Origin of the sequence: Microbacterium sp. SL62 (assembly GCF_026672635.1) — a bacterium.
Lineage (GTDB): Bacteria > Actinomycetota > Actinomycetes > Actinomycetales > Microbacteriaceae > Microbacterium > Microbacterium testaceum_A.
This window is the reverse complement of sequence record NZ_JAPPRM010000001.1, coordinates 3180256-3235644: the sequence shown is the minus strand read 5'-3', so window position 1 is coordinate 3235644 and position 55389 is coordinate 3180256. Positions and strand designations below refer to the sequence as shown.

60 protein-coding genes, 1 tRNA gene and 2 pseudogenes (2 of these 63 cut by a window edge) are annotated in these 55389 nt (G+C 70.3%); 35 read left to right on the top strand and 28 right to left on the bottom strand.

Annotated features, from left to right (window positions below):
* A protein-coding gene (locus OVA26_RS15565) for an ATP-binding protein (RefSeq protein ID WP_268104762.1) crosses the window boundary here: on the bottom strand, positions 1-407 show its beginning. It extends 1198 nt beyond the left edge of the window; 407 of the gene's 1605 nt are visible here — the first part of the coding sequence; the start codon lies at positions 405-407; its stop codon lies beyond the left edge, outside the window.
* 136 nt (positions 408-543) lie between these two features.
* On the opposite strand from OVA26_RS15565, the gene OVA26_RS15560 reads away from it, so the two are divergent.
* Both OVA26_RS15560 and OVA26_RS15555 read left to right on the top strand, forming a co-directional pair.
* On the top strand, positions 544-1998 hold the full coding sequence (locus OVA26_RS15560; protein ID WP_268104761.1) for a cation:dicarboxylate symporter family transporter: 1455 nt from the start codon (positions 544-546) through the stop codon (positions 1996-1998).
* A complete protein-coding gene (locus OVA26_RS15555) occupies positions 1995-2828 on the top strand; it encodes an HpcH/HpaI aldolase/citrate lyase family protein (RefSeq protein WP_268104760.1) in 834 nt (277 codons plus the stop codon). Before OVA26_RS15560 ends, OVA26_RS15555 begins: the two co-directional genes overlap by 4 nt.
* Before the next feature lie 24 nt (positions 2829-2852).
* Here OVA26_RS15555 and OVA26_RS15550 read toward each other — a convergent pair whose 3' ends face one another.
* From OVA26_RS15550 to OVA26_RS15535, 4 genes are all read right to left on the bottom strand, one after another.
* The gene (locus OVA26_RS15550; protein ID WP_268104759.1) at positions 2853-3410 is read right to left on the bottom strand and encodes a J-domain-containing protein; all 558 of its coding nucleotides are present in this window, start codon (positions 3408-3410) and stop codon (positions 2853-2855) included.
* Entirely contained in the window at positions 3407-4249 is an 843-nt protein-coding gene (locus OVA26_RS15545) for an oxygenase MpaB family protein (RefSeq protein WP_442786077.1), read from the bottom strand. Before OVA26_RS15545 ends, OVA26_RS15550 begins: the two co-directional genes overlap by 4 nt.
* Before the next feature lie 136 nt (positions 4250-4385).
* Positions 4386-4916, bottom strand: a complete 531-nt coding sequence (locus OVA26_RS15540) for a hypothetical protein (RefSeq protein ID WP_268104756.1) — start codon at positions 4914-4916, stop codon at positions 4386-4388.
* A 2-nt stretch (positions 4917-4918) separates the two neighbouring features.
* Positions 4919-5329 (bottom strand): DUF4383 domain-containing protein, encoded by a 411-nt coding sequence (locus tag OVA26_RS15535; RefSeq protein WP_056224073.1) that lies wholly within the window; start codon positions 5327-5329, stop codon positions 4919-4921.
* A 252-nt stretch (positions 5330-5581) separates the two neighbouring features.
* Between OVA26_RS15535 and OVA26_RS15530 the strand changes: the two genes are divergently transcribed.
* Together OVA26_RS15530 and OVA26_RS15525 are read left to right on the top strand one after the other, a co-directional pair.
* A complete protein-coding gene (locus tag OVA26_RS15530) occupies positions 5582-6010 on the top strand; it encodes a YdeI/OmpD-associated family protein (protein WP_268104755.1) in 429 nt (142 codons plus the stop codon).
* Positions 6011-6053: 43 nt separating this feature from the next.
* Positions 6054-6686, top strand: a complete 633-nt coding sequence (locus tag OVA26_RS15525; protein WP_268104754.1) for an asparagine synthase — start codon at positions 6054-6056, stop codon at positions 6684-6686.
* A gap of 108 nt (positions 6687-6794) precedes the next feature.
* Here the strand turns inward: OVA26_RS15525 and OVA26_RS15520 are convergent.
* Positions 6795-6867: transfer RNA gene (locus OVA26_RS15520), tRNA-Arg, on the bottom strand.
* 151 nt (positions 6868-7018) lie between these two features.
* Between OVA26_RS15520 and OVA26_RS15510 the strand changes: the two are divergent.
* A pseudogene (locus tag OVA26_RS15510) lies at positions 7019-8515 on the top strand (L-serine ammonia-lyase, iron-sulfur-dependent, subunit alpha).
* A gap of 13 nt (positions 8516-8528) precedes the next feature.
* Here the strand turns inward: OVA26_RS15510 and OVA26_RS15505 are convergent.
* Positions 8529-8960: a MarR family winged helix-turn-helix transcriptional regulator gene (locus OVA26_RS15505; protein ID WP_268104753.1), complete on the bottom strand. Its 432-nt coding sequence runs from the start codon at positions 8958-8960 to the stop codon at positions 8529-8531.
* Positions 8961-9195: 235 nt separating this feature from the next.
* The gene (locus OVA26_RS15500) at positions 9196-9666 is read right to left on the bottom strand and encodes a hypothetical protein (protein ID WP_268104752.1); all 471 of its coding nucleotides are present in this window, start codon (positions 9664-9666) and stop codon (positions 9196-9198) included.
* A 193-nt stretch (positions 9667-9859) separates the two neighbouring features.
* Here OVA26_RS15500 and OVA26_RS15495 point away from each other — a divergent pair, with 193 nt between their 5' ends.
* Positions 9860-10516: a hypothetical protein gene (locus tag OVA26_RS15495; protein WP_268104751.1), complete on the top strand. Its 657-nt coding sequence runs from the start codon at positions 9860-9862 to the stop codon at positions 10514-10516.
* A gap of 167 nt (positions 10517-10683) precedes the next feature.
* Positions 10684-11313, top strand: coding sequence for a helix-turn-helix domain-containing protein (locus tag OVA26_RS15490; RefSeq protein WP_268104750.1), 630 nt, complete (start codon positions 10684-10686; stop codon positions 11311-11313).
* Between the two features lie 41 nt (positions 11314-11354).
* Here OVA26_RS15490 and OVA26_RS15485 read toward each other — a convergent pair whose 3' ends face one another.
* Positions 11355-11975, bottom strand: a complete 621-nt coding sequence (locus OVA26_RS15485) for a histidine phosphatase family protein (RefSeq protein WP_268104749.1) — start codon at positions 11973-11975, stop codon at positions 11355-11357.
* 317 nt (positions 11976-12292) lie between these two features.
* Between OVA26_RS15485 and OVA26_RS15480 the strand changes: the two genes are divergently transcribed.
* Positions 12293-13678, top strand: coding sequence for an HNH endonuclease signature motif containing protein (locus OVA26_RS15480; protein WP_268104748.1), 1386 nt, complete (start codon positions 12293-12295; stop codon positions 13676-13678).
* A gap of 173 nt (positions 13679-13851) precedes the next feature.
* Positions 13852-14661, top strand: coding sequence for a Cof-type HAD-IIB family hydrolase (locus OVA26_RS15475; protein WP_268104747.1), 810 nt, complete (start codon positions 13852-13854; stop codon positions 14659-14661).
* Between the two features lie 7 nt (positions 14662-14668).
* On the opposite strand, the gene OVA26_RS15470 is transcribed toward OVA26_RS15475, so the two are convergent.
* Positions 14669-15871 (bottom strand): trans-sulfuration enzyme family protein, encoded by a 1203-nt coding sequence (locus tag OVA26_RS15470; protein WP_268104746.1) that lies wholly within the window; start codon positions 15869-15871, stop codon positions 14669-14671.
* Positions 15872-15998: 127 nt separating this feature from the next.
* On the opposite strand from OVA26_RS15470, the gene OVA26_RS15465 reads away from it, so the two are divergent.
* Positions 15999-17453, top strand: a complete 1455-nt coding sequence (locus OVA26_RS15465; protein WP_268104745.1) for an amino acid permease — start codon at positions 15999-16001, stop codon at positions 17451-17453.
* A 117-nt stretch (positions 17454-17570) separates the two neighbouring features.
* Positions 17571-18893: a flavin monoamine oxidase family protein gene (locus tag OVA26_RS15460; RefSeq protein WP_268104744.1), complete on the top strand. Its 1323-nt coding sequence runs from the start codon at positions 17571-17573 to the stop codon at positions 18891-18893.
* A gap of 40 nt (positions 18894-18933) precedes the next feature.
* Here the strand turns inward: OVA26_RS15460 and OVA26_RS15455 are convergent, their stop codons facing one another.
* Positions 18934-19794 carry a sulfurtransferase gene (locus OVA26_RS15455; protein ID WP_268104743.1) on the bottom strand — a complete coding sequence of 287 codons (861 nt, stop codon included), beginning with the start codon at positions 19792-19794 and terminating at the stop codon, positions 18934-18936.
* A 4-nt stretch (positions 19795-19798) separates the two neighbouring features.
* Positions 19799-20311, bottom strand: coding sequence for a DUF4188 domain-containing protein (locus tag OVA26_RS15450; RefSeq protein ID WP_268104742.1), 513 nt, complete (start codon positions 20309-20311; stop codon positions 19799-19801).
* 70 nt (positions 20312-20381) lie between these two features.
* Here OVA26_RS15450 and OVA26_RS15445 point away from each other — a divergent pair, with 70 nt between their 5' ends.
* The gene (locus tag OVA26_RS15445) at positions 20382-20993 is read left to right on the top strand and encodes a MerR family transcriptional regulator (RefSeq protein WP_268104740.1); all 612 of its coding nucleotides are present in this window, start codon (positions 20382-20384) and stop codon (positions 20991-20993) included.
* On the opposite strand, the gene OVA26_RS15440 is transcribed toward OVA26_RS15445, so the two are convergent.
* Positions 20990-21280, bottom strand: a complete 291-nt coding sequence (locus tag OVA26_RS15440; RefSeq protein ID WP_074695368.1) for a DUF4287 domain-containing protein — start codon at positions 21278-21280, stop codon at positions 20990-20992. The genes OVA26_RS15445 and OVA26_RS15440 overlap by 4 nt on opposite strands.
* An 81-nt stretch (positions 21281-21361) precedes the next feature.
* On the opposite strand from OVA26_RS15440, the gene OVA26_RS15435 reads away from it, so the two are divergent.
* Positions 21362-21823, top strand: coding sequence for a GNAT family N-acetyltransferase (locus tag OVA26_RS15435; RefSeq protein ID WP_268104739.1), 462 nt, complete (start codon positions 21362-21364; stop codon positions 21821-21823).
* A gap of 1 nt (position 21824) precedes the next feature.
* On the opposite strand, the gene OVA26_RS15430 is transcribed toward OVA26_RS15435, so the two are convergent.
* From OVA26_RS15430 to OVA26_RS15420, 3 genes are all read right to left on the bottom strand, one after another.
* Positions 21825-22046, bottom strand: coding sequence for a hypothetical protein (locus OVA26_RS15430; RefSeq protein ID WP_268104738.1), 222 nt, complete (start codon positions 22044-22046; stop codon positions 21825-21827).
* A 16-nt stretch (positions 22047-22062) separates the two neighbouring features.
* Positions 22063-23052, bottom strand: a complete 990-nt coding sequence (locus OVA26_RS15425) for a DNA-3-methyladenine glycosylase family protein (protein ID WP_268104737.1) — start codon at positions 23050-23052, stop codon at positions 22063-22065.
* A gap of 78 nt (positions 23053-23130) precedes the next feature.
* Positions 23131-23847, bottom strand: a complete 717-nt coding sequence (locus OVA26_RS15420) for a winged helix-turn-helix domain-containing protein (RefSeq protein WP_268104736.1) — start codon at positions 23845-23847, stop codon at positions 23131-23133.
* Positions 23848-24282: 435 nt separating this feature from the next.
* Between OVA26_RS15420 and OVA26_RS15415 the strand changes: the two genes are divergently transcribed.
* The 7 genes from OVA26_RS15415 (at position 24283) to OVA26_RS15385 (ending at position 31329) form a co-directional block, all read left to right on the top strand.
* Positions 24283-24582 carry a GNAT family N-acetyltransferase gene (locus OVA26_RS15415; RefSeq protein ID WP_056224039.1) on the top strand — a complete coding sequence of 100 codons (300 nt, stop codon included), beginning with the start codon at positions 24283-24285 and terminating at the stop codon, positions 24580-24582.
* A 91-nt stretch (positions 24583-24673) separates the two neighbouring features.
* Entirely contained in the window at positions 24674-24883 is a 210-nt protein-coding gene (locus tag OVA26_RS15410; RefSeq protein ID WP_056224037.1) for a hypothetical protein, read from the top strand.
* Position 24884: 1 nt separating this feature from the next.
* Entirely contained in the window at positions 24885-25202 is a 318-nt protein-coding gene (locus OVA26_RS15405; protein WP_268104734.1) for a hypothetical protein, read from the top strand.
* Positions 25203-25320: 118 nt separating this feature from the next.
* The gene (locus tag OVA26_RS15400; protein WP_268104733.1) at positions 25321-26475 is read left to right on the top strand and encodes an exonuclease SbcCD subunit D; all 1155 of its coding nucleotides are present in this window, start codon (positions 25321-25323) and stop codon (positions 26473-26475) included.
* Positions 26472-29522: an AAA family ATPase gene (locus OVA26_RS15395; RefSeq protein ID WP_268104732.1), complete on the top strand. Its 3051-nt coding sequence runs from the start codon at positions 26472-26474 to the stop codon at positions 29520-29522. The genes OVA26_RS15400 and OVA26_RS15395 overlap by 4 nt, the downstream gene beginning before the upstream one ends.
* 43 nt (positions 29523-29565) lie before the next feature.
* The gene (locus OVA26_RS15390) at positions 29566-29748 is read left to right on the top strand and encodes a hypothetical protein (RefSeq protein ID WP_056224029.1); all 183 of its coding nucleotides are present in this window, start codon (positions 29566-29568) and stop codon (positions 29746-29748) included.
* Between the two features lie 81 nt (positions 29749-29829).
* On the top strand, positions 29830-31329 hold the full coding sequence (locus OVA26_RS15385; RefSeq protein ID WP_268104731.1) for an MFS transporter: 1500 nt from the start codon (positions 29830-29832) through the stop codon (positions 31327-31329).
* A 24-nt stretch (positions 31330-31353) separates the two neighbouring features.
* Here OVA26_RS15385 and OVA26_RS15380 read toward each other — a convergent pair whose 3' ends face one another.
* The 4 genes from OVA26_RS15380 to OVA26_RS15365 all read right to left on the bottom strand — a co-directional run bounded on the left by OVA26_RS15380 (position 31354) and on the right by OVA26_RS15365 (position 33404).
* Positions 31354-31911 carry a phosphorylase family protein gene (locus tag OVA26_RS15380; RefSeq protein ID WP_144785973.1) on the bottom strand — a complete coding sequence of 186 codons (558 nt, stop codon included), beginning with the start codon at positions 31909-31911 and terminating at the stop codon, positions 31354-31356.
* A gap of 135 nt (positions 31912-32046) precedes the next feature.
* A complete protein-coding gene (locus tag OVA26_RS15375; protein ID WP_268104729.1) occupies positions 32047-32991 on the bottom strand; it encodes an aldo/keto reductase in 945 nt (314 codons plus the stop codon).
* 75 nt (positions 32992-33066) lie between these two features.
* Positions 33067-33210: a hypothetical protein gene (locus OVA26_RS15370; protein ID WP_156371548.1), complete on the bottom strand. Its 144-nt coding sequence runs from the start codon at positions 33208-33210 to the stop codon at positions 33067-33069.
* Positions 33207-33404 (bottom strand): hypothetical protein, encoded by a 198-nt coding sequence (locus OVA26_RS15365; protein WP_056224026.1) that lies wholly within the window; start codon positions 33402-33404, stop codon positions 33207-33209. Before OVA26_RS15365 ends, OVA26_RS15370 begins: the two co-directional genes overlap by 4 nt.
* Before the next feature lie 100 nt (positions 33405-33504).
* Here OVA26_RS15365 and OVA26_RS15360 point away from each other — a divergent pair, with 100 nt between their 5' ends.
* A complete protein-coding gene (locus OVA26_RS15360) occupies positions 33505-34002 on the top strand; it encodes a DUF427 domain-containing protein (protein WP_268104727.1) in 498 nt (165 codons plus the stop codon).
* Positions 34003-34041: 39 nt separating this feature from the next.
* Here OVA26_RS15360 and OVA26_RS15355 read toward each other — a convergent pair whose 3' ends face one another.
* Positions 34042-36102 (bottom strand): NAD(+) synthase, encoded by a 2061-nt coding sequence (locus OVA26_RS15355; RefSeq protein WP_268104726.1) that lies wholly within the window; start codon positions 36100-36102, stop codon positions 34042-34044.
* 109 nt (positions 36103-36211) lie between these two features.
* Here OVA26_RS15355 and OVA26_RS15350 point away from each other — a divergent pair.
* A pseudogene (locus OVA26_RS15350) lies at positions 36212-39773 on the top strand (TM0106 family RecB-like putative nuclease).
* Here OVA26_RS15350 and upp read toward each other — a convergent pair.
* Positions 39758-40390, bottom strand: coding sequence for a uracil phosphoribosyltransferase (upp, locus tag OVA26_RS15345; RefSeq protein WP_056224019.1), 633 nt, complete (start codon positions 40388-40390; stop codon positions 39758-39760). The pseudogene OVA26_RS15350 and the gene upp sit on opposite strands and share 16 nt — an antisense overlap.
* Positions 40391-40478: 88 nt before the next feature.
* Between upp and tadA the strand changes: the two genes are divergently transcribed.
* Complete coding sequence (gene tadA, locus OVA26_RS15340; protein WP_268104942.1) at positions 40479-40910, top strand: tRNA adenosine(34) deaminase TadA; 432 nt, start codon at positions 40479-40481, stop codon at positions 40908-40910.
* 4 nt (positions 40911-40914) lie between these two features.
* Here tadA and OVA26_RS15335 read toward each other — a convergent pair whose 3' ends face one another.
* Both OVA26_RS15335 and OVA26_RS15330 read right to left on the bottom strand, forming a co-directional pair.
* Positions 40915-41844 carry an LLM class F420-dependent oxidoreductase gene (locus OVA26_RS15335; RefSeq protein WP_268104725.1) on the bottom strand — a complete coding sequence of 310 codons (930 nt, stop codon included), beginning with the start codon at positions 41842-41844 and terminating at the stop codon, positions 40915-40917.
* A gap of 29 nt (positions 41845-41873) precedes the next feature.
* A complete protein-coding gene (locus OVA26_RS15330; protein WP_268104724.1) occupies positions 41874-42986 on the bottom strand; it encodes an alpha/beta hydrolase in 1113 nt (370 codons plus the stop codon).
* 123 nt (positions 42987-43109) lie between these two features.
* Between OVA26_RS15330 and proC the strand changes: the two genes are divergently transcribed.
* Together proC and OVA26_RS15320 are read left to right on the top strand one after the other, a co-directional pair.
* Complete coding sequence (gene proC, locus OVA26_RS15325; RefSeq protein ID WP_268104723.1) at positions 43110-43955, top strand: pyrroline-5-carboxylate reductase; 846 nt, start codon at positions 43110-43112, stop codon at positions 43953-43955.
* Positions 43956-43957: 2 nt separating this feature from the next.
* Positions 43958-44245 carry a DUF1905 domain-containing protein gene (locus tag OVA26_RS15320; RefSeq protein ID WP_268104722.1) on the top strand — a complete coding sequence of 96 codons (288 nt, stop codon included), beginning with the start codon at positions 43958-43960 and terminating at the stop codon, positions 44243-44245.
* A 10-nt stretch (positions 44246-44255) separates the two neighbouring features.
* Here the strand turns inward: OVA26_RS15320 and OVA26_RS15315 are convergent, their stop codons facing one another.
* Together OVA26_RS15315 and OVA26_RS15310 are read right to left on the bottom strand one after the other, a co-directional pair.
* Complete coding sequence (locus OVA26_RS15315; protein ID WP_056224009.1) at positions 44256-44927, bottom strand: potassium channel family protein; 672 nt, start codon at positions 44925-44927, stop codon at positions 44256-44258.
* Positions 44920-46362 carry a TrkH family potassium uptake protein gene (locus OVA26_RS15310; RefSeq protein ID WP_056224007.1) on the bottom strand — a complete coding sequence of 481 codons (1443 nt, stop codon included), beginning with the start codon at positions 46360-46362 and terminating at the stop codon, positions 44920-44922. Before OVA26_RS15310 ends, OVA26_RS15315 begins: the two co-directional genes overlap by 8 nt.
* Before the next feature lie 68 nt (positions 46363-46430).
* Here OVA26_RS15310 and OVA26_RS15305 point away from each other — a divergent pair, with 68 nt between their 5' ends.
* From OVA26_RS15305 to OVA26_RS15270, 8 genes are all read left to right on the top strand, one after another.
* Positions 46431-46826: an ArsR/SmtB family transcription factor gene (locus OVA26_RS15305; RefSeq protein ID WP_268104721.1), complete on the top strand. Its 396-nt coding sequence runs from the start codon at positions 46431-46433 to the stop codon at positions 46824-46826.
* 138 nt (positions 46827-46964) lie between these two features.
* Positions 46965-47156 carry a helix-turn-helix domain-containing protein gene (locus OVA26_RS15300; protein ID WP_056224003.1) on the top strand — a complete coding sequence of 64 codons (192 nt, stop codon included), beginning with the start codon at positions 46965-46967 and terminating at the stop codon, positions 47154-47156.
* An 82-nt stretch (positions 47157-47238) separates the two neighbouring features.
* A complete protein-coding gene (locus tag OVA26_RS15295; protein WP_003792170.1) occupies positions 47239-47337 on the top strand; it encodes a 30S ribosomal protein bS22 in 99 nt (32 codons plus the stop codon).
* A gap of 108 nt (positions 47338-47445) precedes the next feature.
* Positions 47446-47739: a rhodanese-like domain-containing protein gene (locus tag OVA26_RS15290; RefSeq protein WP_268104719.1), complete on the top strand. Its 294-nt coding sequence runs from the start codon at positions 47446-47448 to the stop codon at positions 47737-47739.
* Between the two features lie 66 nt (positions 47740-47805).
* Positions 47806-48084 carry a glutaredoxin family protein gene (locus OVA26_RS15285; protein WP_268104718.1) on the top strand — a complete coding sequence of 93 codons (279 nt, stop codon included), beginning with the start codon at positions 47806-47808 and terminating at the stop codon, positions 48082-48084.
* Positions 48081-48383, top strand: coding sequence for a Dabb family protein (locus tag OVA26_RS15280; protein WP_268104717.1), 303 nt, complete (start codon positions 48081-48083; stop codon positions 48381-48383). Before OVA26_RS15285 ends, OVA26_RS15280 begins: the two co-directional genes overlap by 4 nt.
* A 108-nt stretch (positions 48384-48491) precedes the next feature.
* The gene (locus tag OVA26_RS15275) at positions 48492-50264 is read left to right on the top strand and encodes a S53 family peptidase (protein WP_268104716.1); all 1773 of its coding nucleotides are present in this window, start codon (positions 48492-48494) and stop codon (positions 50262-50264) included.
* Complete coding sequence (locus OVA26_RS15270) at positions 50261-52255, top strand: hypothetical protein (RefSeq protein ID WP_268104715.1); 1995 nt, start codon at positions 50261-50263, stop codon at positions 52253-52255. The genes OVA26_RS15275 and OVA26_RS15270 overlap by 4 nt, the downstream gene beginning before the upstream one ends.
* A gap of 39 nt (positions 52256-52294) precedes the next feature.
* Here the strand turns inward: OVA26_RS15270 and OVA26_RS15265 are convergent, their stop codons facing one another.
* Positions 52295-53359: an ABC transporter ATP-binding protein gene (locus tag OVA26_RS15265; protein WP_268104714.1), complete on the bottom strand. Its 1065-nt coding sequence runs from the start codon at positions 53357-53359 to the stop codon at positions 52295-52297.
* A gap of 75 nt (positions 53360-53434) precedes the next feature.
* A complete protein-coding gene (gene aspS, locus OVA26_RS15260) occupies positions 53435-54772 on the bottom strand; it encodes an aspartate--tRNA(Asn) ligase (RefSeq protein WP_056224215.1) in 1338 nt (445 codons plus the stop codon).
* 59 nt (positions 54773-54831) lie between these two features.
* Between aspS and OVA26_RS15255 the strand changes: the two genes are divergently transcribed.
* Positions 54832-55221: a DUF6264 family protein gene (locus OVA26_RS15255; protein ID WP_268104712.1), complete on the top strand. Its 390-nt coding sequence runs from the start codon at positions 54832-54834 to the stop codon at positions 55219-55221.
* Positions 55222-55321: 100 nt separating this feature from the next.
* On the top strand, positions 55322-55389 hold the beginning of the coding sequence (locus OVA26_RS15250) for a DedA family protein (protein ID WP_186316696.1). The gene runs 658 nt beyond the window's last position; the window shows 68 of its 726 coding nt (coding positions 1-68); it begins with the start codon at positions 55322-55324; its stop codon lies off the right edge, out of view.

Genomic DNA, 55389 nt, shown 5'->3' with positions numbered 1-55389 from the left:
ACGATGGTGCGCACCGAGGGACCGAGAGTGCCCTCGTAGACCTCGGTGAAGGTCTGCCCGGCGAGGGCCTCGGCCCGCGAACCGATGTACTGCTCGCCGATCTCGGACCGGTTGCGGTGGGTGAGGCGGATGCCGTCGGGGGTCATGATCGTGACGAACGACAGGTCGGCGTCGGGGAGGATCTGCTCGACCATCGGCTGCAGCGCACCGGAGTCGCGCTGCACCACGAGAGCGGCCACGTCGGGCTCGTGCGCCAACGTCTCGGCCACCGAACGCGTGACCTTCTCGGCCTCGCGCTGGCCGGAGTCGCTCAGCTGCACCGATAACAACGCCGCCAGGACGCCGGCGACCAGGATCACGACACCGAGGGACACCAACGCCAGGCGTCCACCCACGCTCAGTCTCATCACCCCGCCCTTCGTCGCGCTTGCCGTGAACAATACGACCACAAATCGCCCGCTCGTCCCGCGTCGATCAAAGTCATGACATCAACCGGCGCCCCCGCCGGACTCAACGAAGGCGTTAGAAAAGGGGAAGTCGCTCATGGCACTCTCACTCCGCACCACACGCGACGGCCGGCCTCGCAAGAAGATCGACCGCAATCACTGGCTCTACATCTCCGTCATCGTCGCGGTCGTCGCCGGTGTCATCGTGGGCCTCGTCGCCCCGCAGTTCGCCACGGCCCTCGAGCCGGTCGGGAAGGGCTTCGTCAGCCTCATCAAGATGATGATCGCCCCGGTCATCTTCTGCACGATCGTCGTGGGCATCGGCTCGATCGCGAAGGCCTCCACGGTCGGCAAGATCGGTGGCCTGGCGATGGTCTACTTCCTGGTCATGTCGTCGTTCGCCCTGATCATCGGCCTCGTCGTCGGCAACATCATCCACCCGGGCGAGGGCCTGAACATCGCCGGCGCTCAGTACGACGCACCCGCCGCCGAGGCGACCTCGACCCAGGAGTTCATCCTGGGCATCATCCCCACCACGTTCTTCTCGGCGTTCACCGGTGGCAGCATCCTCCAGGTGCTGTTCATCGCCCTTCTCGTCGGCTTCGCGCTGCAGGGCATGGGCGAGCGCGGGGCGCGCATGGTCGAGGGCATCCGCAACTTCCAGGTGCTCGTCTTCCGCATCCTCGGCATGATCCTCTGGCTCGCGCCGATCGGTGCCTTCGGTGCCATCGCCGCGGTCGTCGGCAAGACCGGTTTCCAGGCCGTTATCAGCCTCGGCATCCTGATGGGCGCCTTCTACCTCACGTGCTTCCTCTTCATCGCGGTGGTGCTCGGCACGCTCCTGTACGTCGTGACACGCGTCAACATCTTCACGCTGATGAAATACCTGGGCCGCGAGTACCTGCTGATCGTCGGCACCTCGTCGTCCGAGGCCGCTCTTCCCCGCCTCATCGCCAAGATGGAGCACCTGGGTGTCTCGAAGCCGGTCGTCGGCATCACGGTCCCGACGGGCTACTCGTTCAACCTCGACGGCACCGCGATCTACCTGACGATGGCTTCGCTCTTCATCGCCACCGCGATGGGCTCGCCCATGTCGATCGGTGAGCAGATCGGCCTCATGATCTTCATGATCATCGCGTCGAAGGGTGCCGCCGGTGTCACCGGTGCCGGCCTCGCCACCCTCGCCGGTGGTCTGTCGGCCTACCGCCCCGACCTGGTCGACGGCGTCGGCGTCATCGTCGGCATCGACCGCTTCATGTCCGAGGCCCGCGCCGTCACCAACTTCACCGGCAACGCGGTGGCCACGATGCTCATCGGCGTCTGGACCAAGGAGTACGACGGACAGCGCGTCCGCGAGGTGCTCGCCGGCAACATCCCGTTCGACGAGACGATCCTCACCGGTCACGACCACTCGGCGACTCCGGCGGCGGATGCCAAGGAGCAGGCGTCCGCCGAGGTCGGCGCGGGCCCCGCGGCCACCGTCGATACGCAGTCGCTCGACGCCTTCCGTGCTCAGGCCGAGGCGGAGGCCGCGGCGCGGGGTCGCTCGTGACTCTGACGCACCACACCCCGGCGGGGGCGGCTTCGGCCGCCCCCGCCCCGGCGCGTGTCGACCTCGCGCGCACCTGGATGCTGCGCTCGCCGCTGGCGGGCGGGCTCGAGACCGCGGCCGACGTGCTCGTGCTCGATCTCGAGGACGGGCTCCCCGCCGGTCGGAAGGACGAGGGCCGCGAGCGGGTGCGCCGCGCGGCAGCCGAGGAGCCGGTTTGGATGCGTATCAGCGCCGCGGGAACCCGCGACGGAGAGGCCGACCTCGCCCTCGGCCGAGAGCTCGACGATCGCCTCGCCGGTGTCGTGCTGGCCATGTGCGCCGGTCCCGACGACGTGGCCCATGTCGCGGCATCCCTCCCCTCCGGCACCTCGATCGTCGCGATGGTCGAGTCGGCCGCGGCGCTCCTGGCCGCGCCCGCCATCGCCGCCCACCCCGCGACTCGTCGCCTGGCCTTCGGAACCGGCGACTTCCGGCGCGACACGGGCATGGCGGCCGACCGCATCGCGTTGTCGTGGCCGCGGGCGCAACTCGTGGTGGCGTCGGCCGCGGCGGGGATCGCCGGGCCGATCGACGGCCCGTGCGGGCCGATCGAGCAGGCCAAGGATGCCGCGGTGCACGCGGTCGCGATGGGATTCACCGGCACGCTCGCTCTTCGGGATGCTGCCGTCCCCGGCGCTCACGCGGGTTTCACCCCCGCTCCCGCCGACGTCGACGCCGCCCGGGCGCTGCTCTCCACGACGCCCGAGGGGCCGGTCGACGGGTCGTACGCCCCTACGTTGGCCCGGGCGCGGGCGCTCATCGAGCGCGCCGAGGCGCTCGCGGCTCTCTGACGGACATGCGGGACACTCCCGCGGTCAGCCCCGCCGGAACCACCGCCGACGCCGCGCCGGCGCGGCCACCGCGGCCGCTTCCAGACGTGCCCTCCGCCGCTCGATCCACGCCGCCACCTGGGCATCCACGTCGACCGTCGGGGTCACGACGGGCGGGCCGCCCTGGAGCTGCCGCCGCGCTTCGATCACGCGGCGGTTGAAGTCTTCGACCGCCTCACGCACCTCGGGTTCGTGTGCGATGGCATCCAGCCGCTCGGCCATCTCGGCGTGCTCGACCCGCAGGGTCAGAGCGGGTGGTCCCAGGCCGGTCAGTTGCTCGGTCTCGATCTTGCGACGGATCCACCAGTCCGGGTCGTGGGAGCCGCCCAGATCGGGGAGAGGCTTGCCCGCGCCCGGAAGGTTGTCGAACTCGCCACGTCGGATGGCCTGCTGGATCGAGGTCTCGACGAAAGCGGCGCGCTCCGCGGCGGTCGAGCCCCGCGCGGGACCCTCGGCCTCGGCGGGCTCCGGCTCGAGGCCGGCGTCGCGGAGCTGCCGGTCCAGGCGGTAGCGCTCGGCGGCCTGGCGGGCGTCGTCGCTCACGCCGCCTCCCGCCCCTCACGCTCCAACCGCGCCAGTCGCTGCCGCGCCATGTCCTGGGCCCGCGGGCCGGAGCCGAGGGCCCGTTCCGTCACCCGCAGGATCACGCGCGTCAGGGTCAGGACGGGGAGGGGCCAGCGCCGCACGCCGAGCATCTTCCGATACCGGCGGGGGATGGTCGCCACCGCCGCGGCGAACAGCACGCGGTACGACAGGCCCATGAGGCCGGGGAACGGCGGCTTGCGCAGGAAGCGCACGACGTCGGCGACGCGCTCGTCGCCGCGCAACTCGCCACGGTCGGCGAAGCCGTCGATCTCGGCGCGCAGGGCGGCATGAGTCAGGGGCGGATCCACGACCCGCATGAGGCGGCCGGCCGTCGCCCAGTCGGCGACGTACGCGTCGGGCCCGCCGGGGATGGGCAGGCGCGACACCTCGTGCCCCGCCAAGAACGCGTCGGTGAAGGCGAGGTGCACCCATCGCACGAGATCCGCCGCCTCAGCGGTGTAGGCGCGTTCCGAACCGTCGCCGGCCCGGTACTCGCCCTTCACACGTCGGTGGAATCGGCCGACGCGCGCGGTTTCGGCATCCGCCTGGGTCTTCGATCCGTACGTCAGGGTGATGACCCACCGGACGGTTCCGGTGAGGCGCCCGATCGGATCCTCGCGATACCGCGACCAGTCGTGCACGCCCGCCAGGGCGCCGGGGTGCAGTGCCTGCAGGAGCAGGGCCCGGATGCCGGCTACCAGGGTCCCCATTCCAGCGTGCACGGTCCACGCGGGGCCGTTCTCGACGAAGTATCCGGTGTCGTCGCCGTCGGCGATGGCGCGCACGTAGGGCGCCATGCCGGTGGGATCTCCCGCCAGGGCGACGAGGATCTTCCCGCGCAGCGACTGGATCCAGCCGGGCACGGGTCTCGAAGCGTCGATCGTCACCCCTCCAGCGTGCCACCGTCCGAGCGGGCGGGCTCCGCTGGCGGGATCAGTGTCCCTCGTGCGAGATGACGGGGACCGTTCCGTCGTCGCGGAGGAGGACGGCGTTCTGCGTCGCTCCCAGAGCGGGGGTGACCACGACGGCGATGACGGCGGCCGCCACCAGCAGGCCGACGACGCTCATCGGTTGAGCGGTGCGCGGCGCACTCGCATCCCGGGCGGTGCGGCGCAGGTGCAGGGCCGCCGAGGCGCCCACGACGACGAGCAGGAGGGATGCCGCGGCGACGCCGACGACGCTCGTGTGAGCGGGCGCGGCGAACATCAGGGTTGCCGTGAGGGCGAGGGCGCCGAGCGCTCCCGCGAGGGCCGTCCGCGGAACGACGAGTCGTCCCGTAGACAGGGTGGCCGCGCCCCACGCGAGTGAGGCGAGACCGAGGATCACCATCCCGATCCCGAGGCCGCTCGCGACGGCCCCGGAATCGGGACGGATGATCGCACCCGCGCCGAGGGCGGCGGTGGTGAGGCCGGCCCCCCAGGCGGATACGGAGGGCCACGACCGCACGAAGGTCGCGGCGGTCATCGTCAGACCGCCGCGGTGCGGGGCACGTTGCGCTCGGTGCCGAGACCGACACCCAGCAGCACGACGGCGCTGGCGAGGTGCAGGAAGTGGTCGGGCGTGTTCAGCGCGAGGATGTTGGCCCCCGTGCCGACGAGAAAGAAGCCCACGATGCCGAGGAGCAGGTAGACGGCTCCGACGGTCGTGTTGACGCCCTTGGCGGCACGCGCGTTGGCGAGACCCGAGACGAGCAGCGCGGCACCGATCAGGAGGTGCGCGATGTTGTGGAGCGGGTTGACCTCGAAGATGCCGAGGAGCAGACCGCCCTGCGTGGCGATGAAACCGACGCCGCCGGTGACGGCGAAGCCGAGCAGACCGACCAGAAGGTAGACAGCGCCGAAGACGGTGGCCACGAGACGGTTGGGTGACGAGCTCATGATGAACCTCCCAGATTGTTGGCAGCGACCGTCCGGTCGCTTCACCACATCTTCGGAGACAATGCTCAATTCGGATTGGGCTTTGCGCCCGCCGGTGTTTCTCCGGTATGCATCCGGAAACGACAGAAGGCCCCCGAGTACTCTCCGAGGCCCTCCGCAACGGATCCGACCATACGGATCGCGGGCAGAGGGTGTGAGGGGATTGCATTTCCCGCGCTGTTCACCTATCCCCGCATCTGCCACACTCTCGCCATGCGTTTCGATACGACCCTGTCGCAGATGGGCAACAACACCGGGATCGAGGTCCCCGCCGAGGTGCTCGACGCCCTCGGGGGCGGAAAGCGCGCCGCGGTGGTCGTCGAGGTGAACGGCTTCACATACCGCAGCACGATCGGCTCGATGGGCGGTAAGTCGCTGATCCCCTTCTCGTCCGACAAACGGGCGAGCACCGGTCTGTCCGGAGGGGATGCCATCTCCGTTGACCTCACCCTCGACACCGCGCCCCGCTCGGTCGAGGTGCCCGAGGACCTTGCCGCAGCCCTCGCCGCGGCCGGTGCGCGCGATGCCTTCGACGCCCTCTCGCCGAGCGCGCGCAAGGCGCACGTGACCAACGTCGACGCGGCGAAGGCGACCGACACTCGATCACGCCGTATCGACGCGATCGTCGCGAAGCTGTCCTGAGCGATTGACGCTCCCCGGGAGATAGCCTGGACGGGGAGGTCACGTGGGGCGCACGAAAGAGGCCATCGCCGAGGGACTGTCGATCGCGACAGCCGCGGCGCGGCTCGCCGTGCGCAACCGCATCCTCGTCGACACGATCGCCCGCGGCGGCCAGTTCGATGGCGAGGTCTTCGCCGAGCTGGCGCGCGAGACGCTGCGCTCCCTCGCCGACGAGCAGGACCAGGCCGCCGAGCGCGTGACCCACCAGCGTAAACGCGCGTGGGGGCGGTTCTCGGATTCGTCCGGCACCCACGACTACCGTGACCGCGACACGCGCAACCTCCGCCGTCGCGCGAAGCAGTCCCGCGGCGTCGCGAAGGAACTGCGCGCGCTCGCCGACGACCCCGAACGGGTCAAGGTGCTGGTCGGCGATGCGCGGATCGCCGCGTGGGGCGATGTCGAGGCGAACCTCAGCCAACGACTCGACGTCGAGGGAATGACGGCGGATGCCGATCCCGAGTACGCCCAGATGCGCAAGGCGCGGATGGACGCCCTGCGCATGGTCGATCTGGCCCGCCTCGCCTCGCAGGCGAAGCGTCGGGCGAAGGAACGGGCCGCCGCCGACGAAGCGGAGGAGCCGAGCGACGCACCGGATGCGGGCAAGAGCGGCAAGAAGAAGAAGTCCGCCGCGCGCTGACCCGTCGCTGGGCCAGTTCGTCGTACTCTCCCACCGGCATCCGGGCAGAGAAAAAGCCCCGGCGGAGTTTCCTCACGCCGGGGCTTTTCGTACTGTCTCAACACAGTGTGCGCCCGAAGGGACTCGAACCCCTAACCTTCTGATCCGTAGTCAGATGCTCTATCCATTGAGCTACGGGCGCAGGGCCTCCGCGCGAAACGGCGCGCAGGCCGTGGTCCAGCATAGCCGGGACGATGGGAGACGTCTAATCGGCTCGGAACGGCGTGCATCCCGGGCGTGGCGCGTCGGTGACGGGAGGGTGTCGCGCCGGGGTGGGGACGTACGCTGGCGGGATGAGCGCATACACCTCCGCGTTCGAGCTGTTCTCCATCGGGATCGGACCCTCGAGCTCCCACACCGTCGGCCCCATGAAGGCCGCCCTCCAGTTCGTCGCGCGACTCGAGGACGACGGTGTCCTCGAGCGGGTGGCATCCGTTTCGTGCGCCCTGTACGGCTCCCTCGGAGCGACCGGCATCGGCCACGGCACCCCCGACGCGGTCGTGGCGGGCCTGCAGGGCCTCGACCCCGAGACCGTGGATCCGGATGCCGTGCGGCGGGCGTGGTCCGACTGGCCCGAGGGGCGGAGCCTCGCTCTCGCGGGTTGACACGAGATCCCGTTCGCGAAGGCCGACATCGCGCTCGAGCCGCGCACGCGCCTGCCCGGCCACCCGAACGCGATGACGCTCGTCGCGCGCGACAGCGAGGGGTCCGTGATCGCGGAGGACACGTTCTATTCGATCGGCGGGGGATTCATCCGGCGAGAAGGAGAGCCCGCGCGCGTGGCGGCGGCGCCGGTTCCTCTCGACTTCGATGACGCGGCGACCCTGATCGAGCTGTGCGACGAGCGCGGCATCACGATCGCCGAGGCCGCACGGCTGAACGAGGCGGCCCTGCGCTCCGACGAAGAGATCGCGGCGGGCTTGGATCGCATCTGGGATGCCATGGCGGCGTGCGTGAACGCCGGACTCGAGAACGACGGCGTGCTGCCCGGCATCCTGAAGGTGAAGCGACGGGCCGCGGTCATCCGAGGGCAGCTGGACGCCATCGAAGCCGAGGGGCACCGCGAGCTCCCGGGGGAGTGGCTCGGGGCGTTCGCGCTCGCCGTCAACGAGGAGAATGCCGCCGGCGGTCGTGTCGTCACCGCCCCCACGAACGGTGCCGCGGGGATCCTCCCCGCGGTCGCCATGTACTGGTGGCGCTTCCTGGCTGACTCGGGTCTCGGAGCCGGCAACGCCGTCACGCCCTACGGCGAGCTCGTCGGAAGCGCCCTGCTCGGCTACGACGGTCACGCGGTGACGCGCGGCGAGGTTGCGCAGTGGGACGACGGCGACGTGGCCGAGGCGAACCGCCGACGCGGCATCCGCCGGTTCCTCCTCACCGCGACGGCTCTCGGCTCGCTCTTCAAAGCGAATGCGTCGATCTCGGGCGCCGAGGGCGGCTGCCAGGCAGAGGTGGGGTCCGCGTGCGCGATGGCCGCCGGCGGTCTGACCGCGGTCATGGGTGGGACCAATCGGCAGATCGAGAACGCCGCCGAGATCGCCATGGAACACCACCTCGGTCTCACGTGCGACCCCGTCGGTGGGCTCGTGCAGATCCCCTGCATCGAGCGGAACGCGATCGCGGCGTCGACCGCGGTGACGGCGGCCCGACTCGCCCTGCGCGGCGACGGTTCCCACTACGTCTCGCTGGACGCCGTCGTCGAGACGATGCGTCAGACGGGGATCGACATGTCGACGAAGTACAAGGAGACCAGCGAGGGCGGTCTCGCGGTGAACGTCATCGAGTGCTGAGGGCACCCGACGATCAGTCCTGCGCGCGCAGCTTCGCGGTGAGGGAGTGCAGCTGAGCGAGCTCGTCGTCGTCGAGCCGGGCCATGCGCTCGGCGATCGACCGGCCGTGCGCGGCGGCGATACGGCGGAACGTCACAGCGCCGTTCTCGGTGGCCGTGACGAGAGAGCCGCGGCCGTCTTCGGGGTCGGCGCACTTGGTCAGCAGGCCCCGTGACACCATGCGCTCGACCAGGCGCGACACGCTCGGCTGGCTGATGAGCATGTTGCCCGTGACGTCGCGCAGGCGGGCCGTCATGCGCGGGCCGCGCGTGACGGTGAGCAGCACGTCGTACTCCGCCTGGGTCAGCTCGGTGCTGTCGAAATCCGACCGGATGTCTTCGAAGACCTCGTGCTGGGCGCGGAAGAGGCTCTCCCAGGCCTGCACGGCGAGACGGCGATCGGTCATAGGTTCAGCGTAGGGCCGAGGGGGACGGGTGTGCCGCACCCCTGGGCAAGAGTAAGGGCCGGTCGGAGAGGCTTCCGACCGGCCCTTGTCCCTGCACCAAGAGTGTCCTGCAATCACATGTCGGTAGCTGCCACAGCAAAACAACTACCGTGCGAGCACTCTATAACGGTGAGGTAACGGAGGGGAAGAGCTCGCCGTTATATTTTCGTGATCGATTTTCCGAGGGTTCGCCGCGTCACCGCAGAGAGATCTTGGGGCTGCGGAACGTGTAGACGATCCAGTGGGTGAAACGGGTGTCGATCGTCCCCGTCGACCAGCGATAGTCGTACCCGTTCGAGCACGCGAAGTCGCTGTAGGACGAGATCGCGTAGACCGCCGGGTAGGCGAGACGGACATCGAGATCGGTCCAGATGGGCAGGCCGGACTGCGGAAGATCGTGGCACTGTGACCAGCCCGGTCGTCCGGTGGAGGGGTCGGGCCCCTGGATGAGCACAGACGTGACCACGTCGCCGCGGCGATGCATGAGCGTCGACAGGCGAACGGTGACCTGATGATGTGCGGCGAGATCCGACGTGTCGACGGTCGGCGGGGGAGAGGGCGGGATGCCGTCGCTGGCGGCGTTCGCGGGTACGGCGCCGAGGGCCAGGGCGGCGACGGTCGCCGCCGCGATAACGAGCGCGCGGATCGGGTGGGGGGATTGGATCATGGGGTGAACCTCCTTGTCAGACGAATGTCTAGCGAAGAGGTCCGGAGCCCGCCAGCCCGCTCGACGAGTGTTCACCAGACGATCGTCTGACGGGTTCCGACCCGTCATGCGACTGCGGTGGAGCGACGCCGTCGAGGCTCGGATGATCGACGGCGGGACGAAAGCCGCCCCGAGTCCTCCCGAAGGGTTCACCATGCACATCTCCCACATCCCCCACCCCTCGCACGCCCTCACCCGCGGTCGTGCGCTTCTCCTGCTGTCCGTCGCCGCGGTCGCCGCGGTGTTCATCGCCTTCGGCGTGCCCGGCACCCCCGCTTCCGCGCACACCCCCACGGCTCAGGACCGCGTCGTCGCCTCGATCGACCGCGGGACGGTGGCCGCCGACATCGACTCCGGTCGTTTGTCGTCCTCGACCATCCAGCAGGTCGCCGCCTCGGGCCTGAACGTCTCGGGCGTGCACCTCGACCCGTGGGTCGACCTCTCGCCCGAGTCCTCCGCGAAAGCCGCCGACCTGGCCGCGCATGACGCGTCCGTGCGCCAGGTGGCAGACGGCCTGCGGGCCAGCGCGGCGCAGCAGAGTTCGGTTCCCGACCCCGCTCAGGCGGACCACTGGTGGAACTTCTTCCGCAACCACGAGTACTACATCTCGGGCGTGGTGGTGAAGACCATCGTGACGGTCGGCGCCGGCGCCTATCTCGCAGCGGTCTGCATCACCCTCGACCTGTCGAAGCTGTCGTGCGCCGCCCTCGGTCTGGTGGTCGCGGGAGCGGCGGAGTTCATCAAGGACGGAGGATGCGGGCAGGGGTACTACTTCGACTTCCCCGAGGTGTGGAAGTCTCACTGCGCGTGACCTGACTCCTCGCGTGACGGCGCGAGGGCGAGCGGCTCTCCGGATCCCCCCTCCGGAGGGCCGTTCCCGCGCCCCGAGTCGCAGCATCGCCCTACGATCGTCTGGTGGACTCACCGCGCGTTGCGACCTCGTCGCCTCTCCGGTGCGAATGAGGGGTGGGGTAGTAGGTGAACAGGCGTCAGCAGGGCATGGCCGAGGCGCGGCGCGCGATCATCGAGGCGGCCGGTGAGCAGTTCGCGATACGCGGTTACGAGGGAGCGTCGTTCGCGCGCGTGGCCGAGGCGATGGGCCGCCCCAAGTCCGCCATCGGGTACCACCAGTTCGCCTCCAAGACGGCGCTGGCCGTCGCGGTCATCGAATCGCAGCAGGCGCGGTGGCGCGAGATCGAGGGGGGACTACCGCAGCCCCACGGCCTCGAGCGTCTTGCTGCGCTCCTGTTGGCGGCATCCCTGGATGCCCGTTCGTGCCCGGTCGCGGCCGGCGCCACGCGGCTCCTTCATGAACTGCGCAAACAGGGGGTCGAGGTGCCCGACGGATTCGATTGGTACGGCATCATCGCCGCCGAACTCGACGCCGCCGCCACCGCGCACGGGGTCGCCGAGGTCCCCTCGTTCGCCCCCGAGCTGCTCCTGGGGGCGACCTTCGGCGTCTACGAGACCGGGGACGTCGACGACGCCGCGCTGGCGTCGCGCCTCACATCGCTCTGGGTACCCCTGCTGCGCTCGTTCGGATTCCTCGACGCCGAGGACGAGGTGCAGCGAGCCGCCGCGCAGGAGTTCGTGCCTCTTCCGCACTGATTCCGCATCACGTCGTCGCGCGATGCGCGAGGGGTGGGGGATCAGCGTCCGCGCACGTGGTTCCACTGCGTGATGACCTCGGAGCCGTGCTCGAAGCCGAGCTCGCTGACGGCCGAAGTGCCGAGGACGAAGTATCGTCCGCCAGCCGCCGTGAGACCGAGCCAGGTGCCCGCGAGAGCGCGGAGGAAGTGGGAGTGCGAGAAGAGCAGAACCTGCTGACCGGCGCGCACGCGTGGCCGGAGCTCGGCGAGCAGGGACTGTGCGCGCTCGGTGACCTGCTCCACGGTCTCTCCGGGGGTGGCCCCCGCGGGGGCTCCGGCCTGCCAGATCGTCCACGGTCGGCCGAGTTGCTCGATGATCTCGGGGGTCGTCAGACCCTCGTAGGCGCCGTAGTCCCACTCGACCAGGCGCGGCTCGTGCTGCGCGTCGCCGTAGCCCGCGCGCTCGGCGGTTTCGACCGCCCGCTGGAGGGGGCTGGTGAGCACGAGGTCGTACCGACGCGTGGCGAGAAGAGTCCCGGCGAGCTCGGCCTTGTACGCACCGGTCTCGGTCAGCGGGATGTCGGTGAGCCCGGTGTGCTTGCCGGTCCGACTCCATTCGGTCTCGCCGTGCCTCACGAGCACGATGCGCCCGTCGGGTTCGGTCAACTCTTCGTCTTTCACCGTCTCATCCTCCCGCGTCGCCGTGGTCTCGCATTCCGAAACGGACGAAGGGCCGGTCGGGAAATCCCGACCGGCCCTTTCCTGCACCAGAGTGTCCTGCAATCACATGTCGGTAGCTGCCACAGCAAAACAACTACCGTGCTTGCACTCTATAACGGTGAGATAACGGAGTGGAAGAGGGGTCGGGGCGTTCTTTTCTGTTTCATAGATTCCGGGTGGCGGAGGGGGCTTCTCCCCACTCTCTGTGTTTCGCGATCTCTCCCCCGCGGCCCGCTCGACGACCCGTGAATGTCGGAGGTCGTCGCTAGCATGCACACATGTTCTCGCCGACGCCACCCGCTGACTCCGCGGGGTCGAGCGTGCGCGAGGCGCTGGTGGCCGAGGCCCTCGCCGCCGACGCCGCGCTCGCCGCGGCCGAGGCCCGGCGCACGCGGGCCTACGCCGCTCTCGGCCAGTACGGCCTGACGCGCGCCGCGGAGCACAGGGCGTCCGTGCGCGCGTCCGACATGGCGATGCGAGAGATCGCGACCGAGGTGGCCGCGGTGGCGCACCTCTCCGACCGCACCGTGCAGACGCACATCGGTCGGGCGCTGCAACTCGTCGACGACTACCCCGCTGTCGTCGACGCCTGGGAGGCGGGCGCTCTCACTCGAGCCCACGTGCGGATCGTGCTGGATGCCGGGGCCGCCCTGCCCGAGGATCGGCGTCCGGAGTTCGGCCCCCTCGCCGCCGGGTTGGCCGCCCAGCTCAGCCCGGGGCGGCTGCGTTCGCGGTTGGCCGCGCTCGCCGAGAAGCTGCACCCGACGACGCTGACCGAGAGGCACCGGCGGGGCCGTGAGACGCGGTGCGTCCGGGTCGTGCCGGGCGTGGACGGCATGTCCGACCTCGTCGCGACTCTTCCCACGGTGCTCGCGGTGGGCATCTACGACCGGCTGACGCTGCAGAGCCGCGCGGTGATCGATGCGCGGACCGTCGGCGGGCCGGACCCGCAGGTGGACCGCACGACCGCCGAACCTGTTCAGGGCCAGGGAGCGACGGCATCCGCCGCCGACGAACGCACGACCGACCAGTTGCGCGCCGACATCCTGGCGGACCTTCTTCTGGCGGCGGCTCCCGTCGCCGATCCGACCCGATCCGGTGACGGTCCCGGCGTGCTCGGGGCGATCCGTGCTCGTGTGCAGGTCGTCGTGCCCGCCCTGGCTATGCTGCGGCCCGGCGACGAGAACCTCGACCCTGCGGAACTCGTCGGGCACGGTCCCATCGACGCCGAGACCGCTCGTGGCATCGCGGAATCCACGACCGTCCCCTGGGATCGCGTGGTCACCCATCCCGTGACGGGGGCCGTGCTGTTCACCGACACGTATCAGCGGTCCTCCGCCATCGACCGGCATCTCCGCGCCCGCGACCGGCGTTGTCGGTGGCCCGGGTGTGCTGTCCCCGCCGTCCGGTGCGAGGTCGATCACACGGTCGACTGGGCCTTGGGTGGCGCGACTCGCGTCGACAATCTCGCCCACCTGTGCCAGCGGCACCACTCGCAGAAACAGTTCACCCGGTGGAAGGTGAGGCAGAGAGCCGGCGGCATCCTGGAATGGACGTCTCCGTCCGGTCGTGTCTACGCGGACGAGCCGCTGCCCTACGCTCCCGCCGTGCGCTTCCTGCCCGATGATCCGTCGCCGCCCGACGACGAGGCGGCCCCGTTCTGAGGGCCTCGCGATCCCGGGCCTCCACTCGCGGCCGGGTCGGACGGGGCCTGCGCGCTCGTCCGCGTCGTCGCGGGCCAGCGCGCTCGTCCACGCGAACGTCTCACGCCGGATGTTGTGGGTCACCCGCTGGCCCACCGATTCGCGAGCCGCCGCCCGCCTGCGAGGATGGGGCGGTGCCTCACGACATCCGCCTCATCGCCGTCGACATGGACGGCACCCTCCTCGACGGCGAGGGCAACATCCCCGACCCGCTCTGGAGCCTTCTGCCCCGGCTGGCGGAGCGCGGAGTGGCCTTCGTCCCCGCCTCGGGTCGGCAGCTCGCCACGCTGCAGCGATCGTTCGGTGAAGCCGCGGGCGAGATGACCTTCATCGCCGAGAACGGCGCGTACGTCGTCAGCGCGGGCGTCGAGGTCTCGTCCGACGCGATCGATCGCGAGGTCGTCGAGCGGGTCGTCCGTCACCTCCGCGATCTCGGTGAGCGGGGATACGACCTGGGGGTCGTGCTGTGCGGAAAGCGTTCGGCCTACATCGAGCGCACCGACGACGCCTTCCGCGCCGAAGCCGACACGTACTACGCGGCGCTCGAGGCGGTCGACGACATCCTCGAGGTCGACGACGACGTCCTGAAGATCGCGATCTACGACTTCGCCGTCGCCGAGCACAGCGTCGGTCGCGCGCTCGACGAGATCGCCGAAACACACCGTGTCGTGGTGTCGGGGCGTCACTGGGTCGACATCATGAACCTCCACGTCGACAAGGGCGCGGCCCTCGCGCGGCTGCAAGAGGCGCTCGACGTCGCGCCCGCGCAGACGGCCGCCTTCGGCGACTACCTCAACGACCTCGAGATGCTGGATGCCGCCGACTGGTCGTACGCGATGCGCGAGGCCCACCCCGAGGTCGTCGCTCGCGCGCGCTACCGCGCTCCCTCGAATCTCGACCACGGCGTCGTCACGACCATCCGCGAACTGTTCCCCGAGTCGTAGGGCGAGCTCAGACGCCCGGCGCGTCCAGCGCCGCCGCGAGATCGGCGATCAGGTCGTCGGGATCCTCCAGACCCACCGACAACCGCAGGTGCCCGTAGCGTCGGAACTCCTCCGGATACGTCACCGTCCGCGGTCCGTCCGCGGCGGTGTGCACGATGAGGCTGTCGTCGTGACCGAGAGAGAACCCCGAGGTCACGAGGCGGAGCTGACCGACCATGCGGTTCTGCGCGTCGGGTCCGCCGTCGACGGCGAACGCCATCATGCCGCCGTATCCCCGCTCGCCGAACTGGCGCCGCGCGATCTCGTGGCCCGGGTGCGAGGGCAGGCCCGGGTAGGCGACGAACGCCACCCGGGGGTCGGCCTCGAGGAACGCGGCGATCCGCTCCGCCGATGACAGGTGCTGGCGCAGGCGCAGGGGGAGCGTCACGGATCCACGTTCGATCATCCAGGCGTTGAAGGGCGAGATGACGCCGCCGACGTCGACCATCGCGTCGGCCTTGATCGGCTCGATCAGCTCCGACCGCCCGATCACCGCCCCGCCCATCGCATCGCCGTGACCGTTGATGTACTTCGTCAGCGAGTGCACGACCAGATCGGCACCGTCGGCGAGCGGTCGGTAGAACGGAGGCGGGGTGAAGGTGGAGTCCACCATCAGCAGCGCTCCGGCCGCGTGCGCGATGTCCGCGATCGCGGCGACGTCCGTGACCTTGGTGGTCGGGTTCGCGATCGCCTCGACGCACACGAGCTTCGTCTCGGGCCGCATCGCCGCGCGGACGGCATCCGGATCCGAGATGTCGACGAAGGTGGCATGGATGCCGTAGCGGCGGGGGAGCAGCTCGCTCCAGAGTCGCCAGGTGGCCTCGTAGACGACGTCGCTCACCACGACGTGGTCGCCTGTGCTCACGTGCGTGAAGAACACCGCGTGGAGGGCGGCGACCCCGGAGGCGAGGGCGACGGCCTCTTCTCCGCCCTCGAGGGCGGCGAGCTTCCGCTCGAGGGCGAGCTGATTGACGCCGGTGTTGCGGGTGTAGAGCCCGGGCGCGGTGGCCGACCAGCTGATCTCGCTCGGGTCCGCGGGCAGCTCGTACGAGTTCGACATGACCAGCGGGGTACGCAGGGCGCGCGTGCTGTCGAGCTGTTTGCCCGCGTGGACGGCGAGGCTCGCCTCGGCGAGGGTGTCGCTGTCGGTGCGGTCGGGGCGCTCTGCCATCTCGCCGTCCTTCCTCCGGCACCGGCTGGACTCGGTGCGCTCCATTCAGCGTAGCCAGCGGTCATCAACTACTCTGACGTGCGGTCGCCCGAACGCGCGGCCCTCGAGGACGAATGCGAGAACCCTCATGAACCGACCCTCGGGTCCCGCCGTCGACCGCGCCGAGTCGGGCGAGCCGAAGAGGCAGCTCCGCCGCGCGATGGACGCGCGCCACCTCGTGATGATCGCCCTCGGTGGCGTCATCGGGTCGGGTCTCTTCCTGAGCTCGGGCTACACGATCGCCCAGGCGGGTCCGCTCGGGGCCGTGCTCGCGTACCTGCTCGGCGCTTTCGTCGTGTGGCTCGTGATGGTGTGCCTCGGCGAGCTCGCGGTGACCTACCCCGTCTCGGGCTCGATCCACATCTACGCCGCGCGCACGATGGGGCCGGCGACGGGCTTCGCCACGGCGTGGCTGTACTGGCTGTGCTGGGTCGTCGCGCTGGGGTCGGAGTTCACGGCATCCGGGATCCTCATGCAGAGGTGGTTCCCGAACGTCGACGTGTGGGTGTGGTGCGTGGTCTTCGCCGCGGTGCTGTTCACCCTCAACGCCATCTCGGCGCGCGTGTTCGGTGAGACCGAGTTCTGGTTCGCCCTCATCAAGGTGCTCGCGATCGTCGCCCTCATCGTGCTGGGCGGCATGGCGATCTTCGGCTTCACCCCGCTCTCGTCCGAGCCGCACGAGGCGGTGCTGCTGAGCAACTTCGTCACGCCCGAGGGGCTTCTGCCCGCGGGTCTCGGCGGAGTGCTCATCACCTCGCTCGCCGTGTTCTACGCCTTCAGCGGTGCGGAGATCGTCGGTGTCGCCGCCGGTGAGACGAAGGACCCCGCTCGCAACATCCCCCGCGCGCTGCGCTCGACGGTGCTGCGTCTGCTCGTGCTCTTCGTCGGCTCGATCGTCGTGATCGCCGCGCTCCTGCCGTACGACGAGGCCGGCGTCAGCGAGAGCCCCTTCGTCGAGGTCTTCGACATCGTCGGGGTGCCCTACGCCGCCGACATCATGAACTTCGTCGTCATCACGGCCCTGCTCTCGGTGGGCAACAGCGGCCTGTACTCCTGCGCGCGCATGCTCTTCTCCCTCGCCGAGGAGGGGTACGCGCCGCGCGCTTTCACGAAGCTCACGCGCCGCGGCATCCCGATGGTGGCGTTGCTGGTGAGCCTCGCGATCGGCCTCGTCTCGCTGATCACCAGCGTCGTCGCCGCCGAGACGGTGTACATCGTGCTCGTGTCGATCGCCGGCTTCGCGGCGGTGGCGGTGTGGATGGCGATCGTCGCCGCGCAGTTCTTCCACCGGCGCCAGTTCCTGCGCGAGGGAGGAGACCTCTCGACCCTCGCCTACCGCACGCCGATGTACCCGCTCGTGCCGATTCTCGCCTTCGTGCTGTTGACCGCGTCGATCGTGGCGATCGCGTTCGACCCGAACCAGGTCGCCGCCCTGTACTTCGGCATCCCGTTCGTGGGGCTCTGCTACCTGTTCTTCTGGCTGCGCTACGGCCGTAAGGGTACGGTTCCCGAGCGCCGCGATGAAGAGGCGCCGGTCGCCTGAACCGTGCGGTGTGTACACCGCGTCCAGCCCGCCGCCGCTCGCACGCCAGAGTGGCGGATGCCGAGAGCGCGTCGCCCGCAGTAGCGTCGCCGGAACATCGAGCACGCGGGAGGGCCCATGGAAACCGTCGACACTCTGGTCGTCGGGGCGGGGATCTCGGGACTCGCCGCCGCTCGTCTCCTCGCGCGGGGCGGGCGCCGGGTCGTCGTGCTCGAGGCGCGGGACCGGGTGGGTGGGCGCGTGTTCACCGATCGCTCCGGCGGCCACGTCACCGATCGCGGCGCGTCGTGGATCCACGGCATCACCGATAGCCCCGTCGCGGCCGCGGCGCGAGCCTTCGGCATGCCGATGGTGGAGTTCACCGTAGGCGGGTACCAGCCCGACTCCCGCCCGTTGGCGTACTTCGACGCCCGGGGTCGGCGCCTCGACGTCGACGCGGTGGCGGGATACGCCGCAGACATCCGCGCGCTCAACGCGACGCTCACGCGCGTCATCGGCGACGCCGAGCCGGACGCGACCTACGCGGACGTCGTCGAGCGTGCTCTCGCTCTGCAGGACTGGGATGCCGAGCGTAAGGAGCGTGTGCGGGAGTACAACGACCGCCGCGCTCAGGAGCAGTACGGCATCGGCATGGCCGAGCTCGGTGCCCACGGCCTCGACGATGACACCGTCGACGGCGACGAGGTCGTCTTCCCCCGGGGCTACGACGAGCTCGCGACGAACCTCGCGGTGGGTCTCGACGTCCGTCTCGGTCACGTCGTCTCGCGCGTCGAGCGTTCGGCCACCGGCGTCGTGGTCGACACGGATCGCGGGACGTTCGTGGCGAGGGAGGCCGTGGTCACGGTCCCCGTCGGCGTCTTGCACGCCGGAGGCCTGGTGATCGTGCCCCCTCTCCCGCGGCCGCATCGCCGGGCGCTCGGGCTGCTCCGAATGAACGCCTTCGAGAAGGTGGTGCTGCGCTTCGCCGAGCGATTCTGGGATGCCGGGGTCTACGGCATCCGTCAGCTCGGCGACGAGGGGGAGTGGTGGCACTCCTGGTACGACCTCGGGCGGCTTCACGACGAGCCCGCCCTGCTCACGTTCGCCGCGGGTCCCGCCGCGGTGGCGACGCGCGAGTGGAGCGACGAGCGGATCATCGCGTCGACCATGGTCCAGCTGCGCCGCCTCTACGGCGACGGTGTTCCCGATCCGACGAGCGCGATCGTCACGCGCTGGCAGGACGACCCGTTCTTGCGAGGGTCCTACGCGTACATGCTTCCCGGTTCGGTCGGTGCCGACCACGACGATCTCGCCACCCCGGTCGACGGGGTGCTGCATCTCGCCGGAGAGGCGACGTGGGGTGACGATCCCGCCACCGTCCCCGGTGCACTGCTCTCGGGACACCGGGCGGCGCAGAACGTTCTCGCTCGCGAGATCCCCGTCAGCGACCTGTGGGCGTGATTCCGCGGGCGGTCCCTGGATCTGTCGAGGAGACCGGGCCTCAGCGCGGCTCCGGCCCCGTCGCCACGGGCAGCTCGGGGTGGTTCGACCACTGGCTCCACGACCCGGCGAAGACCCGCGGCTCGAAGCCCGCGAGCGTCAGGGCGACCGCCTGGTGCGCCGCCGTCACGCCCGACCCGCAGTAGACGCCGACGCTCATGCCGTCTTCGGCCCCCAGCATCCGGAACCGCGAACGCAGGTCGTCGGGGGAGCGGAAGCGTCCGTCGTCGCCGACGTTCTCGGCGGTCGGGGCGCTCACCGCTCCGGGCACGTGTCCCGCGCGCGGGTCGATGGGTTCCACCTCGCCGCGATAGCGCTCGCCTGCCCGCGCGTCGAGCAGCAGGCCGTCCTCGGCGAAGGATGCCACCTCGTCGAGTGCGAGGGTGGGCATCGCGCCGTAGGCCAGCGAGATCGAGCCGGGGGCGGGAGTCGCGGCATCCCCCTCCTCGAGCGCGAAGCCGGCCTCGGCCCATGCCGTCAGCGCCCCGTCGAGCAGGCGCACGTCTGCGACCCCGGCCGCGCGCAGCAGCCACCAGGCGCGGGCGCTCGACATGTTCTTCAGGTCGTCGTAGACGACGACGGTGTCCCCCTCGTCGACGCCCCACCGGCGGGCGGTTCGCTCGAACGACTCGATGGAGGGGAGCGGATGCCGGCCCTCGGTCGGCGCGCCGTGGGTGGCCAGGTCGTGGTCGAGGTCGACGTACTGTGCGCCCGGGATGTGCCCGGCGCGGTAGTCGGGCCGCCCGTCGGGGCGGTCCAGTCGCCAGCGCACGTCGAGCACTCGGACGGGCCCGCCGTCGGCGTAGCGGCCCGCGGACAGGGCGTCGTGCAGTTCTTCGGCGGTGGTGAGGATCGAGGCCATGCCCTCAGTCTGTCGCTCCGGCGGGTGCGGCGGCACCACCCGTGCGACCGTCGGCCACGCGTGCCCGGGCCCGGTCGTGTCGCGAGGCGACGGGCACGATCTCGGTCGCCCGCGGCAGACCCATCGGCGGGGTTGCGACGTAGATGGTCTCAGCGCGCTCGACCACGTGCGTCTCGTGCCAGATGCCGACCGCGCCGGGGTTCTTCCGCGCCCGCTGATTGAAACGCGTCCAGGCGGGCCGGTGCTCCTGGACCGGCGCCGAGGCGTAGGCGTAGAGCTTGTCGAGCGACGACCAGTACTGCACGAGGTAGGGACCCCGGGAGCCGAGCAGCATCGTGAAACCGAGGAGCCCGGAGTCGGGGTCGGTGCTCAGCTCGCGCAGCATCCTGGGCATGTCGCCCATCAGCGGCATCCACTGGTCGGGTCGCCACCACTTGTTGACCGTCATGCCGATGTGGAACACGACGAGTTCGCCGTCGTAGCGGTGGGTCGTTCGTCCCGGATTGATGGATGCCATGGCTCGTCCTCGCTCGATAGTGTCACTATCGAGTGTTGGATAGTCCTGCTATCGAGTCAAGGGGCGAGCGGTGCGGATTTCGGAACTGTCGGCGACCAGCGGAGTACCCGTCGCCACCATCAAGTACTACCTGCGCGAGCGGCTGCTGCGCGAGGGTGAGCGCACCTCGCCGACGCAGGCGAGCTACGGAGCCTCGCATGTGCAGCGCCTCGGCGTCATCCGCGCGCTCGTCGACGCGGGCGTCGGGATCGCGGGGGTGCGCAAGGTGATCGGCGTGCTCGAAGAGCCGCCGGAGAATCCCTACGACCTGCTCGGCGCCGCCAATGCCGCCGTGACCCCGGTGGTCGATGGCGACCTCGACCTGACCGCGGCGACCGCGCTGCTCGAGCGCATGGGCGGATCACCCGTCGACTGTTTTCCCGACCAGCTCCGTGCCGTCGCCCAGGCCCTCGCGACACTCGATCGCGCCGGTTTCACCGTGCCGCCGTCGGTGATGGACAGCTACGTCACGCATCTCGCCGCGATCGGCGAGGCGGAGCTTGCCGCGACACCCGAGACGTCGATGGACGACGCTGTGCGCTACGTCGTGCTCGGCACCGCACTCGTCGAGCCGCTCATTCTGGCCCTGCGGCGGGTCGGCGAGCAGATCGCGGCGTCGAGACGCTTCTCGGCGGAAGGCTAAGGGTTTGGATTCGACGCCGCGCCGTCGAGCCAGAGGGTGTCGCTCTTGTCGCCGTGCGGCCCGCTGCGGCCGACGTGCGTGTCGCCGATCTGCGGGCCCTTCGTGATCACGTGCACGAGGGCCATGCCGTGGCCGCGCCCGAGGTCGTAGTCGTCCTTCAACCATTCGAGGATCGGGGTCGCCTTCGTGCCCGGACCGAAACCGCGCTCGGCGGCGAGGGCGACGAACTGCCGCGGGGTGAGACCCGTCTTGGTCTCGATGTTGTCGAGATACGCCTGGAAAGACATGGCCGCAGGCTAGCGCGCACCTCCGACAGGGGTCCAGGCGAGAGCGCGGATCGGCCTCGCCGGCCGTTGTACGGTCGAGGGATGGTCGTCACCGTGCATCGTTCCGCTGTCGCCGACATCGCCCCGCTCACGCTGTACCGCATCCTGTGGATGCGAGTGGCCGTGTTCGTGGTCGAGCAGGAGGCCGCTTACCCCGAGATCGACGGCCGCGACATCGAGCCCGGCGCCGAGTTGTTCTGGGCCGCCGACGGCGACGAGATCCTCGCGACGCTCCGCGTTCTCCGGGAGGCCGGGAACACGCGCATCGGCCGGGTCGCCACCGCTCCCGCGGCTCGAGGGCGCGGCATCGCCGCCGACCTCATGCGGGCGGCGATCGATCTCCTGGATGCCGACGCTCCCGGCGTCCCGATCCTGCTCGACGCTCAGGCGCACCTCGCCTCCTGGTACGGACGGTTCGGCTTCGTCGTGTCGGGGGCCCCCTTCGCTGAGGACGGCATTCCCCACGTGCCGATGCGGCGCAGCCACCTCGCCGGCGAGCGCTGACCTAGAGCTGAATGCCGTTGTCCTCGTCGTTCACCCCGACGTTGCGTCCGCGGCTCGATTCGTAAGCGAGGAGCCACCCGACCGACACGGCGGCGGCGATGATGACGCCGAGCCACACGTTCTGCCACACGAGGCCGAACAGCACCCCCAGGCCGAGCAGGAGCACGCTCCCGAGAACCCAGTACGTCCGTCCGCGTGGCCAGCCCGTTCCCGTCTGCGTCATGGGCTCAGCCTAGGGCTCACCGATCGCGGTGATCCTCGGGGTGCAGGCGCGGGCCGCGGCGCGGTTCGAGCGCTGAGCCGGCGTAGATCAGACGGATGACGCGCTGACGGTGCCCGGCGAACGGCTCGAGCAGCTCGAGCATGCCGTCGTCGTCGGTGCGATGCCCCGTGAGGGCGAAACCCACCTGATGGGAGAGATGGTAGTCGCCGACGCTCACGGCATCCGGATCGCCGAAAGCACGGATCCGCGTCTCGGCGCTCGTCCAGATGCCGACCCCGCGGAGGCTGATGAAGACGCGATCGCGGCCCTCGCCGTCGACGGCCGCCTCGGCGGCACGGACGATGGAGGCACCCCGGCGCGACGTCTCGACGATGGTGCGCGACTGCGGCGGCTCGAGACCCGCGCGATGCCAGGCCCACGAGGGGACGAAGCGCCATCCGTCGAGATCGGGAGGAGCGAACATCGGCCGAGGGGTCGGACCGGGAGCGCGCTCGCCGTACCAGGTGACGATGCTCCGCCAGGCGGAGAAGGCCTGCATGCTCGTGACCTTCTGCTCCATGACGGCGCTGACCAGCGCATCGAAGACGAGGTCGGTGCGGCCGATGCGGAGGTCGGGGTGCCGGCGATGCCACTCGGCGACGGACGGATGCCGCGACGCGTCGAAACCGTCGGGATCGTCGTCGCGACCGCACAGCGCGGGCAACTGGTCGAGAGCCCACTCGGCTCCCGGCCCCCACGCCGCGGCCTTGACCGCGCCGCCGACGCGCATGCGCAAGGCGAGGGTGGCGACCCCGAGGGGGGTGCGACTCACCCGCCAGACGACGCCGCCGGCCGAGAGCGGCTGCGAGGCGAAATACGTGGGGTCGTTCGCACCGTGACGCTGTGCCGCGACGGTACGGCCGATGTCGACCGGACGGGCGGGGCGATACTCCGATTCGATCGGATCGCCCGCGGGGGCGACCAATTCACGCGGCGCGTGATGCGCGCGAACCCCGATCGACCTCATGCCGACACCCTACGTCCGAGCGCCGACATCGCGGCATCCGGTCCCGCAGAATCCGCTCCCGCGGAGGGGGAAGAGGCGTCAGAACCGGTCGGGCGAGGGCGTGCCGTGTCCGTAGCGGATCGACACGTCGGCGTGGCGGTCGAAGCGGTACCCGACGCCGCGCACGGTGCGCACGATGTCCTCGTACACGCCGAGCTTCGCGCGCAGGCGCCGCACGTGCACGTCGATGGTGCGCTCGCCCGGGGCGTCATCGTCGGTCGAGCCCTCCCAGAGGGATGCCACCAGCTCGGTGCGCTCGATCGTGCGGCCTTCGCGCAGAACGAGGTACTGCAGCAGCTCGAACTCCTTGAACGTGAACGCAGCGGACTCGCCGTCGATGAGCACGCGCTTGCGCGAGATGTCGACCACGACGCCTCCCGGCGCGCGGTCCTCTTCGGCGGGCTCGTCCTTGGTGCGTGCGATCGCCGACGGCTCGTGCAGGGCGAGACGCACCACGTCCACGTCGCGGCCACCGGACCCGACCGGGGCGAGGGCGACCGTCGCGTAGGTCTCGGCGGCGGGGGCCAGCTCGCCGAGCGTGCGGCGGAGGGCTTCGACGAGAGTACCGAGGCTGACGCCGGCGGCGGCGGCCTTCGCCTCGTCGATGCCGACGTAGAGAGCGAAGCCCCGCGGGGCGGTGGTGGCGGGGGCGGCGGGGCGAGCCGCAGGGGCTGACGCTGCGGTCGCGTGGGGAGCGGTGTCGCGGGCGGCGGGACGGGCGGTGGAGGGGCGGTCGAGAACGGCGGAGATCGACATGAGGAGAGAATCCTTGGGTGTGTGAACCCGGGCGTCAACGAGAGCGGGGTTCGACGGGAGGGAGAGGCCGGAGGGCCGGAGTGCGGTGCCGGGGTACGCGTGATCGACGCGGACGTCAGGCGGCCGAGGGACGACGTCGGTGTTCAGAAACCGAGGTGGTCCGAGCGAGGGTCGCTGTTAGCGGCACATTCGACAACACATCGCAACGCGGCCGGGCATCATCATGCCGGCAGTCCTGTTCGCCTCCCGGGCGGACAGAGAACGCGCGTTGAGAGTCATGGGGGGATTATGACGCAGCGTGTCCGACCTCGTCAAATCGGCATCGATGCCGTCAGAGGCGCGCACCATGCTCAGTTTCGCGGCCTCCTGGGCCGTCGCACCGTGCACTCTGCCGCGACGGAGCCCGTCCATCGAGGGCGGCGTAGCCTCTCCGTCATGGCCGACCTGCTTTTCGCCGACGACAAGACCGCGTCCCGCTACACGTTGCACGACGGAGACGACCTCGTCTCGGTCCTCGATTATCGCGACGACGGGCGCACGGTCGCCCTGACCCGCGCCTTCACCATCCCCACCTTCCGCGGACACGGCTACGCCGCCGTGATCACCGAGCGCGCGGTGGACGCGATCGAGGCGGCGGGCGACCGCGAGATCCTGCCCGTGTGCTGGTACGTGGGGGAGTGGTTCGAAGCCCACCCCGAGCGGGCGGCCATCCTGCACCAGCGACCCGCCTCCTGAACCGAGCGCCTACGCAGACCGCGTCCGGCCGTCAACCCCTGCCGGGTCCTCCGCCCGCACGACGAAGCTGGTCGCGTCGAAAGGGGAAGTCATGACAGACGACCGCGACCTGCCCGAGGGTGTCATCAACGCCGACCCTCCCGGTGGGTGGGAGAGCGGTGCCGTCGCCGACGGTGAGACCGCAGAGCAGAACGAGCACGCGAAGGGCTCGCCGCGCCTCAACGACGCGGAGCCCTCGGACCCCATCGAGGGGGATGCCGCCAGCCAGGGCATCGACCCCGACCTGAGCACGGAGGACTGACATGACGGATGACACTCGGGCGCCCCAGCCCACCAGCGGCCCCGACGGGGGAGCAGACGCCGCGGACTCGGTCGGCGGCGCCGTGCACCGCGATCGCAAGATCTCGCGGCCCGACGAGCAGTCGGAACCGGCCATGGACACCCACCCGACCGACGACCAGGCGCGCATCGCCGGCGTCGTCGTCCAGACACGCGCCGACGTCGGCGACAAGAGCGAGGAGCGCATCGCCGACGTGCTGCGTCAGCGTTTCCGCGACATCGGCCTCGACCTGGGCGACGACCGCATCCGCGCCCTGGCCGCGGAGGTCTCGGGCTCCTGATCCCTCGAGAACGCCCCGCCCCGGAAAGTCCCGGCGGCGGGGCTTTTCCGTGGGACGAACCCGTCGGGTCGGGCGTTTGCTGCGAGCCGATGTCGGAGGTGCGACGTACCGTGTCTGCATGCGGATCCTGCACACCTCCGACTGGCACATCGGGCGCTCCTTCCACGGGCACTCGACCCTCGATGCGCTGAGCGGCGTCCTCGACGCCCTCGTCGCGCAGGTGCGCGAGAACTCCGTCGACGTGGTGATCGTCGCGGGCGACGTCTTCGATTCCGCGGCCCCCTCGGCGGCCTGTTATCCGGTCTTGACGTCGACCCTGGCATCGCTGGCAGCAGCCGGAGCACGTGTCATCGTCACGAGCGGCAACCACGACTCGGCTGCCCGTCTCGGCTTCCAGTCCGCTCTGTTGCGCGACGAGATCACGGTCGTCACCGACCCTCACGCCGTGGGTACCCCGGTGACCATCGACGACGCGCACGGCCCCGTGCACTTCTACGGCATCCCGTACCTCGAGCCCGCCATCGTGCGCCACCTCTGGGAGGGCGTCGAACTGCGCAGCCAGGCACAGACCATGCAGCACGCCCTCGACCTCGTCCGCGCCGACCTCGCCGAGCGCGGTGGGCGTTCGGTGGTGGCGGCTCATTGCTTCGCCGCAGGCGTCGACGCGACGCCGGGGGTGGAGCGCGAGATCCGCCAGGGGGGTCTCGACGTGGTTCCGCTCTCCGCCTTCGACGGGCCCGATTATGTCGCCCTCGGACACATCCACGGTCGCCAGCAGATCTCCACCCGCGTCCGGTACGCCGGAGCGCCGGTGCACTACAGCTTCGGTGAGGCGGGCAAACCGCGCGGATCCTGGTTGGTGGATCTCGACGCCGACGGGGTCGCGAACGTGACCTGGCTCGACCTGCCCGTTCCCCGCCCGCTCGTCACCCTCCGTGCCCCCCTCGACGAACTCCTGACCGACGATCGCTTCGCCGACTTCCACGAGCACTGGGTGCGCGCCGAGTACACCGACTCCACTCCGCAGCCCGATCCCATGCGCCGACTGCAGGCGCGCTTCCCTTGGTGCGCCACGGTCGTCCACCTCCCCGCTCAGACCCTGCCCGACGACGGATCGGGGTACGCCCGACGGGTGCGGTCCGCGCGCGACGACGGCGAGGTCATCGACACCTTCCTCGCCCACGTCCGCGAGGGAGAAGGGGCCTCCGAGGCCGAGCGCGCCCTGATCCGCGAGGTGCTCGACGCCCGGTCCGTCGCGGAGGCCAAGGCGTGAAGCTCCACAGCCTCGTCCTCGAGGGGTTCGGGCCGTTCCTCGAGGCGCAGACCGTCGACTTCGACGTGTTCACCGCGGACGGCATCTTCCTCATCACGGGACGCACCGGAGCCGGCAAGTCGAGCGTGCTCGACGGGGTCTGCTACGCCCTGTACGGGGGCGTTCCGCGGTACGACGGTGCGGAGCGCCGCTTGCGCAGTGACCATTGCGAGCCCGACGACCCGACCCGCGTGACACTGGAGTTCAGCGCCGAGGGCGAGCGCTGGCGCATCACTCGGTCTCCGGAGTTCGAGCGGCCGAAGCGACGCGGGGGCGGGACGACGAAAGAGCCTCATCGGGCGCTGCTCGAGATCCTCGCTCCCGAAGGGTGGACGGGCGTGGCCGCGCGTCCGGTCGATGTCGCCGCTCGTCTCGACGAGATCCTCGGTCTGACCCAGCAGCAGTTCCTCCAGGTCATCCTGTTGGCGCAGAACCGCTTCGCGCGCTTCCTCCTCGCCAAGAACGACGAACGACTGAGCCTGCTTCGAACGTTGTTCGGTACCAGGTCCTTCGAGCAGTACGCGACCGATCTCGACGAACGCCGCAAGCGCGCGTCCGAGCGTCTCGCCACCGAGGGCGTCGAGGTCGCGACCCTCCTCGACGAAGCCGAGCGTCTCGCCCTCGAGCTCGACACCGAGGCCTCGACGATCGACGCGGTCGAAGGTAAATCGGACGCGGGTGCAGCGCTCGGAGTCGGCGATCGTGTCGCTCGGGTCGTGCGAGCGGTGGAACGCGCCGACTACCGCGTCGAGTCGGCTGCGCGCGAACGCGACGACAGCAACGCGCGTCTCGATCGGGCGTTGATCGCCGAGCGCGAAGCGACCGCCCTCACCGAGCGGCAACACGATCGCGCACGTCTCCGCGCTCGCCTGACGGCCCTCGAGGCGGACGACGCCCGGATGTCCGACGCGCGCGATGAGTCTTCCGCCGCGGCCGAGGCCGAGACTCTGCGCGGCGCGATCGAGGCGGCCGAGTCGGCGCGCAGGGGGCTCGCCTCCACCCGGGACCGCTCCCGCGCCGCGATCGAGAAGGCCCGTCGGCTCGGCGAGCCGGTCGGCTCCGCGTTGTCCCTCGAGGTCGGCGTCGACCGGGCAGAGCTCGTCGCCCGCGACGACGAGATCACCGCCCTGCTCGCCCGGGGCGAGTCGGCACTCGCCGCCGAGGTCGAACTTGACGAGCTCGTCGCCGAAGCCGACCGGTTCACCGCGCTCCTCGCCCGCACCACCGCGGATCGGGACGCGTTGATCGACGGGCGACTCGAGGTTCCGGAGCTTCTGCGCGGCCTCGATGAGCGACTCATGCGACTGGCCGGAGCGGAGACCCGGAAGTCGACCGCGGCGACCGCGCGAAACGACGTGATTCGCCGGCTCGAGGCCGCGCGCCGCGCCGCGGCCCTGCTCGAGGAACGCGAACGAGCGGATCTGGCGGCTCTCGTCCGTGCCGACGAGGTGCAGCGTGCCGTCGACGCCTGGACCGCCCTTCTCCGCCGTCGTCTCGCGGGTGCCGCCGTCGAGCTGGCCCACGATCTGGTCGACGGCGAACCGTGCGCCGTGTGCGGAGCGCGCGAGCATCCGCACCCCGCGCGCGGTGACGATGCTCCCGTGTCCGACGACGAGATCAACGCCGCCGAAGATCGCAAGAACGTCGCCGTCGAGCAGGACCGACTCGCCTCCGACGCCGCGCGCGTCGCGCGTGACGCGCACACGCTGGCCGCAGCTCTCGCGGGCGGAGAGAGCGTCGAGGTCCTCGAGGAGCGTCTGGCCCAGACGGAAGAGGCCCTCACCTCGGCTGAGGTCGAGGTCGACGAGCACGAGCGCGTGCAGGAGGAACGGGCGCGGGTGGCAGAACTCGATGCGTCGATCGCCGAGCGTATCGACGGCCTCTCGGAGAAGCTCGCGAACACCCGCCAGTCCCTCGCGCTCACCGAGCAGCGGATCGAGATCCTGCGCGTCGAGGTCGCCGCGGCGCGCGGAGATTCCGACAGCGTGGCCGAGCGGCAGCGCGACCTTCGCTCCCGACGAGAAGCGGTGCGCGAGCTCGTCGCCGCGCAGGATCTGCTCGAGACCGCGATCGCGCAGGAGAGCGAGACCGCAGCGATCGTCGCGGGCCTCGTGGCCGACAGCCCGTTCGCAGACGTCGAGGCCGTGACCCGGGCTCTCCGGCCGGCGTCGGAGCGGCACCGCCTCGACACCGCGATCGCGGAGCACGACGCGGCGGTCGCCTCCGTCCGCCAGCGATTGCTGGATCTCGAGTTGCTCCTCGTCGACGCCCCCGACGAGCCCGTCGACCTGGCTCCGTTCGCGCTCGCCGTCGCCGAGGCGCGTGAGGCCGTCCAGCGTTCGTCCGCGGCGCACGCCTCGGCTCGCGCGCTGGCCGACCGTCTGCGGGGCCTCGCGCAGCGCGCCGACGCGGGGCACACGGCGGTGGCGTCGCTCTCCGACGAGCACGCCGTGATCGCCCGCCTCGCCGACACCGTGGCCGGGCGCGCCCCGAACACGCGTCGGATGACGCTCGAGACCTTCGTGCTCGCGGCCGAGCTCGAAGAGATCGTGGCCGCGGCCAATCTGCGGCTCGACCACATGTCGTCCGGCCGGTACCGCTTGCAGCACAGCGACGCCCTGGCCGCCCGAGGTGCCGCGAGCGGGTTGGGACTCGAGGTGGTCGACGCCTTCACCGGGCAGAGTCGCCCCCCGCAGTCGCTGTCGGGCGGCGAGACGTTTCTCACGTCGCTCGCGCTGGCTCTCGGCTTGGCCGAGGTGGTCACGGCGCGAGCGGGCGGCATCCGGCTCGACACGCTCTTCATCGACGAGGGATTCGGATCGCTCGATGACGACACCCTCGACCTCGCCATGAGAACGCTCGACGAACTGCGGCAGGGAGGCCGAACTGTCGGAGTCATCAGCCATGTCGCGGCCATGAAAGACCAGCTGCCCGCTCAGCTGCACGTCACGGCGACGCCCCGAGGCCCGAGTGTGATCCGACAGGGGGTGGGTGCGACTCTCGGCTGAGAGCACGGCCGGCAGCCCCGGTCACCGGCTCTAGGCTGGACGCATGCGCAAAAGCACCCTCTGGACCATCCTCGGCGTCGTCGTCGCCGTGATCATCGCGTGGGTGCTCGTGAACATCCTGTTCTCGCTCATCGCCTTCGCCTTCCGCCTCCTCGCCGTCGCGGTCGTCGCCGTGATCGTGTTCTTCGTGTTGCGCGCGGTCTTCGCCCGCCGCGACGTCGACTGACCCCCGCGTCCGCAGAGGACGAGATGCCCCCGCGCGCAAGCCCGGGTCCGGTGTCCGACCCCCGGAGTACCGTCGGCGTCGATGACTCCTCCCTCTGCGCCCACGGATTCCGCCCATCCCCCCACGCGTGACATCGTGCTGTCGCCGCGGCATCGGTGGCGTGCCTACTGGGTCGCGGTCGCGGTCGCAGCGCTGACGATCCTCGACCTCACGAAGGTCAACGTCGCACTCCCCTCGATCGAGGCGGCACTGAACGCCGGCCCGACCGAGTTGCAGCTCGTGGTTTCGGGCTACATCCTGACCTTCGGCCTTGTCCTCGTGCCGGCCGGACGCCTGGGCGACCTCCGCTCTCGGCGGATGCTCTTCCTCGTCGGCCTGTCACTGTTCCTCGTGACGAGCCTGGCCTGCGCGCTCGCGCCGAACACCACCGTGCTCCTGGTCGCTCGCCTTCTGCAGGGCGTCGCGGCCGGCATCCAGATGCCCCAGGTGCTCGGGCTCGTCCAGCAGTTGTTCCAGGGCAAAGAGCGAGGCCGCGCGTTCGGGCTCTTCGGTGCCACGATCGGCATCGCGACCGCCTTCGGTCCGACCCTGGGCGGTCTGCTCATCGCCATCGGCGGCGACACCGACGGCTGGCGGCTCATCTTCTGGATCAACGTCCCGCTCGTCGCGATCGTCATCGCCCTGGCGGCGTGGCTGCTTCCCGACACGCGCACCACATCGCACCGCAAGCTCGATCTCGACCCGGTCGGCGTCGTGCTGTTCGCGTTGACGATCCTGTCGTTGATGTGGCCGTTCCTGTTCACGACGGGGAGCCCCGACGACAACCCGCACCGCTGGTGGTTCCTCGTGGCGTCGGTCGTGTTCGCCGCGGGTTTCGTCTTCTGGGAACGGCGATACGCGGAGCGCGGCCGGATGCCGCTCATGCCGTTCTCGATCTTCTCCCTCTCGTCCTACCGCAACGGCGTGCTCATCTCGACCGCCTACTTCTCGGCCGTTCCCGCGATGTTCCTTCTCGGCACCCTGTTCCTCCAGGGAGGACTCGGCCTCGAACCCGTGTTCGCGGGAATGGTCACGATCGGCTTCGCCGTGGCATCCGCGGGCAGCTCGTGGATCGGCGGCAACCTCGTCACTCGACTGGGGCGCCCCCTCGTCGTCTGGGGGATCCTGGGGATGGTCGCCACCGCCGGTGGGCTCGTCCTGGTCGCCCTCTTCACCGACCCCGGGTGGACCCCCTGGGCGATGGCGGCGGTCATGACGTTCGGCGGTTTCGCAGGCGGACTCGTCATCTCGCCGAACCAGACGCTCACCCTCGCCGACATCCCGGTCAAGAGCGGTGGCGTCGCCGGATCCGTCGGCCAGCTGGGGCAGCGCATCGGCACGGCCGTGGGCACGGCCATCGCCCTCGCCCTGTTCTACGCGACGGTCTACCGCGAGCAGGGCAGCGTCGACGACATGGCCGTGCTGTACCACGACGCCTACGCGTCGGGCATGATCACGGTCGGCGTCTTCCTGGCGCTCGCGCTCGTCGTGGGGGTCACCGACCTCGCGGGTCGAGCGCGCTCGGGCTCGCAGACGCCCTGAGCGCAGGCGGGGCCGCGGGCGCGCTCAGACGCCGTAGCGGGTGCGGATCTCAGCGCGGAGCTCGTGACTGCACCGTTCCACGACATCGTCCCAGAGTTCGGTCGCGCCGTCCTGAGCGCGATCCGACACGGCACGGAGGATGCGAATGGGCACACCGAACTGCTGCGCCACCCAGATGAGCGCGTAGGACTCCATGTCGACGAGACTCCCGCCGAGGCCGCGGATGAGCCGCACGGTCTCGGCATCGTCGACGAAATGGTCTCCCGTGGCGATGACCATGCCCTCGTGACCGGTCTCGACGCGAGCGGGGAGCGAAACGTGCTCGCCGAAGGCGCCGTCGAGGCCCTTCACGTCGTGCTGGATTGCCGCGGCGATGTCGTAGATGCCGCCCTGGACGTCGTCGTCGATCGCTCCGGCGGTTCCGACGACGACGATCTCGTCGTAATCGCCCGCGCACAGGGCCCGCGTCAACGCGTAGGCGGCCGGGATCTTGCCCACTCCGGTGAGCAGGCGCTCGAACCCCGGGATCTCCGCCTCGAAGGCGATGAGTTCGGACGCATGGGCGGCGACGAGGAGCTTCACCCCACCATTGTCGCCGACGCCGCAGCGCGTTCGCGCCGCCTGCCCCCCCGCGACGAAACGCCCGCCGCACCGGAACACGCACCGTGGGCGCGCTCCGCGTGCGGCGGGCGTTCACGCGAAGGGGAGAGTCGTCGCTCAGCCCTGTGCGGGCTCGGATGCGGCCGACAGGTGCGCGAGCTCGTCGCTTGTCAACTCGAGCGACGCGCTGGCGAGCAGGTCGGCGACCTGTTCCACCTTCGAGGCGCTCGCGATGGGGGCGGCCACGGTGGGCTGCAGGCGCAACCAGGCCAGTGCCGTCGCCGCGACGGAGGCACCGTGCGCGTCACCGACCTCCTCGAGGGCGTCGATCAGCTTCAGCCCTGCGGGAGTGGCGAGTTTCGCCGCACCCTCCGCGCGAGGCGAATCGCCCGTGGCATCCGCCGAGCGGTACTTGCCGGTGAGGAACCCGCTGGCGAGGGCGTAGTACGGCACGAGCGACATGCCGTACTGCTCGGCCACGGGCACGATGTCGTTCTCGACCTCGGTGCGGTGCACGAGGTTGTAGTGCGGCTGGATCGCGACCGGCAGATCGACGCCGGCGGCCTCGGCGAGCGAGATCCACTCGCGGATGCGGGCCGCGGTGTAGTTCGACACCGCGACGTAGCGCACAAGCCCGTCCGTCACGAGATCGGCGAAGCCGGCCACGGTCTCTTCGAGCGGGGTGTCGGTGTCGTCGAAGTGCGCGTAGTACAGGTCGATCGTGTCGACGCCGAGACGCGTCAGCGACGCCTCCGCGGCGGCACGGATGTTTTTCGCGCTCAGCCCGCGGAACTGAGGGTGCTGGCTGACCTTCGTCGCCACGACGACATTCTCGGGCTTGCGCGAGGCGAGCCACTCGCCGATGAGGGTCTCGCTCTCACCGCCCGAGTTGCCGGGCACCCAGGCGCTGTAGGCGTCGGCGGTGTCGATGAAGTCGCCCCCACCGGAGTGGAACGCGTCGAGAACGGCGAACGAGGTGTCGCGGTCCGCGGTCCAGCCGAAGACGTTGCCGCCCAGCGAGAGGGGGAGGATGTCGAGGTCGCTGCGTCCGATACGCGTCATGATGCCCTTCCTGTCGAAATCGGTGACGTGGAGGTCAACGATCACCGTCGTAGGGCATTCCCGCGACGCGCCGGTTCAGCTGCCTCCGGACAGGATGCCGATCAGGCCGCTGATGAGCAGCCACAGGCCGATGCCCGCACCGGCGATCCAGATGACGACGGTGCCCGCCGGGTACTTCTTCTTCCCGTCGGAGCCGCCGGGGGTCTCGGGGGCGCTCACGAGCGCACCATCATGACGATCGAGACGATGAGCACGGCGAGTCCTCCGATGACGGCGATGGCGGCGATGATGGGTCCTCCGCCGGCCAAATAGGCGGCGACACCCAGAGCGAGAAAGAGCACGGCCAGCACGATGCCGACGATCTGGTAGACGCGATATCGCCGGCCGTCGTGCGTGGTCTTCTGTTCGCTCACGGTGCCCCCTCGGTCACCAGGCTACCGAAAAGCTGTGCGCCTCCTGAGCCGGTATACGGGGAATCGCCCGAGTATGCGGATCGCGGCGTACCGTGGGCGCATGGCGCGTCCCGTACCCGACCCCGTTCGTCCCGGCCAGGAATCCGTGTGGGACTACCCCCGCCCACCGCGCGTGGAGCGCGTCCGCAAGCGCGTGCAGATCGACTTCGGCGGCGTGCGGATCGCCGATACCGCTGACGTCGTCCGTGTGCTCGAGACCAGCCATCCGCCGGTGTACTACGTGCCCATCGCGGCGTTCGGCGATGCGCTGACCCTCGGCGAGGGCGCGTCGTTCTGCGAGTTCAAGGGGGGAGCCCGGTACTTCGATGTCCACGGGGGTGGGGGAGCGGTCGCCGCTCGCGCCGCCTGGAACTATCCGCACCCCATGCCCGGGTACGAGATCCTCGAAGACCGGGTCGCCGTGTACGCGGACCCGATGGATCGCGTCGTGCTGGGCGGCGAGACGGTCGAACCGCAGCCGGGCGGCTTCTACGGTGGGTGGGTGACGAGCGACCTCGCGGGCCCGTTCAAGGGCGTTCCGGGGTCGATGGGCTGGTAAGGGCCCGCCAGCGGGTGGGGTCGCACGCGGACCGCGGACTCACTCGCTCGGGAACGCCTCCGGCACGGCCGCGTACAGGTCGGCCAGCCACACGCGGGCGTTGCCGTCCGAGGGTGCACGCCAGTCGCCGCGCGGCGACAGCGAGCCCGCGGGCGACACCTTGGGTCCGTTCGGGATCGCGGTGCGCTTGAACTGTGCGAAGCCGAAGAACCGTTTCAGGAATACCTCGAGCCACTTCGCCACGGTGACGAGGTCGTACACCGGTCGCCCTGCCTCGGGGTAGCCGGGGGGCCAGGCGCCGGCATCCTGATCGCTCCAGGCGTGAGCTGCGAGGAAGGCGATCTTCGACGGTCGGAAGCCGAAGCGCAGCACGTGGTAGAGCGTGAAATCGTGCAGGTTGTACGGGCCGATACGGTCCTCGGTGGACTGCATGCGGCCGTCCTGGCCGGCGGGCACCAGCTCGGGACTGATCTCGGTGTCGAGCACGGACTGGAGCACGTCGACGGTCTCATCGCTGAGCTCTCCTGAGGAGATCACCCAGCGGATGAGGTGCTGGATGAGCGTCTTGGGAACGCCGGGGTTCACCGAGTAGTGGCTCATCTGGTCGCCCACGCCGTAGGTGGACCACCCGAGCGCGATCTCCGACAGGTCTCCGGTGCCGACGACGATCCCGTTGTTCTGGTTCGCCAGACGGAACAGGTAGTCGGTGCGGAGCCCCGCCTGGACGTTCTCGAACGTGACGTCGTGGACGGGCTGCCCCGCCGCGAAGGGGTGTCCCATGCGCGAGAGCATCTCGCTCGCCGCCGGGCGGATGTCGATCTCTTCGATCGAGGCGCCGACGGCTTCGGCGAGGGCGATCGCGTTGCGCTTGGTCTTCTCGCTCGTGGCGAACCCGGGCAACGTGTAGGTGAGGATGTCGCTGCGCGGACGCCCCATCCGGTCCATGGCGCGGGCGATCACGAGCAGCGCGTGCGTGGAATCGAGTCCGCCGCTCACACCGAGAACCGGACGCGGGTCGCCGATGGCCTGGAGCCGCTGCACGAGGCCCGACACCTGGATGTTGAACGCCTCGTAGCAGTCCTGCGCGAGGCGAGCCGGATCGTCGGGGACGAAGGGGAAGCGGTCGACGGCGCGGCGCAGACCGAGGTCGGTCGCGGGCGGGGCGAGCTCGAACGACACCGTCCGGAACGCGGGGCCGGTGGTGCGGCGGTTGTCGTCGAACGTGCCCTGCCGCAGGCGATCCTGTCGCAGACGGTCCAGGTCGACGTCGGCGACGCTGCGCCGTGGTCCGTCGGGGAAGCGCTCGGTCGTGGCGAGCAGGTGCCCGCCCTCGTAGATCATGGTCTGGCCGTCCCACGAAACGTCGTTGGTCGATTCGCCCTGGCCCGCGGCCGCGTAGACGTAGGCCGCGAGGCACCGCATGGACTGCGACTGCGACAGCAGGTTCCGATCGTCGGCACGCCCGATCGTGATGGGACTGCCCGACAGGTTGGCGAGCACCGTCGCCCCGGCGAGCGCCGCCCCCGAGGACGGCGGGATCGGCACCCAGACGTCCTCGCACACCTCGGCGTGCAGGGTGAGACCGGGTACGTCGGCCGCCTCGAACAGCAGGTCGGGTCCGAACGGCACCGTCTCGCCGGCGACGCGGATGTGCTGACCGACCTGGTCGTCTCCGCGCGCGTACCAGCGGTGCTCGTAGAACTCGCGATAGGTGGGCAGGTACGCCTTGGGGGCCACGCCGAGCACCCGACCGCGGTGGATCACGAGCGCGCAATTGAACAGGCGGTTGCCGTGGCGCAGCGGCGCGCCGACGAGGAGCACCGGAAGAAGATCGGCGGATGCCAGCACCAGGCGCTCGACAGCGGTTTCGACGGCATCGAGGAGGGGATCCTGCATGACGAGGTCGTCGATCGCGTAGCCGGTGAGGCACAGCTCCGGGAAGACGGCGACGGCGACGCCCTCGGCGTCGCACGCGCGCGCGGAGTCGAGCACGGCGTCGGCATTGGCGGCGGGGTCGGCGACCGCGACGGGAATCGTGCACGCCGCGACGCGCGCGAACCCGTGCCGGTACACGTTCTCGAACGGCAGGTCGGTGATCACCCCCTCAGTCTGTCAGCACGGTCCGACACCGGGCGGTCGGATTGCGAGAGGAGGCCGGCCTGTGGATGGCGGAACCCGATGTCGGTGGCCCCGATTAGCGTTGAGGACCATGCGGTACATCGAGCAAGAGGCGCGAATCGTCTGGAGCGCCAGCGACCTCAAGGCGGCGGCGGAGTGCGAGTTCGCGTGGCTGCGCACCATCGACGCGAAGATCGGTCGCGTCGCGCCCGTCGACGACCCCGAGGACGCCACCCTCGAACGCGCGGCCCGCCTGGGAACGGCGCACGAGCTGCGGGTGCTCGACGATGACCGCGCCCGCTTCGGCGCGGCGGTGCGCGAGATCCCGGCGGCCCGATCGTCCGACGCCCAGGCCCTCGCCGAAGCCGTGCGCCTCACCGACGAGGCTCTGGCCGACCCGTCCGTCGAGGTGGTGTACCAGGCCGCTTTCGCCACCGATGAGTTCGTGGGGTTCGCCGACTTCCTCGTCCGCGAGTCCGACGCGTCGCCCGAGGGAACGCGTCGGTGGATCGTGCAGGACACGAAGCTCGCGCGTCGGGCCCGGGTGACCGCGCTCATGCAGCTCGCCGCCTACGTGGATCAGCTCGATCGTCTCGGCGTCCCGCGCGCAGACGAGGTGCAGTTGCTGCTCGGCGACGGCTCGACGAGCACGCACCGCGTCGACGACCTCCTCCCGGTCTTCGGTCTGCGCCGGGAGCGCCTGCGCGCGCTGATCGCCGACCGGAGGGTCGAGCTCGGCGTCGCCGGGCCGGCGATCGCCTGGGGCGATGCGCGCGGCGATCTCGGGGTGATCGCGTGCGGTCGGTGCGCCACGTGCGAGCTCGAGGTCGTCGCGCACCGCGACCTGCTCCTGGTTGCCGGCATGCGCCCCGTCCAGCGCGATCGGCTCCGTGCCGGCGGCATCGAGACGATCGACCAGCTGGCGGCCGCTCCGGCCGCTCCCGCCGCGATGAGCGCCGACACCTTCGCGTCCCTCCGCACGCAGGCGCGTCTGCAGCTCGAAAGCCCGGCGGGGGTCCCGGGTGGCGATGCCCCCACCTCCGCCGTGCCGACCTTCGAGGTCGTCGCGCCGAAATCGCTCGGGGTGCTTCCCCGGCCCGACCACGGCGATCTGTTCTTCGACTTCGAGGGCGACCCGCTCTACACCGAGGGGGTCGGTGAGCACTGGGGCATCGACTACCTCTTCGGCTGGGTCGACTCTCGCGAAACCTACGGGGCCCTGTGGGCGCATACCTTTGACGAGGAGCGAGCGGCCCTCGAGCGCTTCCTCGACATGGTGGCGCTGCGCCGTCAGCATTACCCGGGCATGCACATCTACCACTACGCCCCCTACGAACCGACCCATCTGCTCACGATGGCGGCTCGCTACGGCGTTCGAGAGGCGGACGTCGATCGGCTCCTGCGCGACGGCGTCTTCGTCGACCTGTACCCGGTCGTCCGGCGAGCCCTGCGGGTCGGCTCGCGCTCGTATTCGATCAAGAAGCTCGAGCCCCTCTACATGGGCGACGAGGTGCGCACGAGCGACGTCCAGCGCGGAGACGACTCCATCGTGAAATACGTCGAGGCCCGCGCGCTCGCCGCCGACGGCGACACGACCGCCGCGCAGCGCGTGCTCGACGATCTCGCCGACTACAACCGCTACGACTGCGTGTCGACCCGGCGACTGCGCGATTGGCTGGTCGAGCGCGCCCGCGAGTCGGGCGCCGTCCCGGCGCGAGGGGCCGAGCCCGACGAGCAGGCGTACGAGCCCTCGCCGCGCGCCACGGCCCTGCAGAGGTGGGCGGCCGACGCCGCCGAGCCCGATGCGACGGCGCTCCGTCTCGCCGCTGCCGCCATCGACTACTACCCGCGCGAAGAGAAGACCTATTGGGCCACGCACTTCCTGCGTCTGCGCGAGCCACTGTCGGTGTGGGAGGACACGCGTGACGTCGTGGTGGTCGATGCCGCACGTTCCCGGGTGGTCGCCGACTGGCATGTCCCCGAGTCGGGCCGGGGCTCGCAGCGCCGACTCGTCGAGCTGCGCGGTGAGGTCGCCCCCGGGACGCGCCTGAGCGCGGACGCCGGACCTTTCGCCGTCTACGATCTGCCCGCGCCGTTCCCGCTCGAGACACGGCCGCGGTGGATCCACGGTGCGCGCCCACGGTGCGCGCCGCACGACCGTTCGCGAGGTTCTCGACGACGGGGCGATCGTCGAAGAGATCGCCGCCGACGGAGTGACCTGGGACGACCTGCCGCTCGCCCTCACCCCGCCCGCGCCGCCCCGCGCCGGCAACCAGCAGAAGGCGATCGACGCGTGGGCCGACGCCGTCCTCGCGGCGGCCCCGGAGATCCCGCAGGGAGCCGCGGCCGACATCCTCCGCCGGGTCCCACCGCGGACGCTCTCGGGCGCTCTCGCCCCGGTCACCAGCATCGACGGCCGCGGCGGCGACGACGACGTGGCGGCGATCGCTCGGAGCGTGGCCGACCTGGACCACAGCTACCTGGCCGTGCAGGGCCCTCCCGGCACGGGCAAGACCTACGTCGGCTCCCACGTCATCGCCCGCCTCGTCGCCGATCGCGGGTACCGCGTCGGGGTCGTGGCGCAGTCGCACGCGACCGTCGAGCACATGCTCGATCAGGTCATCGCGGCGGGGGTGCCGGCATCCCGAGTCGGGAAGGCTCCGAAGGACCCGGGCGTCTCGCACTCCTTCACCGTTCTGCCGAAGAACGGGATCGCGGCGTTCACCGGCGAGAACGCCGCGACCGGTTTCGTCGTCGGAGGGACCGCGTGGGACTTCAGCCACGAGACCCGGATCCCCCGCGGAAGTCTCGACCTGCTGGTGATCGATGAAGCGGGGCAGTTCTCGCTCGCGTCCACGATCGCGGTATCGCTCGCGGCGCGGCGCCTCCTTCTGCTGGGCGACCCCCAGCAGCTGCCGCAGGTCAGTCAGGGCACGCACCCCGAGCCCGTCGACACCTCGGCGCTCGGGTGGATCATCGACGGAGCCGAGGTGGTGCCCGAGGAGTTCGGCTACTTCCTCGCCCGCACGCGCCGCATGCACCCCGCCGTCGCCGAGCCGGTGTCGCGGCTGTCGTACGAGGGTCGCCTCGCCGCGCACCCCTCCACCGCTCTGCGCCGCCTCGACGGCGTCGAACCGGGGGTGCACGTGGTTCCGGTGCGCCACAGCGGGAATGCGACGTTCTCGAACGAAGAGGCGGCCGAGGTCGCCCGATTGGTCGCCGAGCTCGTCGGACGTGAGTGGACGGGAGCCGAGGGAGGGGCGGGCGATGCCGCCACCGTGCACGAACCTCGCGCGCTCCGGGCCGACGACATCATCGTCATCACCCCGTACAACGCCCAGCAGGTCGCCGTCGAGGAGGCGCTGGCCGCGGCCGGCTTCGCCGACGTCCCGGTCGGGACGGTCGATCGGTTCCAGGGGAAGGAGGCGGTCGTGGCGATCCTGACGCTCGCCGCCTCATCGGGGCGGGAGGCCCCTCGCGGGCTCGAGTTCCTCCTGCTGCGCAACCGCATCAACGTCGCGATTTCGCGGGCGATGCAGGCCGCCTACGTGGTGTACTCACCCGCTCTGCTCGACGACCTTCCGCGGACCCCCGAGGGGGTCGCGCGGCTCAGCGGTTTCGCGCGGTTGGTGGGCGCTCAGGCCGTGCCGTAGAGGCGGTCGCCCGCGTCTCCGAGGCCGGGCACGATGTAGCCCTTCTCGTTGAGGCGCTCGTCGACGGCGCCGAGCACGAGGGTCACGTCGTGTCCCTCGACCTGCTTCTCGATCGCCGCGACACCCTCGGGGGCGCCGAGCAGGCAGATCGCGGTGACGTCCTGCGCGCCGCGCGCGAAGAGGAAGTTGATGGCCGCGCCGAGCGAGCCGCCGGTGGCGAGCATCGGGTCGAGCACGAAGCACTGGCGGTCGCTGAGGTCGTCGGGAAGGCGCTCGGCGTAGGTCGTCGGCTCGAAGGTCTCTTCGTCGCGCACCATGCCGAGGAAGCCGACCTCGGCGGTGGGGAGGAGCTTCACCATGCCCTCGAGCATGCCGAGCCCGGCGCGCAGAATCGGGACGACGATCGGACGGGGCTCGCTGATCTTGACGCCCATGGTCGTGGTGACCGGGGTCTGGATCTCGATCGGGTCGACGCGCACGTTGCGGGTCGCCTCGTAGGCGAGGAGCGTCACGAGCTCCTCGGTGAGCTGGCGGAACACCGGCGACGACGTCTGCACGTCACGCAGCACCGTGAGCTTGTGGGTGATGAGCGGGTGGTCGGCGACGTGGACACGCATAGGCTCAAGGCTAACCGCTCCACCCGCAGACCACCGCCCGTCTTTCTCCGGAGATCCCGTGACGCCCACCGCCCACGACCTCACCGCGATGCGACGCGCCCTCGCCCTCGCCGACGCCGCGGCGGCCGGCGGCGACGTCCCCGTGGGCGCCGTTGTCGTGGATGCCGCCGGGCAGGTCATCGGTGAAGGGCGTAACCTGCGCGAGGTCACGGGCGATCCGACGGCTCACGCCGAGGTCGTCGCCCTGCGCGAAGCCGCCCGCCGCCTGGGCACGTGGCACCTGGCCGACTGCACCCTGGTCGTCACCCTCGAGCCATGCGTGATGTGCGCCGGTGCGATCCTCCAGGCGCGCATCGAGCGGGTCGTCTTCGGATCGTGGGATGCCAAGGCCGGAGCCGCCGGCTCCCTGTACGACGTCCTGCGCGACCGGCGGCTTCCGCATCGCGTCGAGGTCGTCGGCGGAGTCGAGGAGGAAGGGGCCTCGAACCGGCTGCGCGCGTTCTTCGAGGATCGCCGCTGACGACTCAGCGGGGGAGGAGCGGAAGCACCTCCGCGCCGATCTGATCGGCGTGATCGACGTCGCGGAGGTCCATCAGCTGGAAGTAGACCCGTTCGGCGCCCAGTGCGCGAAGCCGCTCGACCTTCTCGGCGACCTGTGCGGGCGTGCCGATGATGTTCGCTCCGTCGTCGAGCTGCTCGCGGGTGCGGCCGATCGCGTCGAGCCGGCGGTCGATCTCGGCGTCGTCCGCCCCGACGACGGTCGGAAGGGCCACCGAGAGCTTCAGCGTGCCCGGGTCACGATCGATCGTCTCGCACGCGGCGCGCACGACGGCGAACTTCTCGGCCACGACGTCCTCCGAGACGAATCCGATGTTGAACTCGGTGGCGTACCTCGCGGCCAGTGCGGGGGTGCGCTTCGGGCCGCCCCCGCCCACGATCACCGGAACCGGGGACTGCACCGGTTTCGGGAGCGCCGGCGCCTCGTCGAGGTCGTAGTGCTCGCCGTGGAACGTGAAGGTGTCGGCATCCGGGGTCGACCAGAGACCCGTCACGACCTGGAGCTGCTCTTCGAGCAGATCGAAGCGCTTGGGCGGGAACGGGATGCCGTAGGCGCGGTGCTCGCGCTCGAACCACCCCGTTCCGAGCCCCAGCTCGACGCGGCCGCCCGACATCGCGTCGACCTGGGCGACCTGGATCGCGAGGATCGCCGGGACCCGGTAGGTCACGGACGATACGAGGGTGCCCAGGCGGATCCGCGAGGTCTCGCGGGCGAGGCCGGCGAGCGTCGTCCACGCGTCGGTGGGGCCGGGGCGCGGATCTCCCTCGCCCATGCGCAGGTAGTGGTCGGATCGGAAGAACCCGTCGAGACCGTGCTCTTCGGCGGAGCGCGCGAAAGCGAGCTGGTCGTCGTAGGAGAAGCCCTGCTGGGGCTCGGTGAACAGGCAGTACTCCACGGGGACCTCCGGGGCGGGTCGGGGATGGGTCAGTCGGCCGAGCGCAGGATGATCGCCTCGGTCGGGGGCGCCGGGTCGGCGGGGCGACCGACGTAGCCGATGTGGGTCAGCAGCGCCTGGCGGAAGACCGCGGGGCGTTCGAGGTGCACGGAGTGTCCGGCGCCCTCGACGGGCACCTCGGCGACCTCACCGCCCTTCTCCGCGTAGGCCGAGAGCACATCGCGCGTCTGCGAGACCATCGGCTGCGCGGGTGCGACGTCGGCGCCGGGCCAGTCGGGGACCACGTCGAGCGCGCCGAGGTGGTTGACGTCCGAGAACGAGGTGTCCGAGACGATCGCGTCGGCGGTGCCGTAGATCCACAGGATCGGCGGCTTCTCAGCGAGGTCCACGATGCCCGAGACGTCGAAGTACTTCGGCGCGAGGGCGTTCAGCACTCCCGTCGTCCCGGGGGCGAAGCCCGGCCAGGTCGAGGTGGTGACCGAGTCGCCCGGGTAGTTGCCGGTGGCCGTGGATGTCGACAGCATCGCTTCGACCCAGACGTCCTCGTGCTCGCTCCGGTAGCCGTCGGCGACGTAGCTGCTGCGGAACACGGAGCGGGGAGAGGTGGGGGCCTCGTCGGTGGTGTCGTGGTCGATGAGGCGCTGGATAAAGTCGGGGTTCGCCGCGCCCGCGCCCGCGCCCGCGTCTTCGTCGCTCAGACGGGAGCCGTCGCGACGCGTGCCGCCGAACCCGTACGGCGAGATCGGCGACTGCAGGGTCAGTGACAGGACGGGGTGATCGAGCGCGTACTGCAGCACGACGGCTCCGCCCATCGACCAGCCGACGAGGTGGGCGGTGGAGATGCCGAGGGCCTCGAGCGTCGCGTGCAGGTCGTCGCTGAAATCGCGGACGCCGCGCGTGGCATCGATCGGGCTGTGCTCGGTGCGACCGAAGCCGCGCAGGTCGACCGCGATCACCCGTAGCTCGCTCGGCAGGTCCTGCATGATCTCCTGCCAGAACAGCGAGGAGGCGACGTTGCCGTGCACGAAGACCACCGTGTGCTCGGGAGAGGTGGAGGGGTCGTCACCGACGCGCTCGAGCACGTTCACACCCAGCCGGTCGGTCTCGACCAGGCGCGCGGTGATGCCGTCGAAGAGAGTCATCGCTAGTCCTCCGTGTCGCTCGCCGGTGCTCCGGCACACCGTTTTCCGACTCTAACGCGCGCCCCTATCGGTCGCACTCAGGCTTGCCCCCGCTATCGGCGACGGGTTCGTAAACTGTGCCGTATGACGGATGCCACGACCTCGCTGCCCCCGATCGCGATCCTCGGAGCCGGTTCCATGGGAGGAGCGATCCTCCGCGGCCTCGTCGCCGCGGGGCTGACCGAGGGCGGGGTGACGGCCACCAACCGCTCCGTCGCCAAGGCCGCCGAGCTCGCCGAGCTCGACGGGGTGACCAGTGTCGCGCTCGCGGTCAATCCCGCGGGCAACACCGACGCCGCGTCCGCCGCCGACATCGTGCTGGTGGGCGTGAAGCCCGCGATGGTGCCCGACCTGCTCGACGAGATCGCCCCGCACCTGCGACCCGGTGCGATCGTGGTGAGCCTGGCGGCGGGAGTCACCCTCGACACGTTCGCTGCTCACCTCGGCGAGGGCGTCTCCACCCTGCGCTCGATGCCGAACACCCCCTCGCTCGTCGGCCGGGGCGTGACGGGTCTCGCCGCCGGGTCCGCGGCGTCCGCCGACGACGTCGCGGTGGTCCGAGCCCTCTTCGAGACCGTGGGTTCGGTGCTCGAAGTCCCCGAGTCGCAGATCGACGCCCTCTCGACCATCTCGGGCTCCGGTCCCGCCTATGTCTTCCTGCTCGTCGAGGAGTTCACCAAGGCCGCCGTGCGGATGGGGTTCGACGATGATCAGGCGCGTCTGCTCGCGGAGCAGACCTTCATCGGAGCGACCGCGCTCATGGCATCCGCAGAGGTGGATCCCGCCGAGCTCCGCCGCCGCGTGACCAGCCCGAAGGGCACCACCGAGCGCGCCGTCGCCGTCCTGCAGGGCGCTCGTCTCGACGACACCTTCACCACCGCCGCCGAAGCAGCCCTCGCCCGGGCGAAAGAACTGGCCGCGGGCAACTGACCATGCGCCTGCGGTTCACCGGGACGATCTGGTACTGGCGCGGCCCCGCGCCGTTCCATTTCGTCTCGGTGCCCGCGGCGGAGGCGGCGATGATCGCCGAGGTCGCCACGGTCGTCACCTACGGGTGGGGGATGATCCCCGCATCCGTCACGATCGGCCGCACCACCGTGACCACCTCGCTCTGGCCGAAGGACGGCGGGTACGTGGTGCCGGTGAAGAAAGCACTGCAGGATGCCGAGGGCCTCGGTGTCGACGACGAGGTCGAGCTGACCCTGGACATCGACGCCTGAGCGCGTTGACTCAGCGGTCGAGCGAGGCGAAGCGCTCGATGTCGGAGTTCGTGCCCGACACGATGATGAGGTCGTGGTTGGTGACGACCGTGTTCGCCTCCGCGTAGCGGAACGGACGGCCCGGGCTCTTCACCCCGACCACCGTGACGTTGTACTTCGAGCGGACGCCCGACTCGTTCAGACCCACTCCGCGAACGAGCTTGGGCGGGTACATCTTGGCCAGCACGAAGTCGTCGTCGAAGCGGATGAAGTCGAGCATGCGGCCGCTCACGAGGTGGGCGACGCGTTCTCCGGCTTCGGCTTCGGGGTAGATCACGTGGTTCGCACCGACGCGGGCGAGGATCTTGCCGTGCGACTGCGACACGGCCTTCGCCCAGATCTGCGGCACCTTGAGGTCGACGAGGTTGGCCGTGATGAGAACCGACGCCTCGATGAGCGAGCCGACCGCGACGACGGCGACCTGGAAGTCCTGGGCGCCGATCTGGCGGAGGGCGTCGATGTTGCGGGCGTCGGCCTGCACGGCGTGCGTGACGCGCTCCGACCACTTCTGGACGAGCTCGAGGTTGCCGTCGACGGCGAGCACCTCGCGGTCGAGTCGGTCCAGTTCACCCGCGCACGCGGCGCCGAAGCGCCCGAGGCCGATCACCAGGACGGGGGCGTCACTGCGGATGCGTTCAACCAACGATGGGCCTTTCCACGGGGAGCGCGTACAGCTGCGACCGGGAGGACGCAGCCACTGCCGCAGCGAGTGTCACTGTACCAATGCGCCCCATGAACATCGTGGCGGCCATGACGTACTTGGCGGCTTCGGGAAGCTCGGCGGTGAGCCCCGTCGACAGGCCTACCGTGGCGAAGGCCGAGACGACGTCGAAGAGCACGTGTTCGATCGGAGCATCGGTGATCCGGCTGATGGTCACGGTCGAGATCGCGACGATCGTGGCCCCCCACGCGACGACGGAGAGCGCGACGCGCTGCACGTCGCTCGGGATGCGGCGGCCGAACGCCTGCACCGACGGGCGCCCCTTTGCCTCCGAGAACACGGCGAGGGCGAGGACCGCCAGCGTTGTGACCTTGATGCCGCCCGCGGTGGAGGCCGAACCGCCGCCGACGAACATGAGCATCGAACCGACGATGAGGGTGGCGCCGTTGAGATCGCCGATGTTGATGACGCTGAATCCGCCCGACCGTGTCATCGCCGAGAGGAAGAAGGCCTGGAACGTGGTGTCCCACGCATCCATGCTTCCGAATGTGAGGGGGTTGTCGTATTCCAACAGCAGAATGACGCCGGCACCGGCGAAGAACAGCACGACCGTGGTGATGATCGTGAGCTTCGCGTGCAGCGACCACAGGCGGAACCGCCAATAGTGGCGCCACAGCGTGAAGATGACCGGGAATCCGATCGAGCCGAGGAAGACCCCGGCCATCAGCACGGTGAGCAGGTAGTAGTCCTGCGCGAACGGCGTGAGGCCGTCAGCGTTGGGGACGAAGCCGGTGTTCGTGAACGCCATCGCCGCGTAGTACGGCGCCTCCCACAGGGCCACGAGCGGATTGATCCCGCCGATGATGAGCGAGGGGTAGATGAGGACGGTCAAGCCCGCCTCGATGACCAGGGTGGACAGGGCCACCGTCCGCAGCAGCTGGCCGACCTCGCCGAGCCGGACGGTCTGGCCCTCGTTCACCGGCCCGCCGTGGACCCGCAGGGGGTTGCTGTCGCCCGCGGCGATCAGCTTGGCGCGCAGCCCGAGGCGTTTCGAGATGACCAGGCCGAGGATCGAGGCGAGGGTCAGGACACCCAGGGCGCCGACGTTGACGCCGATGTAGGTGATGACGCGCCCCAAGGGCGAGAAGTCGGAGTACATGTTCAGCGTCGACAGGCCCGTCACGCAGATCGTGGACACCGCGGTGAACAGAGCGTCGGCGAAGGCGATGCGTTCGCCCGTCGCAGACGCCGCGGGCAGCGAGAACAGCGCGGTGAACAGCGCGATGAGCGTGACGAACACGAGCACCGCGAATCGCGCGGGTGAGGCGGTCGTCAGGTTGCGCAGACGATCCCATGCCTCGTAGGCGATGCGACGCAGTCGCACGGCCAGTCGAGCCTCGTTCGGCGTCGCCGCCATGCGCCGCTCCCTTCGGTGCCCGAACCCGAATCATGGTACTCGGGCCGGGGCGCCGCTAATCTGATGCCATGGCGGACATCTTCGACGTGATCGCTGACGGAACGCGTCGCGACATCCTTCAGCTGCTCCTCGACCGGGCGACCGGTGGCGAACGCGGAACGAGCGTGTCGCAGATCGTCGCAGCCCTCGGGGTGAGTCAACCCACCGTCTCCAAGCACCTCAAGGTGCTGCGCGAGGCGGAGCTCGTCTCGGTCCGCGAAGAGGGCCAGCACCGTTACTACAGCCTCGCGGTCGCGCCCCTCGACGAGGTCGACGACTGGCTCGTGCCGTTCTTCTCGATCGACGACGACACCGAGCCCGCGCTCCCCGAATCCGCGATGCACGCCGCCGAGGTGGTGGGGCGCGCCGCCGCATCGGTGAAGCACTCCTTCTCGACCGCGTTCCGCAAGCTCCCGGGGCGATGACGACGACGGATGCCGCGCATTTCCGGCATCCATGAATCATTCGTCACAGTGGGCACATAGGTTTACAGCCGTCCCGGCCAGACCCTAGAGTGTGCACAGCATCAGGAGGGTGAGTTCACCCGGAACGAGGGGTGAGCGATGGCCGAGCTGCCGGACGTGCGGTTCTTGACGGTCGCTGAGGTCGCAGAGCTCATGCGCGTGTCGAAGATGACGGTGTACCGTCTCGTGCACGCGGGAGAATTGCCGGCGGTGCGCTTCGGACGCAGTTACCGGGTGCCGGAATCGGCGGTCGCCGAAGCCGTGCAACGACCGGTGTCCGACGTCGGCTAGACTGATCCGAGGCTTTTTTCCAACGCCTGCTGTTCCCGGGGGCCGAAATCGGCACCCAGACCCCGACTTAGTGAGGTTTTCCGTGGGTTCTGTCATCAAGAAGCGCCGTAAGCGCATGGCGAAGAAGAAGCACCGCAAGCTGCTTCGCAAGACTCGTCACCAGCGCCGCAACAAGAAGTAAGCGGCCACCACACCGAGCGCCTGTCCGAATCGTGACGGGCGCTTCGTGTATCCGGCGCGACGATCTCGCGCCGCTGAACCGTATCGTCCGCCTTCCTCGGAGGAAAGCATGCAGTCCATCTCGGTCCACGATCTGCACGCGGGGCGCGAGCGCCCCCTGATCGACGTGCGCGAGGAGCACGAGTTCGCCGCAGGGCACGTTCCCGGCGCGGTGAACCTGCCGATGTCGACGATCGGCGAGCACCTCGACGAGCTCCCGGGTGAGCCCTTCGACGTCATCTGCCAGGCCGGCGGGCGCTCGGCGCGGGTCGTCGAGGCGCTCTCGGCGCGCGGCCACGACGCCACGAACGTCGAGGGCGGCACGGGCGACTGGATCGCCGCGGGATACGACGTCGAGTCCTGATCGGTCCGCGGACACACGCGCCGCACGCCGCGGCCCGTCGTTCCCCCGCCTCCTAGGATGGGGAGTGTGACGACCCTCACGCTGATCGGTAAGCCCGACTGCCACCTCTGCGACGTGGCGGAGCAGATCGTGGAGACCGTCGTCGCCGAGCTCCCCGAGGGTGCCGGTGACCGCGTCACCATCGAACAGGCCTCGATCGCCGCCGACGCCGCCCTCTACGAGAAGTGGTGGGAGAAGATCCCGGTCGTCCTCATCGACGGCGAACTGCACGCCCACTGGCGCGTGTCCGCCGACCGACTTCGCGCCGCTCTCCTCGCGGCAGACACCCAAGGAGCCTCCGCGTGAGCATCCGTCACATCGTTCTGTGGAAGCTGTCGGCCGACGACGCCGACACGCGTGCCCTGCACGCCGAGCAGATCGCCGAGCGCCTGCTCGCCCTCGCCCCCGTGATCGACGAGATCCAGCACATCGAGGTGGGGCGCAACATCGTGAACCCGCAGTCGAACTGGGACGTCGCTCTGGTCAGCGAGTTCGCCGACGTCGATGCGCTCGAGCGTTACCAGGTGCACCCCGCTCACCAGGAGGCTGCGGCGTTCGTCCGCTCCGTCGTGGCGGAGCGCTCTTCGGTCGACTACCCGTTCTGAGTCGCATGGGCTCCCGAGCCGCTTTTTGTCACCCGTTTATGATAACGGTTCTCATTATCGATAAGCTCTCGATCGGTTCACCTGAGCCCCCGACCGAGAAAGCTGTCCATGCCCGCACGCCTCCGTCGTCGACAGACGACTTCCCTGGCCGCCCTGTTGATCGCAGCGGCAACCCTCTCCACCGCCTGCAGCGCCCCGCCCGCAGCGCCGGCCGGCCCCACCGACGGGCGACGAACCCTCGCCGCCACTGCTCCCGGATGGGCATCAGCCGCCCCCGAGGTCGCCCTCGATGCACGCCTGTCGGCCACCGTCCTCCTCGCCGACTCGGCAACCCCCGCGGAGGTGAGCGCGGCGCGCTCGTGGCTCCAGGCCGTCGGGATCGATGTCGTCCGCGACCGCGAGAGCATCCGCGCGCTCTCGGTGACCGGGTCGGCATCGGCGTTCGCGTCGGCGTTCGACACCGCGTTCGGTCAGACGACCGTGGACGGGCGCGCGGCCGTCGCTCCCACCCGTGATCTGTCCGTCCCCCGCGAGGGAAGCGCCATCGAGTCCGTCGCCGGCCTCGTCGACACCGATGCCATGAACCCCAGCGTGGACCCCGCGCCCGTGCGAGGCGACGACTGCGCCGCGTACTGGGGGCAGACGCTCTCGTCGTCATGGCCCTCGTCGGTTCAGGTCGAGCATCGCTCCAACGCGCTGTGCGGGTACGGGCCCACGCAGCTCCGAGCCGTTCACCGACTCCCCGCCGACGCACGCGGCGCAGGCGCGACGGTGGCGATCGTCGGAGTCTTCGACGACGATACGGTCGCCGCCAACACCGACACGTATTTCGCCCGGGAAGGCCTGTCGACGCTGCGCGACGGCCAGTACACCCACCATGCGCCCGCGAATCCCAACGTCACCCGGTGCGGGGGTCCGTCGGCATGGACCGTCGAGCAGCACCTCGACGTGCAGGCGGTGCGCGCGATGGCGCCGGACGCCGACATCGTCTACTGGGGTGCCGATGACTGCCTCGCAGCGACGCTCTATCTGCGCGTCCTCGACGCGGTCGAAGCCCCCACCACCCCGAGTGTGGTGTCACTGTCATTCGGCGGCCCGGAGGAGCTCGACACCGACGCCGACCGCACTCTCCTGAATCGCGTCCTCGTCGAAGCCGCGTCCCGGGGAGTGTCGGTATTCGCCTCGAGCGGCAACGACGGCGATTACTCCCTCGCCGGCGACCACCACGACGAGACCGACGTGGCGACCCCGGCCTCGAGCCCGTACGTCACCGCGGTGGGCGGAGCCAGCATCGGCCTCGACGCCGACAACGGCATCGCCGTCGAGTCCGGATGGGAGGTGCAGACCCGCTTCGCGCAGAACGGGGGCATCATCCCGCCGGGCTTCCTCTACGGGGCCGGGGGCGGAGAGTCGGCCTTCTACCCGCGCCCCAGCTGGCAGAGCGACCGCATCGCCCACTCCGGATCGGGGCGTCTCGTCCCCGACGTCGCGTCGCTGGCCGACCCCAACACGGGCTTCACCGTGGCCGTTCCGCGCGACGGGGCGGTGTCGTACGAAGCTCACGGGGGGACGAGCCTGGCCACGCCGATGGTAGCGAGCATGGTGGCCATCGCGAAGGCGCGCACGGGGGTGAGAGTCGGCCTCGCCGCGCCCTTCCTCTACCGGCTGTCCGGCTCGAGCGCGATCCGTGACATCGTGCCCGCGTCCGCCGGTACCTGGTACCGCCGCGACAAGGGCACCGGTCAGCTCTGGCTCGAGACCCTCTACCTGTGGGATACGCGTCCGCAGTCCCTCCAATCGACCACCGGGTGGGACCCGGTGACCGGCGTCGGCATCCCGAACGGCGCAGACTTCCTCGACCGATTCGGAGCAGACCAGTGATCTCGCGTCCTCTTACCCGATTCGTCGCCCTCCTCGCCGGCGCGGTCGTGACGGCCGCCGTCGTCGCCGGGGCCGTCCCCGCGAACGCGGCAGCGACGATCCCCTCGACCTCGGCCTCCGGCATCCAGATGCTCGATGCCGACGGCGGCGAGCTCCAGCAGCCCGCCCCCCTGAGCGAATGGACAAGGGGAGCCACGGTCGAGGACTCTCTCGCTCAGACCGGCGATGTGCTCAAGCTCAACACCACCCGTTCAACGGGTCTGACCGCCCGAGCAGCTTCCGACGGCGCGCAGGCGACGATCGAGAGCGGACTGTTTCAGCTGCGTGATCGCGTCCCGATCGCCTTCACCGGGCTCCGCGCCAGCTGCGGGACGGATGGAAGCACGTCGGTGACGTTCGACACCCTGACCGTCGACGGCAAGAACGTCCTGAACGCGGCGAAGCTCTCGGCAGGGTACACCGTCGCTTTACCCACCTCAGACACGTGGGGCTCGACGCGACTCATCGTGGGGGAGCGCGCCGTCGACCGCGGTCGCGCCCAGGTGACGGCCCTGCGGATCGAGGCGGAAGCGGGCTGGTCCGAGATCTGGCGTGTACGTCTCGGCGTCGTCGCCTGTGCTCCGACGGTTCCGGCGTCGCCCGCCCTGGTCTCGGGAGTCACCGTCACGTCGCCCAGCGGTGCTGCCCTCATCCCGGGAGCCCCGCACCTGGAGGCCGAGGGGTCGGTCTCCGCGCAGACGGTGAGCGGAACCGCTCCCGCGTCGACGGGCTCGGATGTGTCCGTCGCGCATTCGGCGGACGGATCGAGCGCGGTCTCGGTGGGATCATTCCGTCAGGTGCCGGACACCTCGTCGGTGGGCGAGTACATGTGGTCGGCCCTGCGTGTCTACGGCCTGCGTCTCACCGTGGACGCCGACGGCTCATCACGCGTGACCTTCGCCGACACCGGATCCGCGGTCTTCGTCAACGGCATCTGGATCAACACGGGAACCGACCTCTACACGGGCGTGGATGCCACGGGCGCACCGCGCGTGCGCGTGCACCTGAACGAGCGCGTCGCGCAGAGCGACGGCAGCGTGGTGATCACCGCGCTGCGCTACGAAGACCTCACCGGGGCATACCCCGCGGTCAGCCTCGGGGTCGTGCGGTGGTCTGCCTCGGCGGGTGGATCCACCCCTACGCCCGAGCCGACGAAGACCACCGCGCCGCCGCTGCCCGCGCGATACGCCTTCGCGGTCGACGCCACCGGTCCCTCGGCGATCGCCCCGGCTTTCGTCGCGGCGCCCGGGGAGACGAAGATCGCGCATGTCGCATTCGGCGGCGCCGACGCGCAGACGGTGACCGACGGGTACGCCGGGCAGATCTCCGTCCGCGGCGTCGCGACCGCCAGCTCCGATGCGGCGGCCTCGGTCGGAGTGGACGACCTCGTCCTCTATCCCGGAACGGCGATGGAGGTGTCGCTGCGAAACGTGCGCCTCGAGGTCACGTCGGTCGGGACGACGCTGACCACCGGGGGTGGAACAGTGGCCGGGCAGGCGGTTCCGGCGGGGGCGGTGGCGGCCGGAACCCGCTTCGCCGTCGCGGGGCGCACGGCGGTGATCACGCTGAACACGCAATCGGTCGACGGGCAGGCGCAGACCGCCGTCGCCCTCGAGGTGGATGACCGTCGCGGCCTCGGCGCGTTCGTGCGGGTCGGCGTCGTCACGGCCGACGCTCCGCAGCAGTCGCCGGATCCGGGAGGCGGCACGTCGCCCGCCCTGCAGCCGCAGCCGTCGGGGGGCTCGTCTTCGGAACAGCTCTCCCCCGGTCCGATCGGCAGGGACGACGTGCGCGTCGCCGGCGGGGGCGCAGCATCGACGTCTGGTCCTCTGGCGAGAACCGGCGCGGATGTGTCGGCGCTCCCCGGGCTGATCGGCGCGGGTCTGTTCGCGGCGGTCGGCGGTGCCGTCCTGATCGTCTTCACCCGACGCCGTCGCACACGGCGCGAGTGAAGGGAGGGGCTCCGGGTGCGTCCCGGAGCCCCTGCCCACTCAGTGAATCGGGCGAACCGCGGCCGGCACGATCGCGAGAGCGAGACGCACGGGGTCACGGTCGCCGAGACGCTGCCCGGGCGCGTGCTCGACGACGACGCGACTGCCGTCGCTCGTGAGCACCGTCGAGCGGCGGACGCTGCCGAGGAAGGTCGACTCCTCGACCACTCCGTCGACGCCGGGGGAGTCGGGTCCGACGAGGAGGACGTTCTCGGGGCGCACGACGACCTCGCAGTGACCGTCGTGCGCGGACTCCGCGAGCGGGAGCTCCTGACCCCACACCTCGACGGTGAGGCCCTCGACGATTCCGGGTACGGCGCTCACCGGTCCGAGGACCTCGGCGACGGCGGTGTCCGCAATCCGGGAGTACACCTCGTCCGGGCAGCCCGCGGCGACGATGCGACCCTGGTCCATGACGACGAGGTGATCGGCGACCGCCGCGGCCTCGGCGGTGTCGCGCGTCGCCCAGAGCGTCGTGACGCCGCGCTCGCGGAGCTCCCGGACGAGTCGGTCTCGCGTCTCGGCGCGAGCCGTCGTGTGAAGGGCCGCGAGGGCGTCGTCGAGCACGAGGGCCCGCGGGTGAGAGGCGAGCGCGCGAGCGAGAGCCCACCGTTGCCGGTCGCCGTGCGACAGCCGGTGCACGCTCTTGTCCGCGGTGCCGAGTCCCACGAGGTCCAGCAGTCGATCGGCCTCGCCGTCGGGGTCGACGTCGCCGGCGTGCCGCGAGGCCGCGACGATCGCCGCCCGGACGCGTCCGAACCGCGCCACAGGGGTGCGGTCGCGGACCTCCGGAATGCGGGGTGCCGCGGCGCCCGAGCGTCCTTCGACGAGGACGGTGCCGGCATCCGGTCGTTCCGAACCGCTCACCACGCGCAGCAGGGTCGACGCTCCGCAGCCCGACGGACCGACGAGGGCGACGAGGGTGCCCGGAGCCACCTCGAGATCGATGTCGCGGAGGATCGGCACCCCGGCGCGCTCGCGCGTGACGTCGTGGAGGGCGATGGACCAGCCCGCGCGCGGTCGCTCCCCGGCGGGTGGGGGATCCACGGGGATGACGGCGACCATTCGCCCACGGTAGGAAGGACGCATGACGCACGAACGCCCGGGGGGTGAACCCCGGGCGTCGCTCACTCGAACCTTTTACGGGGCGAGACGGGTGGGACCGCGGAAGAGGAACGTGACCTCGCGGATCGACGACTCGCCGAGCATCAGCATCAGGATGCGCGCGAGCCCCATGCCGAACCCGCCGTGCGGCGGAGCGCCGAAGCGGAAGAAGTCGAGGTAGAAGTCGAGGTGCTCGGGGTCGAGACCCTTCTCTTTGGCCTGTTCGATCAGCACGTCCACGCGGTGCTCGCGCTGTGCGCCCGTGGTGATCTCGACGCCGTTGAAGAGCAGGTCGTACGACTTGGTGAGCCCGGTCTCTTCGTCGCGCATGTGGTAGAAAGCGCGGATCTCGGGGTGGTAGTCCGTGATGAAGACGAAGGGGTGGCCGAAGGTCTCGCGCACGTGCGCGGCGATCTGACGCTCGCCCTCGGGGTCGAGGTCGCCGTCGGTACGGGGGATGTCATACCCGCGGGCGGCGACGATCTCGCGGGCCTCGGCGAGCGGAATGCGCGGGAACGGAATCGCGGGCACCTCGACCTCGACGCCGAAGAGCTCGCGGATCTCGTCGCCGTGCTTGTCGGCGACCGCCTGGAACGCGGTGTGCAGCAGTTCCTCCTGCATGCGCGCCACGTCTTCGTGCGAATCGATCCAGCTGATCTCGGCGTCGATCGAAGTGAACTCGGTGGCGTGACGGCTGGTGAAGGAAGGGTCGGCGCGGAAGGCCGGGGCGATCTCGAAGATCTTGCCGAAGCCGGCGACCTGGGCCATCTGCTTGAAGAACTGCGGGCTCTGCGCGAGGTAGGCCGTCTTGTCCTCGAAGTAGGGCACCTCGAACAGCTCCGCGTTGGACTCCGAGGGGGATGCCATGAGCTTCGGGGAGTGCACCTCGATGTAGTCGCGCTCGACCCAGTAGGTGCGCATGGCGTGCTCGAGCGTGGTCTGCACGCGGAAGATGAGGTTGTTACGACGCTGGCGAAGGTCGATGAAGCGCCAGTCCATGCGCTTGTCGGGGCTGCTGTCGGCGGCGATGGGGGTCTCGGGGTTGGCCGCGGCCGCGATCTCGAGCTCGCCGACCTTGATCTCGACCCCGCCGAGCTTCACACGCTCGTCATGCTTGAGCTCGCCGCGCACGGTGAGGAACGTGCCCGTCGCGAGGGCGCCGATCGTCTCGGTGAGGGCGAGGGCGGCGGCATCCTGCTCCGTCTCTTCGGAGGGGCGGGTCGCCGGGTTCACGAGCTGAACGGCGCCGGTCTCGTCGCGGAGGACGACGAACTGCACCTTCTTCTGGTCGCGCACGGTTTCGACCCATCCCGACACCTCGACGGGGCCGGCGGGCAGGGACTTCAGCTGGTTGACCAGGACGCGTTCGCTCACGATCGACCAGTCTACGTGCGTGGTCCGCACCGAACCGGGCGCGAACCTACGATGGGGGCGTGACCTTCTCGATGCCGCCCGAGTCGTTCCGGACCCTGCGGCCGGAACCGACGGCGCGCAGGACCCGCGGATGGGATGTCGCCCTCACGATCGTGCTGCTCGTCCTGCTCCCCCTGCTGGCGCTCGCCGCGTCCTACGCCGGAGTGCTCCTCGTCTACGCCGCGGACGCGTGCGGGTCGGTCACCTGCGACACGGGACTGATGAACATCGGCTTCTGGACCGCGGTCGTCTCACCCTGGGTCGTGCTGATCATCGGTGTCGTCATCTCCATCATGCGACTCGTTCGTCACCGCCTCGCCTTCTGGGTTCCGCTCGTGACCGTCGTGACGATCGCCGCCGTGTGGTTCGTCGCGGCCGCGCTCGTCGGCGCGGGGGTCTCGGCATCCTGATCCGCTCGGGGGCAACCCCCAGCTAGGGCGAGGGTTCGCAACCTACCCTGAGAGCGGGCGTCCGCACCGGGCGGCCGATCACCGAGCGCGAAGGCACCCGATGACCGACACCACCCTCTCTCTCGCCCCGTTGCGGTCGACCTCCGGCTCCGGGGAGGGGCAGTCCTG

Coding starts and splice junctions, on each gene's coding strand:
- OVA26_RS15560 (WP_268104761.1), top strand. CDS start 544: ATGGCACTCTCACTCCGCACCACACGCGACGGCCGGCCTCGCAAGAAG.
- OVA26_RS15545 (WP_442786077.1), bottom strand. CDS start 4,249: ATGGCGCCCTACGTGCGCGCCATCGCCGACGGCGACGACACCGGATAC.
- OVA26_RS15540 (WP_268104756.1), bottom strand. CDS start 4,916: ATGACCGCCGCGACCTTCGTGCGGTCGTGGCCCTCCGTATCCGCCTGG.
- OVA26_RS15535 (WP_056224073.1), bottom strand. CDS start 5,329: ATGAGCTCGTCACCCAACCGTCTCGTGGCCACCGTCTTCGGCGCTGTC.
- OVA26_RS15530 (WP_268104755.1), top strand. CDS start 5,582: ATGCGTTTCGATACGACCCTGTCGCAGATGGGCAACAACACCGGGATC.
- OVA26_RS15505 (WP_268104753.1), bottom strand. CDS start 8,960: ATGACCGATCGCCGTCTCGCCGTGCAGGCCTGGGAGAGCCTCTTCCGC.
- OVA26_RS15500 (WP_268104752.1), bottom strand. CDS start 9,666: ATGATCCAATCCCCCCACCCGATCCGCGCGCTCGTTATCGCGGCGGCG.
- OVA26_RS15495 (WP_268104751.1), top strand. CDS start 9,860: ATGCACATCTCCCACATCCCCCACCCCTCGCACGCCCTCACCCGCGGT.
- OVA26_RS15480 (WP_268104748.1), top strand. CDS start 12,293: ATGTTCTCGCCGACGCCACCCGCTGACTCCGCGGGGTCGAGCGTGCGC.
- OVA26_RS15470 (WP_268104746.1), bottom strand. CDS start 15,871: ATGGCAGAGCGCCCCGACCGCACCGACAGCGACACCCTCGCCGAGGCG.
- OVA26_RS15465 (WP_268104745.1), top strand. CDS start 15,999: ATGAACCGACCCTCGGGTCCCGCCGTCGACCGCGCCGAGTCGGGCGAG.
- OVA26_RS15460 (WP_268104744.1), top strand. CDS start 17,571: ATGGAAACCGTCGACACTCTGGTCGTCGGGGCGGGGATCTCGGGACTC.
- OVA26_RS15455 (WP_268104743.1), bottom strand. CDS start 19,794: ATGGCCTCGATCCTCACCACCGCCGAAGAACTGCACGACGCCCTGTCC.
- OVA26_RS15450 (WP_268104742.1), bottom strand. CDS start 20,311: ATGGCATCCATCAATCCGGGACGAACGACCCACCGCTACGACGGCGAA.
- OVA26_RS15440 (WP_074695368.1), bottom strand. CDS start 21,280: ATGTCTTTCCAGGCGTATCTCGACAACATCGAGACCAAGACGGGTCTC.
- OVA26_RS15435 (WP_268104739.1), top strand. CDS start 21,362: ATGGTCGTCACCGTGCATCGTTCCGCTGTCGCCGACATCGCCCCGCTC.
- OVA26_RS15430 (WP_268104738.1), bottom strand. CDS start 22,046: ATGACGCAGACGGGAACGGGCTGGCCACGCGGACGGACGTACTGGGTT.
- OVA26_RS15425 (WP_268104737.1), bottom strand. CDS start 23,052: ATGAGGTCGATCGGGGTTCGCGCGCATCACGCGCCGCGTGAATTGGTC.
- OVA26_RS15420 (WP_268104736.1), bottom strand. CDS start 23,847: ATGTCGATCTCCGCCGTTCTCGACCGCCCCTCCACCGCCCGTCCCGCC.
- OVA26_RS15415 (WP_056224039.1), top strand. CDS start 24,283: ATGGCCGACCTGCTTTTCGCCGACGACAAGACCGCGTCCCGCTACACG.
- OVA26_RS15410 (WP_056224037.1), top strand. CDS start 24,674: ATGACAGACGACCGCGACCTGCCCGAGGGTGTCATCAACGCCGACCCT.
- OVA26_RS15405 (WP_268104734.1), top strand. CDS start 24,885: ATGACGGATGACACTCGGGCGCCCCAGCCCACCAGCGGCCCCGACGGG.
- OVA26_RS15400 (WP_268104733.1), top strand. CDS start 25,321: ATGCGGATCCTGCACACCTCCGACTGGCACATCGGGCGCTCCTTCCAC.
- OVA26_RS15390 (WP_056224029.1), top strand. CDS start 29,566: ATGCGCAAAAGCACCCTCTGGACCATCCTCGGCGTCGTCGTCGCCGTG.
- OVA26_RS15385 (WP_268104731.1), top strand. CDS start 29,830: ATGACTCCTCCCTCTGCGCCCACGGATTCCGCCCATCCCCCCACGCGT.
- OVA26_RS15375 (WP_268104729.1), bottom strand. CDS start 32,991: ATGACGCGTATCGGACGCAGCGACCTCGACATCCTCCCCCTCTCGCTG.
- OVA26_RS15360 (WP_268104727.1), top strand. CDS start 33,505: ATGGCGCGTCCCGTACCCGACCCCGTTCGTCCCGGCCAGGAATCCGTG.
- upp (WP_056224019.1), bottom strand. CDS start 40,390: ATGCGTGTCCACGTCGCCGACCACCCGCTCATCACCCACAAGCTCACG.
- tadA (WP_268104942.1), top strand. CDS start 40,479: ATGCGACGCGCCCTCGCCCTCGCCGACGCCGCGGCGGCCGGCGGCGAC.
- OVA26_RS15330 (WP_268104724.1), bottom strand. CDS start 42,986: ATGACTCTCTTCGACGGCATCACCGCGCGCCTGGTCGAGACCGACCGG.
- proC (WP_268104723.1), top strand. CDS start 43,110: ATGACGGATGCCACGACCTCGCTGCCCCCGATCGCGATCCTCGGAGCC.
- OVA26_RS15320 (WP_268104722.1), top strand. CDS start 43,958: ATGCGCCTGCGGTTCACCGGGACGATCTGGTACTGGCGCGGCCCCGCG.
- OVA26_RS15310 (WP_056224007.1), bottom strand. CDS start 46,362: ATGGCGGCGACGCCGAACGAGGCTCGACTGGCCGTGCGACTGCGTCGC.
- OVA26_RS15305 (WP_268104721.1), top strand. CDS start 46,431: ATGGCGGACATCTTCGACGTGATCGCTGACGGAACGCGTCGCGACATC.
- OVA26_RS15300 (WP_056224003.1), top strand. CDS start 46,965: ATGGCCGAGCTGCCGGACGTGCGGTTCTTGACGGTCGCTGAGGTCGCA.
- OVA26_RS15290 (WP_268104719.1), top strand. CDS start 47,446: ATGCAGTCCATCTCGGTCCACGATCTGCACGCGGGGCGCGAGCGCCCC.
- OVA26_RS15275 (WP_268104716.1), top strand. CDS start 48,492: ATGCCCGCACGCCTCCGTCGTCGACAGACGACTTCCCTGGCCGCCCTG.
- OVA26_RS15265 (WP_268104714.1), bottom strand. CDS start 53,359: ATGGTCGCCGTCATCCCCGTGGATCCCCCACCCGCCGGGGAGCGACCG.